Genomic DNA, 57671 nt, shown 5'->3' with positions numbered 1-57671 from the left:
GACTCGCTGATTACTATCCCGAACGATAAACTGCTGAAAGTTCTCGGTCGTGGTATTTCTCTGCTGGATGCATTCGGTGCGGCTAACGACGTACTGAAAGGTGCGGTGCAGGGTATCGCCGAATTGATTACCCGTCCGGGTCTGATGAACGTCGACTTTGCTGACGTGCGTACCGTGATGTCCGAAATGGGCTATGCCATGATGGGCTCTGGTGTTGCGAGAGGCGAAGACCGCGCGGAAGAAGCTGCGGAAATGGCGATCTCCTCTCCGCTGCTGGAAGATATCGATCTGTCTGGTGCGCGCGGCGTGCTGGTTAACATCACCGCGGGCTTCGACCTGCGTCTCGATGAGTTCGAAACGGTGGGTAACACTATTCGTGCATTCGCTTCTGATAATGCTACTGTTGTTATTGGTACATCGTTGGATCCGGATATGAATGATGAGCTGCGTGTGACTGTTGTTGCAACCGGTATTGGTATGGACAAACGTCCGGAAATTACTCTGGTGACCAACAAACAGCAGCAACAACCGGTGATGGACCGCTACCAGCAGCATGGCATGTCAACGATGCAGCAGGAGCAGAAACCTCAGTCTAAAGTGGTCAACGACAATACGCCGCAGACGACTAAAGAACCGGATTACCTGGATATTCCAGCGTTTTTGCGTAAGCAAGCTGATTAAGAATACGCTGGAAGTTGGGCATCTTCGCTCTTTGTGCTAAACTGCCCCGCCGATTGTGTAGTACACTTCGGTTGGATAGTTAATTAGGCGAGATTATACGATGATCAAACAAAGGACACTTAAACGTATCGTTCAGGCGACTGGTGTCGGTTTACATACCGGCAAGAAAGTCACACTGACGTTGCGCCCTGCGCCGGCCAACACCGGGGTCATCTATCGTCGCACTGACTTGAATCCACCGGTAGATTTCCCGGCTGATGCTAAATCTGTGCGTGATACAATGCTCTGTACGTGTCTGGTGAACGAGCATGACGTGCGGATTTCAACCGTAGAGCATCTTAATGCTGCTCTGGCCGGTCTGGGTATCGACAACATTATTGTTGAAGTCGATGCGCCGGAAATCCCGATTATGGATGGTAGTGCTGCACCGTTCGTTTATCTTCTGCTGGATGCAGGCATCGAAGAGCTGCGCAGTGCGAAGAAATTCGTGCGAATCAAAGAGACGGTCCGCGTTGAAGACGGTGATAAATGGGCAGAGTTTAAACCGTTTAACGGTTTCTCTCTCGATTTCACCATCGACTTTAACCACCCGGCCATTGATGCCAGCACCCAGCGTTACGCGATGAACTTTTCTGCCGACGCGTTTATGCGCCAGATTAGCCGCGCGCGTACCTTCGGTTTCATGCGTGATATCGAATATCTGCAGTCCCGTGGTTTGTGCCTGGGCGGTAGCTTCGATTGTGCCATCGTTGTTGACGATTATCGCGTATTGAACGAAGACGGCCTGCGTTTTGAAGACGAATTCGTTCGTCACAAAATGCTCGACGCGATTGGTGACTTGTTCATGTGTGGTCACAATATCATCGGTGCGTTTACCGCATATAAATCTGGTCACGCGCTGAACAACAAATTGTTGCAGGCGGTCCTGGCGAAACAGGAAGCCTGGGAATTTGTGACCTTCGAAGACGATGCGGAACTGCCATTGGCGTTCAAAGCACCGACGATGGTTCTGGCGTAATACCAGACAATAATTAAGACCTAAATTCGACTGGTCCACCTGGCACCCTCTCTCCTGCCAGGAGTGCCAGTCGTTTTTTATTTTAAAATCTGTACTTTTGCCTCGCTTTGGTTCATAAAGATTCTTTTTACCACTCAATGAGCGCGATCGCTGCTTTCCTGGCCGTTTTTATCCCTCAGAGCGCCTTATAATCGCTGGCCTCCCGCTGCATTAATGGTAATATCTTTGCGCAAAATAACGCGTACCGAAGTAAAAAACGGGCAACAGTGATTTTTTTGGTGGACTGAGTGAGCGGAATTCTGACGCGCTGGCGACAATTTGGCAGACGTTATTTCTGGCCGCATCTCTTATTAGGGATGGTCGCGGCAAGTTTTGGCATGCCTGCGCTCAGCAACAGTAACCACACTGAACCGGCCAAAGCAACGACGCGTAATCATGAAGGCGCTGGCAGCGTCAACTTCACCAACCTCGCGTTGCTTGAAGGGACTCGCCGCCCAAGCTTCACTGTTGATTACTGGCATCAGCATGCTATCCGTACCGTTATTCGACATCTCTCTTTTGCGATGGCGCCGCAGGCCTTACCCGTCGTGGAAGAGCCGCTGCCTTTGCAGGCGCATCATCTCGCTCTGCTGGATACGCTCAGCGCACTGCTGACCCAGGAGCAGAGACCGACAGCACGTGTTAGCCAGACATTTGATACTGATTTCCCCACCCATTCCGCGTTTAGCGTCCGGGCCTGGATTAGCCAGGTACAGGGCATCCGTGCGGGACCTCAACGCCTTAGCTGAAAAATTTATCCTTCAACTAATTTTGTGACTCCGCAGAGCGGGGCGTTTGAGATTTTATTATGCTTATCAAATTATTAACAAAAGTATTCGGTAGTCGTAACGATCGTACACTGCGTCGTATGCGCAAAGCAGTCGGCATCATCAATGCGATGGAGCCGGAAATGGAAAAGCTGTCAGACGACGAACTGAAAGCAAAAACCGCGGAATTTCGCGGCCGTCTGGAAAAAGGCGAAACGGTTGAAAGCCTGATTCCGGAAGCGTTTGCAGTCGTGCGCGAAGCCAGTAAACGTGTCTTCGGTATGCGCCACTTCGACGTCCAGTTACTCGGCGGCATGGTATTGAATGAACGCTGCATCGCAGAGATGCGTACCGGTGAAGGTAAAACGCTGACCGCGACGCTGCCTGCTTATGTGAATGCGCTGAGCGGCAAAGGTGTCCACGTGGTCACCGTGAACGACTACCTGGCGCAACGCGACGCCGAAAACAACCGTCCGCTGTTCGAATTCCTGGGCATGACCGTCGGTATCAACCTGCCGGGGATGCCGTCTGTGGCGAAGCGCGAAGCGTATGCCGCAGATATCACCTACGGTACTAACAACGAATATGGTTTTGACTACCTGCGTGACAACATGGCGTTCAGCCCTGAAGAACGCGTACAGCGCAAACTGCACTATGCGCTGGTGGATGAGGTGGACTCCATCCTCATCGATGAAGCACGTACACCGCTGATCATCTCCGGCCCGGCTGAAGACAGCTCGGAAATGTACAAAAAAGTGAACAAAATCATCCCGCACCTGATTCGTCAGGAGAAGGAAGATTCCGATACTTTCCAGGGCGAAGGCCACTTCTCCGTTGATGAGAAGGCGCGTCAGGTGAACCTGACTGAACGTGGTCTGGTGCTGATTGAAGAATTACTGGTTAAAGAAGGCATCATGGATGAAGGAGAGTCACTGTACTCTCCGGGTAACATTATGCTGATGCACCATGTTACCGCAGCGCTGCGCGCGCACGCTTTGTTCACCCGTGATGTGGATTACATCGTTAAAGACGGCGAAGTTATCATCGTCGATGAACACACCGGTCGTACCATGCAGGGCCGCCGTTGGTCTGATGGCCTGCACCAGGCTGTGGAAGCCAAAGAAGGTGTGGATATTCAGAACGAAAACCAGACGCTGGCTTCTATTACCTTCCAGAACTACTTCCGTCTGTACGAGAAACTGGCGGGGATGACCGGTACTGCTGATACCGAAGCATTCGAGTTCAGTTCTATTTATAAACTCGACACCGTGGTGGTGCCGACCAACCGTCCGATGATCCGTAAAGATATGCCGGATCTGGTCTACATGACCGAGGCGGAAAAAATTCAGGCGATTATCGAAGATATCCGTGAGCGTACCGCCGCTGGCCAGCCGGTGCTGGTGGGTACGATTTCCATTGAGAAATCCGAAGTGGTTTCAAATGAGCTGACGAAAGCGGGTATCAAACACAACGTATTGAATGCGAAGTTCCACGCCAAAGAAGCAGATATCGTTGCTCAGGCGGGTTATACCGCAGCGGTAACGATCGCAACTAACATGGCTGGTCGTGGTACCGATATTGTGTTGGGTGGTAGCTGGCAGGCAGAAGTCGCCGAACTGACCGACCCGACGCCGGAGCAGATCGCAAAGATCAAAGCGGACTGGCAGGTGCGTCACGATGCTGTTCTGGCTGCGGGTGGTCTGCATATCATTGGTACCGAGCGTCACGAATCACGCCGTATCGATAACCAGTTGCGTGGTCGTTCTGGTCGTCAGGGTGACCCGGGCTCATCCCGCTTCTACCTGTCGATGGAAGATGCGCTGATGCGTATTTTTGCCTCCGACCGTGTTTCGAGCATGATGCGTAAACTGGGGATGAAACCGGGCGAGGCGATTGAACATCCATGGGTGACCAAGGCGATTGCCAACGCGCAACGTAAAGTGGAAAGCCGCAACTTCGATATCCGTAAACAACTGCTGGAATATGATGACGTGGCGAACGATCAGCGTCGCGCAATCTACACACAGCGTAACGAACTGTTGGATGTGTCTGATGTGAGCGAGACCATTAACAGCATTCGTGAGGATGTGTTCAAAGCGACTATCGACGCTCACATCCCACCGCAGTCGCTGGAAGAAATGTGGGATATTCCTGGTTTGCAGGAACGCCTGAAAAATGATTTCGACCTCGATCTACCGATTGCTGAGTGGCTGGATAAAGAGCCGGAATTGCATGAAGAGACCCTGCGTGAGCGTATCCTTGCTCAGGCAGTTGAAGTCTACGCTCGCAAAGAAGAGGTTGTTGGCGCAGAGATGATGCGCCACTTCGAAAAAGGCGTCATGCTGCAAACGCTGGACTCACTGTGGAAAGAGCACCTGGCGGCGATGGACTATCTGCGTCAGGGGATCCATTTACGTGGCTATGCGCAAAAAGATCCGAAGCAGGAGTACAAGCGCGAATCTTTCTCTATGTTCGCCGCGATGCTCGAGTCGCTGAAATATGAAGTGATCAGCACCCTGAGTAAAGTTCAGGTACGTATGCCGGAAGAAGTTGAAGCAATGGAGCAGCAGCGCCGCGAAGAAGCAGAGCGTCTGGCGCAGATGCAGCAACTTAGCCACCGTGATGATGAATCTGAGGCGGCGGCAGCACTGGCAGCGCAGACTGGCGATCGTAAAGTCGGTCGCAACGATCCTTGTCCTTGCGGGTCAGGTAAAAAATACAAACAGTGCCATGGCCGTCTGAGCTAAGGCACGAATAAATAAAGAAAGGCGCAGATATCTGCGCCTTTTTTATGGAGTAACGACAATGAAAATACTGCAAATCGCCGTCGGAATTATTCGCAATCCACAGGGAGAAATCTTTATTACCCAGCGCGCAGCCGATGCGCATATGGCGAATAAATGGGAATTTCCTGGCGGCAAGATCGAAGAAGGTGAAACGCCTGAACAAGCGGTTATCCGTGAGCTGCACGAAGAAGTGGGTATCAAAGCTGGTGCGGCCAGCCTGTTCGATAAACTGGAATATCGTTTCCCGGACCGCCATATTACGCTCTGGTTTTATCTTGTTGAGCAGTGGGAAGGCGAACCGTGGGGAAAAGAAGGACAGCCTGGGCGTTGGGTCCATCAGACTCAACTGCTGGCAGATGAGTTCCCACCTGCTAATGAACCTGTCATCTCAAAACTGGCAAACGCCTGATGGCGCAAAGTGTGGCGGGACTTCCCGCCACCGCGCCATTTACTGCTGTTCTTCACTCCAGTCGTCACTGTCGGAAAGATCCCCTGCACTTGGGATGCGCTTTTCTTCCGCAGCCCATTCACCCAGGTCTATTAACTGGCAGCGTTTTGAACAGAACGGACGAAACGGGCTGGTTTCGCTCCATACCACGCTTTTGCCGCAGGTCGGGCAATTAACACGCGTTGCGTCTGACATCATTTCTCCTTAACAACAAGCCAGTTCGAAATCCAGGCGTTCCGGGATGATGCCATTTTCGCTATCGAGCGGCAGGAAACGAATGGCGAAACGACTTTTATGCCCCGAAATCTGTGGGAATAACTGGCTGTCTAAATCCAGTTGCAGGCGAAGCAGATCGGCATCTTCACCATTATCCTGGTAAAAACCGTTCAGACTGGTTTGCTTACGGAACGGGGCTGAGTTGCGGATCAAATCCAGAATCAGTGACAAAGTATGATTGAGTGGCGTCAGGCTGGACAGCCAGATATTCACCTGCTCGTCACGCTGAACCTGTGGCAAATGCAGCCAGACATGCAGGGTGGGCAAATCAAAGCTGCAACAGCCGCCCGGTATACTCAGACGCTGGCGGACCAGGCCGATGAGACGGTCTTCACGCAGCAACTGCCCAATCCGGGGGGCTGCCATCAGCATGGTGCTGGTCTCTTTTAACTGCTGGCGAATGGCATCGATACGTCCCTGATCAACACCAGGCACTTCGGCCCAGGCTTTTAATTTACGTTGCTGGCGTTCCAGTTCTTTAAGCAATTCGGTACGCGTATCACCACGCTCGAAAATATCCAGTAGCTCACCGGCATTACGGAAGAAATGCAGCGCATCTGCATGATCGCCAAGAGGAAGGCGGGCGGTGAGTTGCTGGAGCAGGAATTCGATACGCAGCCAGGTGCGCATCTTTTCATTGAGCGGGTGTTCAAATAGGACGTGGGTCTGCATTAAGGGTTTTCCTGTGAAACTGCCTGCGATGCATAGCTCAGATAAGCCGCATGCAGGCGGGCAACATCCGATGCAATTGCATCTGGTGCGCCATTATTGTCAATAATATCATCCGCAACGGCAAGGCGTGCTTCACGTGTCGCTTGCGCCGCCAGAATATGCTCAGCATTTTCACGGCTTACGCCGTCACGCTGCATCGTTCGCAAAATTTGCGTCTCTGGGGAGACGTCGATAACCAATACCCGGTCAGCTTTGCTCTGTAAGTGGTTTTCAACCAACAAAGGAACAACCCACAATACATAGGGTGAGGTAGCCCCGGCAATTTGTCGCTGGGTTTGCTGATGTATTAATGGGTGCAGCAAACCATTGAGCCAGTTTTTCTCGGCTGTAGAAGCAAATATGCGTTCGCGTAATAAGCGACGGTTCAGTGAACCCTCGGGTGTGAGGATGTCTGAACCAAAATGTTCGGAGATGGCTTGTAATGCAACAGAGCCCGGTTCAACAACCTGGCGGGCAATAATATCTGCATCGACAATATCAACACCCAAACGGGCGAAGGCATTAGCGACCGTGCTTTTGCCGCTACCAATACCTCCGGTTAACGCGACCGTATACCCCATAGCGCCTGATCTCAAAATAGTCGGTAAAAAAAATCATAACCTACACATTTTCAATTTTGCCTGTTTGCTTTACTAAGGTCGTCAGTAAGCGAAACGCGGAAAAATAACTATGCATTTGTCATCTGAATCAGTAGGTTATAATTTGAACAAGATGAACTTACGCAAATGCGGCTAATCTTGCCCTTTCACCAGGTAAATTTATAGAATTGTAGCGTAAAAAAAGAGAATTTCGCAGTCTTGCGGAGTCCTGATTAGTGCGTATGATAGCGTCACTGGAGTTGTGTGTTTGCAAGTCTGCGTTGTTCGCCATTAACCCCAGGAATCCGCACATGCGTATTGAAGAAGATCTGAAATTAGGCTTTAAAGACGTTCTTATCCGCCCTAAACGCTCTACCCTCAAAAGCCGTTCCGATGTTGAGCTGGAACGCGAGTTTACCTTTAAGCATTCAGGACAGAACTGGTCTGGCGTACCGGTAATTGCAGCCAATATGGATACCGTTGGCACCTTTGCTATGGCGAAAGCGCTGGCTTCGTTCGATATTCTGACCGCAGTACATAAACATTATTCTGTCGAAGACTGGAAAGCATTTGTTCAGCGCGAATCTGACGATGTATTGCGTCATGTCATGGTATCAACAGGCACCTCAGACGCCGACTTTGAAAAAACCAAACAAATTCTGGCGCTGCATTCCCAGTTGAATTTCGTCTGCATTGATGTCGCGAATGGTTATTCCGAGCACTTTGTACAGTTTGTGTCGAAAGCACGCGAAGCCTGGCCGAGCAAAACGATCTGCGCAGGAAACGTAGTAACAGGCGAAATGTGTGAAGAGCTGATTCTCTCCGGTGCGGATATTGTCAAAGTCGGTATCGGCCCGGGTTCTGTTTGCACTACACGTGTGAAAACCGGTGTCGGTTATCCTCAGCTTTCCGCTGTGATTGAGTGTGCCGATGCAGCACATGGCTTGGGCGGTCAAATCGTTAGCGATGGCGGCTGTACCGTGCCTGGCGATGTGGCGAAAGCCTTCGGCGGCGGGGCTGATTTTGTCATGCTCGGTGGAATGTTAGCAGGGCACGAAGAAAGCGGCGGTACCGTAGTTGACGAAAACGGTGAAAAATTCATGCTGTTCTATGGCATGAGTTCTGAGTCGGCGATGACCCGTCATGTTGGTGGGGTTGCTCAGTACCGTGCGGCAGAAGGTAAAACCGTTAAGTTGAAACTACGCGGCCCGGTCGAAAATACAGCGCGCGATATCCTTGGTGGCTTGCGTTCCGCCTGTACTTATGTGGGCGCATCTCGCCTGAAAGAGCTGACCAAACGCACTACCTTTATTCGCGTTCAGGAGCAAGAAAACCGCGTTTTCAATAGTCTTTAATCGGCTTACAGGCGCAGTTTGCTGCGCCTGTCTCATCCCATTCCACTCATTGCATCTCCCAGATGGAAAATCGGTAGATACATGGCCACGATCAGCGTGCCGACAATAATTCCTGTCACAATCAGCAGTAAAGGCTCCAGCATGGAGGCCAGCCCGTCGGCCTGATGTTGCGTCTGTTCACTATGATGCCTCGCCAGATTAAATAACATTGCGTCCAGCGCGCCTGAGGCTTCCCCCGTACTGACCAGTTGAATGCAAAGCGGCGTAAAAACCCCTCTGGCGCTGAATGCCGCTGAAATCGACTGACCCTGTGTAATATCCTGATGGATGGCATCAACAATATCTCGCCACCATGGGCATGTGAGCGTTTCTTTAACGCTTTCCATACCTTGTAAGAAGGCGATGCCAGCACGCTGCGTCAGCGATAGCACAGTAAAGATCTGACTGAGTTTCTGTCCAAGAACAAGTTGCCCTATCAGCGGGCACGCCAGCAAAATACGCTGCTGATAACGCAGCCAGCCTGACTGTTTCTGTAAACGCCCCAACAGAATTGCCAGAAGCAGGCTGATAATGGCTAATGGAAGGCTGGCTTGCTGCAGGATATCCGCGCACGCAAGCACCCCACGCGTGAGGGCAGGCAACGGCGTGTTAAATGTCTGGTAAATGGTGGCAAATTCCGGGAGTACGAAATAGATCATCGCCAGCACTACGATGAAGGCTAATGTCAGCACAATAAGCGGATAGCGCAGCGCTTTTTTCACTTTCCGCGCCAGGACAAGCTGTGTTTTTTGCTGCGCAGCGAGTTTAAAGCAGCACTCATCGAGCTTCCCCGTAAGCTCACCCGTTCGTATCATTGCCTGGTAAAGGGGCGGAAAGACCTCCGGCCAGCGCGACAGCGCACCAGAGAATGTCTCGCCCTGTGCCAGGTTTTCGGCCAGTGTCTGTAATAGCGCCTGCCACTGAACAGAAGGCTGCTGTTTGGCCAGCAACTGCAGGCCATCCGGCAGTGTCAGACCTGCCTGCAGCAATGTGGCAAGCTGGTGGATGACCTCGCTACTGTGTTCACCGCGCCACTGTGCCTGGCGTACAGGGCGACGGCGTAGAGAGAGGGGGTGAAGGCATTGCTGTTGCAAAGCGAACAGTGCATCGCTGCGCTGTTCTGCCCAGTAAGCGCCTTCGTGCCGCTCACCGTTATCGTCCAGCCCGGCCCACTGCCAGAGTTGTTTACTCGCCATCGGGCATACCCAGTACGCGAACCAGCTCTTCAAAAGTAGTGATCCCGTTTTCTACCGCCATACAGCCATTCTGGAATAATGTCATCATGCCCGCCGAACGTGATTGCCTTTCAATGTCGCTGGCAGGGAGCCCACTGGCAATAGCCTGACGCAGTTCCCCGTCTACTTCCAGAACCTCAAAAAGCGCGACTCGCCCATAAAATCCGTGATAACAGCGCTCACAGCCCTTTGATACCCAGCGCGGTAAGGGGCGCGGCCAGAGTGATGTCGGCAGGTTAATATTCTCGTGCTCCCGGCTGTGGCAGTGGGGGCACAGTTTTCGCACCAGCCGCTGTGCGACAACCAACGAGAGCGCGGAGGAGATCATCCAGCGGGCAACCCCCATTTGCTGGATGCGTACCAGTGTTTCGGCTGTCGAGTTGGTGTGAAGTGTTGAGAGGACCAGATGCCCGGTTTGCGCGGCCTTGATGGCAATTTCAGCCGTTTCACCATCGCGGATCTCACCGACCATAATGACATCCGGATCCTGGCGCAAAAGTGCCCGTAATACGCTCTGGAAGGTCAACCCGGCGCGCGGGTTAATCTGTGTCTGATTGAGGCCAGTAAGCGGGATCTCAATCGGATCTTCCACGCTGCAGAGATTGATCTCAGGCTTATTGCGAGCCTGCAACGCACTGTAGAGAGTCACGGTTTTTCCACTGCCCGTGGGACCGGTGACCAGTAGTAGTCCCTGGGGTTTGTTCAACGCCTGCTGGAATTGCGCCAGTTGGGATTGGGTCATTCCTAGCTGATGAAGGTCGAGTGCCTGACTTACCTGATGCAACAACCTCAGCACCACTTTTTCACCGTGTCGACACGGTAGGGTGGCAATGCGAAACGAGACATTCTGTCCGTTAAGCGTGGTGCTGAACTGACCGTCTTGCGGCAGCCTGCGTTCGGCAATATCCAGATTACCTAGTACTTTCAGTCGTGCGGTCAGCGTGTTGGCGAGCGCGCCGGGAATCAGAGGCAGCGCATGCAGTACGCCATCAACACGCAGCCGGATGCGATAGGTATGTTCCGCGGGTTCAAAATGGATATCGGATGCCCTCTGGCTAAGCGCCTGTTGCAGCGTCTGGTCAAGTAATTCGACTGCTGAACCCCAATCCTCTACGGGGACGAGAGATTGCGCTTCTATAGACTGTTGATGATGGCTGTCCATCTGCTCCTGCGTCCAGCATTCGATATCAATGCGTTTTTGTGTCGCGAAACGTAATGCTTCCAGTAACTCCGATGAGGGATCGCCCACGACGGCAATGGTCAGTATCTTTTCATCACAGTTAAGCAGGCAGGCATGGTGGCGTTTGCACAGCGTGGTGAGTTTATCCTGGCGCATGGGCTGTCCTTAATTACTGCTTCCACGGAAGACATCTTCGCAGGCCTGTTTCAGTGCGCCGCTATCGGCCACCGTGCAGCTACGTGCCCAGCCCGACATACCGTTGCCTGCATTCCACTGCGGCGTCATGACTACGCTCAGGCCTGTCAGGCTCTCCTGGCCGGTGAGGGTAATCACTCCTTTGCTGATGGTCATGGCTGAAACATAGCGGGTGGTGGTGGGGGCAGGGATACCGTTAGTGCCACCCTCGCAACCTGTGACGCCGCCACGGTCCAGTGCGCATAGCTCAACGGCCGTACGATAGGGGATAAAGGTTTGCAGCATGTCGGTGAGTGCGGCTTTGCGCAGGTAGTTCTGATACGCCGGAATACCGATCGCGCTCAAAATAGCAATAATGCCAATGACCACCATCAGTTCGATAAGGGTGAAGCCTCGTTGCTTGTCCATTGTTCGCTCCTTGAGTTAGGTGGCGTTACTTTGGCAAACATAAGGGATGGCCTGCGAGGGTCGAAAAACGAAACGGGAACGGAGCTTCAGCCGTTATTGAACAGATTGCAGTATTGAACAACAGGTTTGCGAGGCTTTACGAAAAACGAGTCATAACGTCGCGTAAAGGCTTTACCTTGCAGTGGAAAAAGAGAAGGATAAGCCCGACAGAGAGACGCCATCGGGCTATGGGGTATCAGCGAAAACGCATCGACAGGTCCAGCGCGTGGACATGCTTGGTTAATGCACCGACAGAGATAAAATCGACGCCCGTTTCGGCAAATTCACGGATAGTCTCGAACGTGACGTTGCCGGAAACTTCAAGACGCGCCTGACCATTGGTGCGTTTTACCGCTTCGCGCATCATCGGGGTATCGAAGTTGTCCAGCATGATGATATCGGCACCGGCTTTCAGGGCATCATCCAGCTCTTCCAGCGTTTCCACTTCCACCTCAACCGGAACGTCAGGATGTAGCCAGAAGGCTTTCTCGACGGCCTGGCGAACGGAGCCAGCAGCGATAATGTGGTTTTCTTTAATCAGGAACGCGTCGGAAAGACCCAGACGATGATTCGCGCCGCCGCCGCACAGAACTGCATATTTCAGCGCGGTACGCAGGCTAGGCAGGGTTTTACGTGTATCCAGCAACTGTGTTTTGGTTCCGTCCAGCAAGGCGACATAGCGGCTTACTTCACTGGCAACACCCGACAGTGTTTGCACGAAGTTAAGCGCCGTGCGTTCACCAGTGAGCAGAACGCGTGAGGGGCCTTCCAGTTCAAACAACGGCTGGTTTGGTGTCACCGTATCGCCATCGGCGACATGCCAGGTGACACGAACATCGTCGCCAGCCAGCTGAATAAAGACCTCTTCGACCCAACGCTTACCGCAGAACACGCCTTTTTCGCGGGTAATAATCACCGCATGGGAACGGTTATCCGGCGGCAATAATTGCGCGGTAATATCGTTGTTCGCATCCACTTCTCCACCCAAATCTTCGCGCAGAGCCTGCGCGACGGCAGCGGGGATGTCCAGTTCAATGCGTTGCAAAAGCGCGTCACGTCGAAGATCCGGGTTGTAACGGCGAGGCGGCATGATAAAACTCCAAAAAGGGTAACGAATCAGAAAGTTAGACAGTGTCCTGTCATTGCACGTTTCGTCAACATACAATGACCGGACAGCGTCTGAACATGCTACTCTAGAGCGTGTTTGAGCACCATAATTAAGGAGATCCTGAATGCAGTTAAATGAGGGCTGGCTGGCGGAAGCGCGTCGCGTACCTTCTCCGCATTTTGATTGCCGCCCGGACGGTGAACCCCCTTCGTTGCTCGTGGTCCACAATATCAGCCTGCCTCCCGGTGAATTTGGCGGACCGTGGATCGATGCGCTGTTTACCGGTACGTTGGATCCTGACGCTCATCCTTTTTTTGCTGAGATCGTTCATCTGCGCGTCTCCGCTCATTGCCTGATTCGTCGTGACGGTGAAGTCGTTCAGTATGTGCCTTTTGATAAGCGAGCCTGGCATGCGGGAGTGTCGCGTTATCAGGGGCGGGAACGCTGCAATGATTTTTCCATCGGCATTGAGCTGGAAGGCACCGACGATCAGCCCTATACCGACGCCCAATATCAGCAACTGGCGAACGTTACCCACGCTTTGATTTCGCTTTATCCCTCGATTGCCAGCAACATGACCGGGCACAGCGATATCGCCCCTGAGCGCAAAACCGATCCCGGTCCGGCGTTTGACTGGCCACGATTTCGCGGGCTGGTGGCGGGAGAATCAGATAAGGAGATGTCATGACACTGTTTACCATGCTGCTGGTTCTTATTGCCGAGCGGCTTTTTAAACTCGGAGAACACTGGCAACTGGATCATCGCCTGGAAGTGTTGTTCCGCCGGGTCAAACACTACTCTCTGCTGAGAACGCTCCTGATGGCGGTGGTCGCCATGCTGGTGACCTTCCTCATTTTGCAGGCGCTGGTGGGGCTCTTTTTCAATGTGCCACTGCTGGTGGTGTGGATCCTGCTGGGGCTTTTGTGCATCGGTGCTGGAAAAGTGCGTCTGCATTACCATGCTTACCTCAAAGCGGCGGCACGCAATGACAGCCACGCCCATAATGCCATGGCGAATGAGCTCACGTTGATTCATGGTATACCGCCGGGCTGTAATGAACGGGAGTACCTGTGCGAACTGCAAAATGCGCTTTTGTGGATCAACTTTCGTTATTATCTGGCACCGCTGTTCTGGTTTATCGTCGGTGGAATATGGGGGCCGGTGACGCTGGTTGGCTACGGCTTTTTGCGTGCATGGCAATCATGGCTGGCTCGTTATCAGACGCCGAATGAACGCCAGCAGTCCGGAATCGACGCGATTTTACACGTGCTGGACTGGATCCCGGTGCGCCTGGCGGGCGTGGTTTATGCGTTGATTGGCCATGGTGAAAAGGCGCTGCCAGCATGGTTTGCCTCGCTGACCGACCGACATTCTTCGCAATATCATGTATTAACGCGTCTTGCGCAGTTCTCGCTGGCCCGCGAGCCGCATATGGATAAAGTCGAGACACCAAAAGCCGCCGTCTCAATGGCCAAAAAAACCTCGTTCGTGATGGTGGTGGTGGTGGCGCTGTTGACGATTTACGGCACGCTGATGTAACCACGTGCCGTTATAGTCGTCATACTTCAGGCTGCATGTGCGCTGACTGCGTCAGCGCACCCCAGTCACATAGTTATCTATGCTCCTGGGGACTCACTGTCTTGCCGCCTTCCTGCAAACAGAATGATGTAGAGTATAAATTTATTGCGTATCCGCAGGCGGGATGCCGAAGTCTGGCATCCCGTTTTCTTGCCAGCGAATCAGCTTCAGGCGGGTATGGCGGTTTGGATCGTAAAGCGGGTCGCCTTCAATCTCCGTATAGTTTCGGGCATGGTAGACCAGCACATCTTTACCGTCCGCGGTTTGGGTAAAGCTGTTATGACCGGGGCCATATTGCCGGTTCTCGTAACTGGTTCGGAATACCGGTTGCGGTGATTTATGCCAGTTGGCCGCTACTAGCGGGTCAGCGTTAACATCAATCCACAACAGTCCCATGCAGTAGTTCTCGTCCGTGGCGCTGGCAGAGTAACTGATAAACAGCCTGTCGCCGTGAAACAGCACCGCCGGGCCTTCGTTTACCAGAAAACCCCTGCATTCCCAGTCGTACTCCGGCTTGCTCAGTAAGAGAGGTTCACCTTTTAACGTCCAGGGGTTTTCCATCTCCGCAATATAGAGGTTTGAATTACCGGCAATCTCCGGTGATTTCTGTGCCCACAGGTACCAGCGTTTACCCTGATGAACAAAGGTCGTGGCGTCCAATGCAAAGGTATCGAACGGGGTTTTCACCTGGCCTTTTTCGAGCCAGATCCCGCTAAGGGGATCGGCATCAGCGCACTCCAGCACAAACATACGGTGCTGGAACATGTTCAGCGCATCCAGCGCCTTCGTCCAGGTGGCGGCAAAGTAGAGATACCATTTACCGTCGATATGATGGAGCTCAGGCGCCCAGATAAGTTCGCTCATTGGTCCGGTAACCGGTTTACGCCAGACGGTCACACCTTGCGCTTCGCGCAGCCCCTCCAAAGTACTGGCCCGGCGGATTTCCAGCCGGTCATATTCCGGGACTGAGGCCACAAAATAATAGTTGCCATCATGACGCAAAATATACGGGTCGGCACGCTGCTCAATAAAGGGATTCGGCCAGTTCATTATGCTTTCCTTACGTGTTCACCAACGGGAACGCCCTGGTTCTCGCTCAGTTCATGATAATTGACGCGGCGTTTTTCCAGGTCGGCCTGAATGGTTTTCATCAGTTCCCGATCCACTTTCAGCAGGCGTACGACTCCTGCGGTAATCAGATAGCCCACGCCCGGAATAACGGTAAACAGCAGCATGATTCCATTGATAGCGCTGGCACTCTGCGCTTTAGCACCCGCATCATAACCGTACCAGGAGAGTAAGAAGCCCACCATCGCACCAGCAACCGCCAGCCCCACTTTCAGGAAAAACAGGTTGCCAGAGAAGCTGATCCCGGTGATACGTTTGCCGGTTTTCCACTCGCCATAATCGTCCACATCCGCCATCAGCGACCAGTGCAACGGGGAAGGGATCTGATGGAGAATATTCAACAGGAAGTAGAGCACCACGATCATGACGGTGGCTTTCGGATCGAAGAAGTAGAAGGCGCAGGAGAAAATCGCCAGCGCGATGTTAGTCCAGAAGAAGACTTTAAGCTTGCACCAGCGGTCGGTCAGGACTTTTGCCAGCATACTGCCGATCATCATGCCGACAACGCCCAGGCTGATAAAGAGAGTGGCGAAGTGAGTGCTTTGTCCCATGACCCAGGTCACGTAGTACATGGTGGCGGCCATGCGGATAAAGCCCGGGCAGACGTTGCACAGCGTGAGCAGTAAAATCCGCACCCACTGGTCGTTTTTCCAGACATCCTTCATGTCCTTTTTCATAACGTCATGAGTTGGGACCGCCGGGCGCACACGCTCGCGGACTGTAGCGAAGCAGAACAAGAACATACACATGCCGATAAACGCCAGAACCGTCATCGCCATCTGATAGCCTTTGGCTTTGTCTTCGCCACCAAACCATTCGGCCATGGGGAGTAACGTCAGCGACAGCAGCAGGGTGGCAATCCCTACCATCACAAAACGATAAGACTGGCAGGCCACACGCTCTTTTGGATCGTTGGTTATCACGCCGCCTAACGAGCAGTAGGGGATATTGATCGCGGTATAGGTGAGTGAGAGCAGGAAGTAGGTAATAAAGGCATAGATAACTTTGCTATGGTAGGTCCAGTCCGGTGTGGTAAACATCAGCACGCTGAACACGGCATAGGGTAAGGCTATCCACAAAAGCCATGGACGAAAACGTCCGTACTTGCTTTGGGTGCGGTCGGCTATCGCACCCATGATCGGGTCGGTGATGGCATCTATCACGCGAATTGAGAGCAGTAAGACGCCTACCAGTGCAGGTGCCAGACCGAAAATATCCGTGTAAAAGTAATTAACAAACAGCATGATGGCGCCAAAGATGATGTTGCATCCGGCATCGCCCATCCCATAGCCGATTTTCTCTTTAACAGATAGTTTACTGTTGTCCATCGACGATACTCCCAGTGAGTTGTGGGAATAATTATTCGCCCGCTAAACATAATTTGCGTTACAGGATGTTGGCGGGAACATGGACAAAACAGCTACATAGGGGAAAGTGTGAGGTTGATAACAATTGAATAACAACCCTCTCCCGGGCGGGAGAGGGCAGCAGGCAAAATCAGTGCGCTTTCACCGCTTTTGCACTTTTCTCTTTGAACATATAGCCGACGCCAAGGATGACCAGCCATACCGGGATCAGATATACGGAGATAGCCATACCGTCAGTCATCAGCATAATGACCAGTACGGCCGCCATAAACAGCAGGCAAATCCAGTTACCTACCGGGTACAACAGCGCCGGGAAACGCGGCGTCACGCCCTGCTGCTGTTTGGCTTTACGGAACTTCATATGCGCCAGGCTAATCATCGCCCAGTTGATGACCAGGGCAGAAACCACCAGTGCCATCAGCAGGCCAAATGCCGATTCAGGCGCCATATAGTTGATCAGTACGCACAGCGCAGTGACCACAGCGGAAACCAGAATGGTATTAACCGGAACACCACGTTTGTCGACGGTGAGCAGCGCTTTTGGCGCGTTCCCCTGCTGTGCGAGGCCGAACAGCATACGGCTGTTACAGTATACGCAACTGTTGTAAACCGACAGCGCGGCAGTCAGCACGACGATGTTCAATGCATTCGCCACGAAGGTGTCACCCAGCTCATGGAAAATCAGTACGAACGGGCTGGTATCCGCGGTAACGCGCGTCCACGGCAGCAGAGAAAGCAGGACAGCCAGTGAGCCCACATAGAAGATCAGGATGCGGTAGATAACCTGGTTGGTCGCTTTTGGAATGCTCTGCTCCGGATTGTCCGCTTCTGCAGCCGTAATCCCTACCAGCTCAAGGCCACCAAAGGAGAACATGATGATAGCCATCATCATTACCAGACCTGAGATACCGTGTGGCAAGAAACCGCCTTGCTCCCACAGGTTGCGTACTGTCGCCTGTGGGCCTGCGCTGCCGCTGAACAGTAACCAGCCGCCGAACAGGATCATCGCCACTACAGCAACCACTTTAATAATGGCGAACCAGAACTCCATCTCACCAAACACTTTAACGTTGGTGAGGTTAATGGCGTTGATAATAACGAAGAAGGCCGCTGCGGAGACCCAGGTTGGGATTTCTGGCCACCAGAACTGGATATATTTACCAACGGCGGTGAGTTCCGCCATCGCAACCAGCACATACAGTACCCAGTAGTTCCAGCCGGAGGCAAAACCCGCGAAATTACCCCAGTATTTGTACGCGAAGTGGCTGAATGAGCCTGCAACCGGCTCCTCAACGACCATCTCGCCCAACTGGCGCATAATCAGAAAAGCAATGAAACCCGCAATGGCATAACCCAGGATAATCCCTGGCCCTGCAGAATTAATGACTGACGCGCTGCCCAGAAACAGGCCAGTCCCGATAGCGCCGCCCAGCGCGATAAGCTGAATATGGCGGTTCTTAAGGCCGCGCTTAAGCTGATCGCCGTGCTGTTGACCTTCCATCATGAAACCTCGTGTGTGGTTATTATGTCTACGCTGTTGTCTGCGTGTAAGGGAGAAATTCCATTTATTGTATTTTTTTATTTACGAAATGCTGACGTGAATTTGCACTCATCCCTTTCGTGAAGCTCAGAATAGTGGTAAGCGCTGGCGTTTGCACCTGCTTTGTGAAGGGGATATGACGACTTGCATAAAAAGAAACCATTTGTAAATCGCCTCGGTTCAGGCTGTTTTTTGCTCAATAGAATATTTATGCATTTATTTGGTTTTGGTATGCAAATTTATTCACACTGAATCGGTTCAAATTTAAATGAGCGCGTTTCAATAAAGTTAAAACTGCCTCTTTGGGAGTAAACGAGTCATTTGTGCAAGGTTACATGTTTGAAACGTTATTTCTGTAACGTTGTTAAAATGTGCAGTGTTTACTGATTTCAATCAAAACCTGTATGGACATAAGGTGAATACTTTGTTACTTTAGCGTCACGAATATGAAATTGGTAAGACCAATTTACTCCGGGCGAATGGTAGAGACAGGGAACAATGGCCTACAGCAAAATCCGCCAGCCAAAACTATCCGATGTGATTGAGCAGCAACTGGAGTTTTTGATTCTTGAGGGGACCTTGCGCCCCGGTGAAAAATTGCCTCCAGAACGCGAACTGGCCAAACAGTTCGATGTTTCACGTCCTTCACTGCGTGAGGCCATCCAGCGCCTCGAAGCGAAAGGGCTTCTGCTGCGTCGCCAGGGTGGCGGTACGTTTGTTCAAAGCAGCCTCTGGCAGAGCTTCAGCGATCCGCTCGTTGAGTTGCTCTCCGACCATCCCGAATCCCAATTTGATTTGCTCGAGACGCGTCACGCACTGGAAGGCATTGCCGCTTATTACGCCGCATTACGCAGCACGGACGAAGACAAGGTACGCATTGGCGAACTGCATCAGGCGATTGAACTGGCGCAGCAGTCCGGCGACCTCGACGCGGAATCGAACGCTGTCGTGCAATATCAAATCGCTGTAACCGAAGCGGCACATAATGTTGTGCTTTTACATCTGCTTCGTTGCATGGAACCTATGTTGGCACAGAATGTTCGTGAGAATTTCGAATTGCTCTACGCGCGCCGCGAGATGCTGCCGCTGGTGAGCAAGCATCGCAGCAGTATCTTTGCAGCCATTATGGCGGGCGAACCTGAAGAAGCGCGTGAAGCCTCTCATCGCCACCTGGCTTTTATCGAAGAGATCCTGCTGGACCGCAGCCGTGAGCAGAGCCGTCGTGAACGCTCGCTCCGTCGGCTGGAACAGAGAAAGAATTAGCATTTTCTGGTGGAGTTTGTGCCGGAAGAGTTGTAACCAGAGCGCCAAAAATTTAGAGCGCGGCAACTAAACGCAGAACCTGTCTTATTGCTCTTTTAGTTGTTCAAAATAATTCGGGTTGTATCGCGGCGGCAAATGCGCGAGGCGCCAGCAGCATAGTGAACTATGTGGCTGGTGCGAGGAAGCGCAGCCAACAACGAGACAACCTGAGGTATGAAGAACAAAGAGGGCAATGGGACAGGTTCCAGATAACTCAACGTATTAGATAGATAAGGAATACCCCCCATGTCAGAACGTTTCCAAAATGACGTGGATCCGATTGAAACTCGCGACTGGCTACAGGCGATCGAATCGGTAATCCGTGAAGAAGGTGTTGAGCGTGCTCAGTATCTGATTGACCAGCTGCTTTCCGAAGCCCGCAAAGGGGGCGTGAAAGTTGCCGCTGGTACCGGAGCTAGCAACTATGTCAACACTATTGCCGTTGAAGACGAACCGGAATACCCGGGTAATCTGGAGCTGGAACGTCGTATTCGCTCGGCAATTCGCTGGAACGCTATCATGACGGTTCTGCGCGCTTCCAAGAAAGACCTCGAACTGGGCGGCCACATGGCGTCCTTCCAGTCTTCCGCAACTGTCTACGAAGTGTGCTTTAACCATTTCTTCCGTGCAGCCAACGAGAAAGACGGCGGCGATCTGGTGTACTTCCAGGGCCACATCTCTCCGGGCATCTATGCACGTGCCTTCCTGGAAGGTCGTCTGACTGAAGAGCAGATGAACAACTTCCGTCAGGAAGTTCATGGCAAAGGCCTGTCTTCTTATCCGCACCCGAAACTGATGCCGGAATTCTGGCAGTTCCCGACCGTATCCATGGGTCTGGGCCCTATCGGTGCGATCTATCAGGCAAAATTCCTGAAATATCTGGAACACCGTGGCCTGAAAGACACCTCTGAGCAGACTGTTTACGCCTTCCTGGGCGACGGTGAAATGGACGAGCCGGAATCTAAAGGCGCGATCACCATCGCTACCCGTGAGAAGCTGGACAACCTGTGCTTCATCATCAACTGTAACCTGCAGCGTCTTGATGGCCCGGTAACCGGTAACGGCAAGATCATCAACGAACTGGAAGGCATCTTCGCAGGTGCTGGCTGGAACGTGATCAAAGTGATGTGGGGCGGTCGTTGGGATGAGCTGCTGCGTAAAGATACCAGCGGTAAACTGATTCAACTGATGAACGAAACCGTTGACGGCGACTATCAGACCTTTAAATCCAAAGACGGCGCCTACGTCCGTGAGCATTTCTTCGGTAAATACCCGGAAACTGCTGCACTGGTTGCTGACTGGACTGACGAGCAGATCTGGGCCCTGAACCGTGGTGGTCACGATCCGAAGAAAGTCTACGCTGCACTGAAAAAAGCGCGTGAAACCAAAGGTAAAGCGACTGTAATCCTGGCCCACACCATCAAAGGTTACGGCATGGGCGATACCGCTGAAGGTAAAAACATCGCGCACCAGGTTAAGAAAATGAACATGGACGGCGTGCGTTATATCCGCGACCGTTTCAACGTTCCAGTAACCGATGAGCAGGTTGAAAACCTGTCTTACCTGACCTTCCCGGAAGGTTCTGAAGAGTATAAGTACCTGCACGAACGTCGTCAGGCGCTGAAAGGCTACCTGCCAGCTCGTCAGCCTAAATTCACCGAGAAGCTGGAACTGCCTGCGCTGGAAGATTTCTCCCAACTGCTGGAAGAGCAGAATAAAGAGATTTCTACTACTATCGCCTTCGTTCGTGCCCTGAACGTGATGCTCAAGAACAAGTCGATCAAAGATCGTCTGGTTCCAATCATCGCTGACGAAGCACGTACCTTCGGTATGGAAGGTCTGTTCCGTCAGATTGGTATCTACAGCCCGAACGGTCAGCAGTACACCCCGCAGGACCGTGAGCAGGTTGCTTACTACAAAGAAGACGAAAAAGGTCAGATTCTGCAGGAAGGTATTAACGAGCTGGGCGCTGGCGCATCCTGGCTGGCTGCTGCGACCTCTTACAGCACCAACAACCTGCCGATGATCCCGTTCTACATCTATTACTCCATGTTCGGGTTCCAGCGTATCGGTGACCTGTGCTGGCAGGCTGGCGACCAACAGGCGCGCGGCTTCCTGGTAGGTGGTACTTCCGGTCGTACGACCCTGAACGGCGAAGGTCTGCAGCACGAAGATGGTCACAGCCACATTCAGTCTCTGACTATCCCGAACTGTATCTCTTACGATCCGTCCTACGCGTACGAAGTGGCGGTCATCATGCATGATGGTCTGACCCGTATGTACGGTGAAGCGCAAGAGAACGTGTACTACTACATCACCACGCTGAACGAAAACTACCATATGCCGGCAATGCCAGCAGGTGCCGAGGAAGGTATCCGTAAAGGTATCTACAAACTCGAAACTCTGGAAGGTAGCAAAGGTAAAGTTCAGCTGCTGGGCTCCGGTTCTATCCTGCGTCACGTGCGTGAAGCGGCACAGATCCTGGCGAAAGACTACGGCGTTGGTTCTGACGTTTATAGCGTTACTTCCTTCACTGAACTGGCTCGTGATGGCCAGGATTGTGAGCGCTGGAACATGCTGCACCCGCTGGAAACCCCGCGCGTTCCGTACATCGCTCAGGTGATGAACGATGCGCCGGCTGTGGCATCTACTGACTATATGAAACTGTTCGCAGAGCAGGTTCGTACTTATGTACCGGCTGATGATTACCGTGTACTGGGTACCGACGGCTTCGGTCGCTCTGACAGCCGTGAAAACCTGCGTCACCACTTCGAAGTTGATGCTTCTTATGTGGTTGTAGCAGCACTGGGCGAACTGGCTAAACGTGGCGAAATCGATAAGAAAGTGGTTGCGGAAGCAATTACCAAATTCAACATCGATGCAGAAAAAGTTAACCCGCGTCTGGCGTAAGAGGTAAAGAGATAATGGCTATCGAAATCAACGTACCGGACATCGGGGCTGATGAAGTTGAAATCACCGAGATCCTGGTCAAAGTGGGCGACAAAGTTGAAGCAGACCAGTCGCTGATCACCGTAGAAGGCGACAAAGCCTCTATGGAAGTCCCGTCTCCGCAGGCTGGCGTCGTTAAAGAAATTAAAGTTTCTGTTGGCGACAAAACCGAGACCGGCAAACTGATTATGATTTTCGATTCCGCCGACGGTGCAGCAGCCGCTGCACCTGCCAAGGCAGAAGAGAAGAAAGAAGCGGCTCCGGCAGCAGCACCTGCAGCCGCGAGCGCGAAAGAAGTTCACGTACCGGATATCGGTGGTGATGAAGTTGAAGTCACTGAAATCATGGTTAAACCAGGCGACACCGTTGCCGCTGAGCAGTCTCTGATCACCGTTGAAGGCGATAAAGCCTCTATGGAAGTTCCGGCACCGTTCGCGGGCGTCGTGAAAGAGATCAAAATCAGCACCGGTGACAAAGTGTCTACCGGTTCCCTGATCATGGTCTTCGAAGTAGCGGGTGCAGCACCTGCTGCCGCGCCTGCACAGGCTGCGGCTCCGGCTCAGGCTGCGGCTCCTGCTGCTGCGGCTGGCGCGAAAGACGTTAACGTACCGGATATCGGCGGTGACGAAGTTGAAGTGACCGAAGTGATGGTGAAAGTGGGCGATAAAGTTGCCGCTGAGCAGTCACTGATCACCGTTGAAGGCGACAAGGCTTCCATGGAAGTGCCGGCGCCGTTCGCAGGTACCGTTAAAGAGATCAAAATCAGCACTGGCGACAAAGTGTCTACCGGAACGCTTATCATGGTCTTCGAAGTGGAAGGTGCTGCGCCTGCTGCGGCTCCGGCTGCTGCACCAGCCGCCGCTGCCCCGGCTCCGGCCGCTCAGGCTGCTAAACCTGCAGCTGCTCCTGCGGCGAAAGTAGAAGGCAAATCTGAGTTTGCTGAAAACGACGCTTATATTCACGCGACTCCGCTGATCCGCCGCCTGGCGCGCGAATTCGGTGTGAACCTGGCGAAAGTGAAAGGTACTGGCCGTAAAGGTCGTATCCTGCGCGAAGACGTTCAGACTTACGTGAAAGAGGCTATCAAGCGCGCAGAAGCGGCTCCTGCTGCTGCGACTGGTGGCGGTCTGCCTGGCATGCTGCCGTGGCCGAAAGTTGATTTCAGCAAGTTTGGTGAAATCGAAGAAGTGGAACTGGGTCGTATCCAGAAAATCTCTGGTGCTAACCTGAGCCGTAACTGGGTGATGATCCCGCACGTTACGCACTTCGACAAAACCGATATCACCGATCTGGAAGCGTTCCGTAAACAGCAGAACGCCGAAGCTGAGAAACGTAAACTGGACGTGAAATTCACCCCGGTTGTCTTCATCATGAAAGCCGTTGCTGCTGCGCTGGAACAGATGCCGCGCTTCAACAGCTCTCTGTCCGAAGATGCTCAGCGTCTGACCCTGAAAAAATACATCAACATCGGTGTTGCGGTTGATACCCCGAACGGTCTGGTTGTTCCGGTCTTTAAAGACGTGAACAAGAAGAGCATCACTGAGCTGTCTCGTGAGCTGACCGTGATCTCCAAGAAAGCGCGTGATGGCAAGCTGACTGCTGGCGAAATGCAGGGCGGTTGCTTCACCATCTCCAGCATCGGTGGCCTGGGCACAACCCACTTCGCCCCGATTGTTAACGCGCCGGAAGTGGCTATTCTGGGTGTCTCCAAGTCTGCGATGGAGCCGGTCTGGAACGGTAAAGAGTTCGTTCCGCGTCTGATGATGCCGATCTCTCTGTCCTTCGACCACCGCGTGATTGACGGTGCTGATGGTGCTCGCTTCATTACCATCATCAACAACATGCTGTCAGACATCCGTCGTCTGGTGATGTAATCGAAAAGCCGGCCTGACGGCCGGCTTTTTTCCTTTTAACCTCATAATGTCTGTGAGGTTATTAGCGAAACGAGAATTCGTGAGCCGTTTGTTGTTTCAAAATTGTTAACATTTTTGTAAACTGCGGGCGGATAGAACGTCCCGGTGGATAAAGGGCGACAAGTACCTGACTGCCGGAAATCAATAAGAGGTCATGATGAGTACTGAAATCAAAACTCAGGTCGTGGTACTTGGGGCAGGCCCGGCAGGTTACTCTGCTGCCTTCCGTTGCGCTGATTTAGGTCTGGAAACCGTCATCGTAGAACGTTACAACACCCTCGGCGGTGTTTGTCTGAACGTCGGTTGTATCCCTTCTAAAGCGCTGCTGCACGTAGCGAAAGTTATTGAAGAAGCTAAAGCGCTGGCGACTCACGGTATTGTATTTGGTGAGCCGCAGACTGATATCGATAAAATCCGTACCTGGAAAGAGAAAGTTATCACTCAACTGACCGGCGGCCTGGCAGGCATGGCGAAAGGTCGTAAAGTTAAAGTGGTCAACGGTCTGGGTAAATTCACCGGTGCGAACACTCTGGAAGTTGAAGGCGAAAACGGCAAAACCGTGATCAATTTCGACAACGCCATCATCGCAGCGGGTTCCCGTCCGATCGAACTGCCGTTTATTCCGCATGAAGATCCGCGCGTATGGGACTCCACCGATGCACTGGAACTGAAAACCGTTCCTAAACGCCTGCTGGTTATGGGCGGCGGTATCATCGGTCTGGAAATGGGTACCGTTTACCATGCGCTGGGTTCACAGATTGACGTGGTTGAAATGTTCGACCAGGTTATCCCGGCTGCCGATAAAGACATCGTGAAAGTCTTCACCAAACGCATCAGCCAGAAATTCAACCTGATGCTGGAAACTAAAGTGACTGCCGTTGAAGCGAAAGAAGACGGTATTTACGTTTCCATGGAAGGCAAAAAAGCGCCTGCCGAAGCGCAGCGTTATGATGCAGTGCTGGTCGCTATCGGTCGTGTACCGAACGGCAAACTGCTGGACGCAGGCCAGGCAGGTGTTGAAGTTGACGAGCGTGGCTTTATCCGCGTTGACAAACAACTGCGTACCAACGTACCGCACATCTATGCTATCGGCGATATCGTCGGTCAGCCGATGCTGGCGCACAAAGGTGTTCATGAAGGTCACGTTGCTGCCGAAGTTATCGCTGGCAAAAAACACTACTTCGATCCGAAAGTTATCCCGTCTATCGCATACACCGAGCCAGAAGTTGCATGGGTTGGTCTGACTGAGAAAGAAGCGAAAGAGAAAGGCATTAGCTACGAAACCGCCACCTTCCCGTGGGCTGCTTCTGGCCGTGCTATTGCTTCTGACTGCGCAGACGGTATGACCAAACTGATTTTCGACAAAGAGACTCACCGCGTCATCGGTGGTGCGATTGTTGGCACCAACGGCGGCGAGCTGCTGGGTGAAATCGGTCTGGCTATCGAAATGGGCTGTGACGCAGAGGACATCGCGCTGACTATCCATGCGCACCCGACGCTGCACGAGTCTGTTGGCCTGGCTGCCGAAGTGTTCGAAGGTAGCATCACCGACCTGCCGAACCCGAAAGCGAAGAAAAAATAATTTCGCTTCATACTAAGCGCCTCTTCGGAGGCGTTTTTTTTGCCTGTCTTTCGCGAATAAATTCATAATTTCTCCATTTTGGTATAAATAATGCGCGCGATCTGCCGATGTATATAGTCCACACCTTATCGATGGGAGAGGGAGTTTCATCGTCATGATCACTGGCATCAACAACAAGACGTTTCTGACCACGCTGTCGCATCTGGCTTCCTCTGTCGGGAACTCCTCACCGACAGTAAAATCCAACGGTACGGCGCTGCCCGCTGCGGCATCTGCCTCTGCGAAGGTGATTTTTGGCAGTCAGACGGCAGAAATTGCCGCCGTGTACTCCATGTCGCCAACCAAAATCAGCGATGCTGCGAAAGCATCAACGCAAGCGGATAGTGCGCTTTCGGGCCTGATGCAACTTGGGTTGAGCAGTGAAGGCGTATCCTCGCTAAGCGGGCTGGGGGGACTACTCCTCAGTAACTACGCCGATAATCAGGGCGATGTGAGTCAGGCGCTGACCAGCCTCGGGCTGGACACCAACACGAGCTTCCCAACCAAATCTGCCGTGTCGCTGAATATCACGACGCAATCGGGTTCTGTTGTACATCTGAATCTGACGCGTCAGAGTGATGGTATTGCGGTAGAGCTCACGACCGAAGGCGGCAAAGCCAGCGATGATGAAGCGGCAGAAATCGCAAAATTGGGAAATGCCTTCCAGACTGCGCTTAACGGTCTGAGCGAGAAGCCTCCGAGAATGGACGTTTCCGGCCTGACGCAGTTTGACAGCTCACTCATCAAATCCGTCGATCTGAAAACTGACCTCAGCCGTGGCGATCTGTCGCAGCAATCCCTTAACTTCCATGCTGACGATAAAGAACGCTGGATTGGTTATCAGGACAATAATTTCTCGCTGAAAATGACCAGCGATACGTCTAATCCGTCTCTGGTGGGCACTGCGGCTGAACAACAGGCGGCATTAAACGCCTGGGATAGCAAGTTTGATAAAGCGCGTCGTGATGGTCATGGCGATAGCGATCAAATGGCGATGCTTAAGACTGCGTTCCATGCGTTGAATAAGACGCAACCAAAAGAGAGCAGCAAGGCGAGCTCACCGAGCGCTATCCAGATGGGCGGTGACGGCAAGGTACAGGTCCGTGGTCTGAGTGATTTCTCCCTGTCGCTGACAGAAACGGAGAAAGCCATTAACCCGTATCGTATGGATGAGAAAGAGAGCTTCGCGTACCAGGCATCGCAATCGACACAAGAGAGTACGTCGCATGATGGTTCGCTGAGCGTTAAGCAGACGTTGCATACGCATCTGACCGCGTCCTGGTATCAGGCGCTGGATCCGGCCACGCCGCTTTCACTTAACTCGAGCAAAAATTCACAGAATTATCTGTACCATACGGTGGATAATGAAGAAACCAACGCCACCACCTTCAATTACAATGCGAAAGGCCTCCTCACCAGTATTGGTAACCATACGCAGGTGAATAATGTCGAAACGGTGCGTAAGTATGTTTTGGGCGAACTGGTAGACAAAACCATCACCCCAGAAAAGTATGAGCGCAACAACTTACTCACTATGCCAAAAGATAAGTAACGTTTCTTCTGATACGGCCCTGCGGGGCCGTATTGCGTGGTTTCTACCGTTTTTTCTCTGTCTTTAAAAGACGATTTCCTCTGCTTTATCCTGCCCTTAACGATTCAGCCAATTTTTAATGTTGCTTTTTTGTAAACAGATTAACACCCCCTGAAAATCCTGCTATCCTGCCCGTTGCGGTATTGCGGATTTACCCTACAAACTGCTGTCTCACAGGAGCGTGAAGAGAATCGCCTGCCGCATTATGACAATGAGAGCGAGGAGAACCGTCGTGCTAGTAGAATACCGTAAGCACGTAGCCGAACGTGCCGCTGAGGGAATTGCGCCAAAACCGCTAGATGCAACCCAGATGGCAGCACTTGTTGAGCTGCTGAAAAACCCGCCTGCTGGCGAAGAAGATTTCCTGTTAGACCTCCTGACCAACCGTGTCCCGCCGGGCGTTGATGAAGCTGCCTATGTAAAAGCGGGTTTCCTTGCTGCGATTACCAAAGGTGAAGCCACTTCTCCGCTGGTTACCCCGGAAAAAGCCATCGAATTGCTGGGTACCATGCAGGGTGGTTACAACATTCATCCGCTGATTGACGCGCTGGATAACGACAAACTGGCGCCCGGTGCTGCGAAAGCGCTCTCCCACACCCTGCTGATGTTCGATAATTTCTACGACGTAGAAGAAAAAGCGAAGGCGGGCAATGCATACGCGCAGCAGGTACTGAAATCCTGGGCCGATGCTGAGTGGTTCCTGAGCCGTCCGGCGCTGGCGGAAAAAATTACCGTTACCGTCTTCAAAGTGACCGGTGAAACCAACACCGATGACCTGTCTCCGGCACCGGATGCCTGGTCGCGCCCGGATATCCCGCTGCATGCACTGGCGATGCTGAAAAACGCCCGTGAAGGTATCGAGCCGGATCAGCCAGGCGCTGTTGGCCCGATCAAACAGATCGAAGCCCTGCAACAGAAAGGTTTCCCGCTGGCCTATGTCGGTGACGTTGTGGGTACCGGTTCTTCCCGTAAGTCCGCCACCAACTCCGTGCTGTGGTTTATGGGGGATGACATTCCTCATGTGCCGAACAAACGCGGCGGTGGCCTGGTGCTGGGCGGTAAAATTGCGCCGATCTTCTTCAACACGATGGAAGATGCGGGCGCACTGCCGATTGAAGTGGACGTGAATAACCTGAATATGGGCGACGTGATCGACGTTTACCCGTTCAAAGGTGAAGTACGCAACCACGACACCAACGAACTGCTGGCCACTTTCGAACTGAAAACCGACGTGCTGATCGACGAAGTGCGCGCCGGTGGCCGTATTCCGCTGATTATCGGCCGTGGTTTGACGACCAAAGCGCGTGAAGCGCTGGGGCTGCCTCACAGTGATGTCTTCCGTCAGGCGAAAGACGTGGCGGAAAGCAGCCGCGGTTATTCACTGGCACAGAAAATGGTCGGTCGTGCCTGCGGCGTTGCGGGTATCCGTCCGGGTGCTTACTGCGAGCCGAAGATGACCTCTGTTGGTTCTCAGGACACCACCGGTCCGATGACTCGTGATGAACTGAAAGACCTGGCGTGCCTGGGCTTCTCTGCCGACCTGGTGATGCAGTCCTTCTGCCACACGGCGGCCTATCCGAAGCCGGTTGACGTGACCACGCACCATACGCTGCCGGACTTCATTATGAACCGTGGCGGTGTATCGCTGCGTCCGGGCGATGGCGTTATTCACTCCTGGCTGAACCGTATGCTGCTGCCCGATACCGTAGGTACTGGTGGTGACTCCCATACCCGTTTCCCGATCGGCATCTCCTTCCCGGCAGGTTCCGGCCTGGTGGCGTTTGCTGCGGCGACCGGCGTGATGCCACTCGACATGCCGGAATCTGTTCTGGTGCGCTTTAAAGGCAAAATGCAGCCGGGCATCACCCTGCGTGACCTCGTGCATGCGATTCCGCTGTACGCCATCAAACAGGGCCTGCTGACCGTTGAGAAGAAAGGCAAGAAAAACATCTTCTCTGGCCGCATCCTGGAGATTGAAGGTCTGCCGGATCTGAAAGTTGAGCAGGCATTTGAGCTGACCGATGCCTCTGCTGAACGTTCTGCTGCGGGCTGTACCATCAAGCTGAACAAAGACCCGATCATTGAGTACCTGAACTCCAACATCGTTCTGCTCAAGTGGATGATCGCAGAAGGCTACGGCGATCGTCGTACGCTGGAACGTCGCATTCAGGGTATGGAAAAATGGCTGGCGGATCCGCAACTGCTCGAAGCTGATGCTGATGCAGAATACGCGGCCGTGATCGACATCGATCTGGCAGAAATCAAAGAGCCGATTCTGTGTGCGCCAAACGATCCGGATGACGCACGTCTGCTTTCTGATGTTCAGGGCGCGCAGATCGATGAAGTCTTCATCGGTTCCTGCATGACCAACATCGGTCACTTCCGTGCTGCCGGTAAACTGCTGGATGCCCATAAAGGCCAGTTGCCGACCCGCCTGTGGGTTGCGCCGCCGACCCGTATGGATGCCGCGCAGTTGACCGAAGAGGGCTACTACAGCGTGTTTGGTAAGAGCGGTGCGCGTATTGAGATCCCGGGTTGCTCCCTGTGTATGGGTAACCAGGCGCGCGTAGCGGACGGTGCGACGGTGGTCTCCACCTCGACCCGTAACTTCCCGAACCGTTTAGGTACCGGTGCAAATGTTTATCTGGCGTCTGCTGAACTGGCGGCGGTGGCTTCTCTGCTCGGCAAACTGCCGACGCCGGAAGAGTACCAGACCTATATTGCTCAGGTTGATAAGACGGCGGTGGATACCTACCGTTATCTGAACTTCGACCAGTTGAACCAGTATACGGACAAAGCTGACGGCGTGATTTTCCAGACAGCGGTGTAAGGGGTTCCCCTCACCCTAATCCTCTCCCCAAAGGACGAGGGGACTGTCCAGGCCATACTTTCCCTGTGGAAGAGGGGCTGGAGGTGAGGGTATCAGACTGCACCATATTCCAAAGCGGAGATCTTCTCCGCTTTTTTATTGCTTCCTTCCCGCCGTTACGCTTTTTTTCTTCCGTTGTGCTGCGATAATTACCTTATGGGCTGACTATAAGCCTGCATGAGGAAGAGATTATGGATTACGAATTTTTGCGTGATATTACCGGTGGGGTAAAGGTACGCATGTCGATGGGCCACGAAGCTGTCGGGCACTGGTTTAATGAAGAAGTGAAAGATAACCTGGCCCTGCTTGATGAAGTGGAGCAGGCGGCGCATACCGTGAAAGGCAGCGAGCGTTCCTGGCAGCGCGCCGGGCATGAATATACGCTGTGGATGGATGGCGAAGAGGTCATGGTACGTGCCAACCAACTGGAATTCTCAGGTGATGAGATGGAAGAAGGGATGAGCTATTACGACGAAGAGAGTCTGTCGATGTGCGGCGTGGAAGACTTTCTCAATGTGGTAGCGGCATACCGCGAATTCCTTAAACAGCGTTAATTTTCCCCCCTTGTTTCACCGGGGCCGGTCTTCCGCATTGCCGGGAACCGGCGCTCTGTCCTGACAAATGCGCGTAGTGAAAAACCTCAGCTGTTTTTCATATTTCCCTTTGTCGAGTTTTTACGCTGGAATGGTCTTCCGGACACCTTACGGAGACTGAGATGAAAGCGTTTATTTCCCGTTATTTTTTGCGCAGTTCAGCGCGCGCTCAGCGCCATGATGCGGAACATAACAGCAGACGAATGATGGAATCGCTGCTCGCCGTTGCCAGCCTGTACGGTGTTGATGTCGCCAACGTGGACGTGGAGTGGTTCCATGACCAAACAACACGCTGAACATCGCGCGACCCGCGAAACCTACTGGAATGAGCGATGCGCTCTGGCAAACAGACTGGAGCATCCTTGCTCCGTTGTAGATCATACTGCCGGAATGTTGCGACCGTAGTAAATCTCACGCATCTCTTTCCATAAGGCTTCTGTAATTTCTTTGCGTTCTTGCGCGGTCAGCTCTTCTGGCCTGGTATGGAACATGTAGTGCTTAAGGTCGAATTCTTTAAGCAACATCTTGGTGTGGAAAATGTTTTCCTGGTAAACATTCACATCCACCATGTCATAAAGTGACTTCATATCCTCTGACAGAAAATTCTGGATGGAATTGATCTCGTGATCGATAAAGTGCTTCATGCCGTTCACGTCACGGGTAAAGCCACGCACGCGATAATCGATCGTCACAATGTCCGATTCAAGCTGGTGAATCAGATAATTCAGCGCTTTCAGCGGCGAAATCACCCCGCAGGTTGACACTTCTATATCCGCGCGGAAAGTGCACAACCCACCTTCCGGATGGCTTTCCGGATAGGTATGCACACAGATATGGCTCTTATCGAGATGGGCGACCACGGCTTCCGGTAGCGGGCCGGGGTGCTCAGTTTTATCTATAAGCTGCGGGTCGACCGGTTCTTCGCTGACCAGAATAGTCACGCTCGCACCCTGCGGCTCATAATCCTGACGGGCGATATTAAGAATATTGGCACCAATGATATTGCAGGTTTCCGTCAGGATTTCTGTCAGACGATTGGCGTTATAGAGTTCATCGATATAAGCGATATACCCGTCACGCTCTGCTTCCGTCTTGGCATAGCAGATATCGTAAATACAAAAACTCAGGCTCTTGGTCAGGTTGTTAAAGCCATGCAGTTTGAGTTTTTTCAATTTCGTATCTCTCCTTAGGACGACTGTGAAGAGAGTGCGTCTTGCAGATATTGTGGCAGAGCAAATGCCGCCGTATGAATGGCCGGATTGTAATAACGGCACGTCAGGCCTGCATTGTGGAAACGCGCCTGAATAATTTCGCTGGAAAGGTGACGTAGCGCTTCATTATCCGTCGCCCAGGCGAAGGTCATAATGCCACCGTAATAGGTGGGAATGGCCGCCTGGTAAAAACCGACATCGGCAAAGTAATGACCGAGCTTGCGGTGACTGTCCAGCGCTTCATCCTGTTGCAGGAAGCAGACGCCATTCTGTGCCACAAAGATACCGCCGGGATTCAGGCAACGTTTGCAGCCTTCGTAAAACGCCGAGGTAAACAGACTTTCGCCGGGACCGACCGGATCGGTACAGTCGGAAATGATCACGTCAAACGTTTGTGTGGTTTGCGTTACAAAGTTTACGCCATCATCGATAACCAACTGGAAACGGGGATCATCGTAAGCGCCAGCATTGTGTTTTGGCAGGTACTGGCGGCAGAAAGAGACGACGCCGGCATCAATTTCGACCATGGTAATGGTCTCGATGTTTTTATGGCGGCTTACTTCACGCAGCATAGCGCCATCACCGCCGCCGATAATCAACACATGTTTCGCGCGGCCATGGGCAAGCAGCGGAACGTGGGTCATCATTTCATGATAGATAAATTCGTCGCGTTCGGTGGTTTGCACCACGCCATCGAGCGCCATTACGCGGCCAAAAGCGGCGTTTTCGAAAATGATGAGGTCCTGGTGCCCGGTTTTCTCGTGGTACAGCACCTTATCAACGGCAAAGTATTGCCCAAACTGATCGTGCAGCGTTTCGTGCCACAACGTGTTATCGGCCATAGGTTGCTCCTTTGTTAACACCTGCTCAAAACAGGCGCAACATCATAGCTAACTCTGACCGTGGATGCACGGTCAGCGTCCTCCGCTGGCATTAACTTATTTCACGTAAGCGAGCAGGCTGAGCGAGTCACGCGCCAGCGCTTTGCATTTTTTGGCGGTAGGAATGCGGATACCGCTCAGGTCGCGGTAGCTTGCTTCACCGAGCGATTTCATGTCCCAGGAGTCGTAATTGCTCAGATCCCACTTGTTCTGCTGTGCGAAGAAAACCAGCGCCCGGCGAATCTGACCATTAGGTAAGTTATTATAACCGCAGTCATTTTTCAGAAAAACAAACACAGCCGTAAGGTCGGCCATATCTTCCGCTTCGGATTCATTCAGGGCGTAGCTATTAGCGGAGACAGCCAGCAGGCTGCCGAATAAAATTGTTCTGAAAAGCGTCTTCATTATTTCTACCACGGCATAACGGAAATTAAACGTTAGCACACTGTTGGCGAGGCGACGATATTTATTATTGTCCGATTACAGCCACTTTTCTTGACCTTCCGGCAAGGGGAGGGTTTATGCTCAAATTCCAGGCTGATAACCGTAAGGAAAGGGACATGCAACGTCGTGATTTTTTGAAATACTCTGCTGCGCTGAGCGTGGCGAGTGCACTGCCGCTCTGGAGCCGTTCTTTGCTGGCGGCGGAAAGGCCTGTGCTACCGATCCCCCCGTTACTGAGTGCCGATGCACAAAACCATATTCAACTTACGGTTCAGGCAGGGTCATCAACGTTTGCGGGCAAACAGGCGACAACCTGGGGTTATAACGGCAGCCTGCTGGGGCCGGCAATTCAACTGCGTCAGGGAAAAACCGTTAACGTATCCATTCGCAATGCGCTGGCGGAAGAGACAACCGTACACTGGCACGGTCTGGAAGTGCCGGGCGACGTCGACGGCGGGCCGCAGGGAGTGATTAAGCCCGGCGATAGCCGTACGGTCACGTTTACCCCGGATCAGCCTGCATCAACCTGCTGGTTTCACCCCCATCAACATGGAAAAACCGGCCATCAGGTGGCGATGGGGCTGGCCGGGCTGTTACTGATTGAAGATGATAACAGCCGAAAACTACGTCTACCGCAACAGTGGGGCATTGATGATATTCCGGTCATCATGCAGGACAAACGTTTTGCCGCTGACGGGCAGATTGACTATCAACTGGATGTGATGAGCGCAGCGGTAGGGTGGTTTGGCGATACGTTACTGACGAACGGCGCGGTTTATCCACAGCACGCGGCACCTCGTGGCTGGCTGCGTTTACGCTTACTCAATGGTTGTAACGCCCGCTCTCTGAACGTTGCCGCCAGCGATAATCGCCCGTTGTACATTATTGTCAGCGACGGTGGCTTGTTGAATGCGCCAGTGAAAGTCAGCGAGCTGGCAATGTTGCCGGGTGAGCGCTTTGAGGTGCTGGTGGAGACCCGTGATAATAAAGTCTTCGATCTGGTCACGTTGCCCGTACAGCAAATGGGTATGACGGTGGCGCCTTTTGATAAGCCCTATCCGTTGTTGCGTATTCAACCCGTGGTGGTAACCGCATCTGGCATTTTACCCGATACACTGGCGACACTGCCCGGACTGCCAGCGCTGGATGGATTAACACAGCGGACTTTGCAGCTTTCCATGGACCCCATGCTGGACATGATGGGGATGCAGGCTCTACAGCAAAAATACGGTGATGCCGCAATGGCGGGGATGGGAATGCAACATGGCAATATGAACCATGGTCAGATGCAGATGAATCATGGCGGAATGAATCATGGCGACATGGGGCAGATGAATCACGGTGATGGCGGGATGGCGTTCCATAGCGCCAATCGAATCAACGGCAAGGCGTTCGATATGCAAGTGCCTGCGTTTGCCGCGCAGAAAGATACCTGGGAGCGCTGGGTCATTTCCGGGGAAGGCGACATGATGCTGCATCCGTTCCATATCCACGGCACACAGTTCCGCATCCTGTCAGAAAACGGTAAGCCCCCTGCCGCGCATCGCGCAGGCTGGAAAGATATTGTCAGCGTTGAAGGGGCGAAAAGCGAAGTGTTGGTCCGCTTTGCGCATAATGCGCCGAAGGAGTATGCCTATATGGCACACTGCCATCTGCTTGAGCATGAAGATACGGGCATGATGCTTGGATTTACGGTGTAGGTTACGGTAAAAAGTGTTACCCATGTTCCCGGTTCATACCGGGAGCAGACATTAAAAAAGGCAACTTGCGTTGCCTTTTTGCTTTTACCTTATGCAGTCTGAGTGGACGGTTCCTTACTTCTCGTCCGGCAGAGCGTAGGCAACGAAATAGTCACCCATCTTCGTACCAAACGAACCGTGACCACCCGCAGAGATGACAACGTACTGCTTGCCATTCACTTCATAGGTCATTGGCGTTGCCTGACCACCTGCTGGCAAACGGCCCTGCCACAGTTTCTCGCCGTTGCTCATATTGTACGCGCGCAGGTAATTATCTGCGGTTGCAGCAATGAACAGAACATTACCGGCAGTAGAGATTGGGCCGCCCAGCATCGGCATCCCCATATTGAACGGCACCGGAACGGGCATCGGGAACGGCATGCTGTCCTGCGGCGTACCAATACGTTTTTTCCACACTACCTGGTTGGTTTTCAAATCCAGCGCGGAAATATAACCCCATGCAGGCTGCTTACACGGCAAGCCAAACGGAGAGAGGAACGGGTTCAGGGTTACGCCGAACGGCACGCCATACTGCGGCTGAATCCCCGCCTCTGTACCGCTACCTTTCGCATCTTTCGGCTGCTCCATCGGGTTACCCGGACCGCGTGGGATCAATTTAGAGACAAACGGCAGGGCCATCGGGTTGGCGATCGCGACCTGGCGGTTCGGATCAACGGAGATACCCCCCCACTCGAACATCCCCAGGTTACCCGGGAACACCAGTGTGCCTTGCTCAGATGGCGGAGTGAAGATACCTTCATAGCGCAACTGATGGAACATCACGCGGCAGACCAGTTGGTCGAACATGGTCGCGCCCCACATATCCGCCCCGCTGAGATCTTTCTTCGGACGGAAGCTCAGATCTGAGAACGGCTGAGTTTTGGTGACGTAATCGCCTTTGGCCGCACCCTGCGGAACCGGTTTTTCCGGTGCCGGGACAACCAGCTTACCGTTGCTGCGATCCAGCACGAAGATGTTGCCGGTTTTCGCCGGGGCGTAAATCACCGGAACCGTTTTGCCGTTAACCGTGATGTCGGCCAGCGTCGGCTGGGACGGCATATCCATATCCCACAGATCGTGGTGAACGGTCTGGTAACTCCACGCCAGTTTACCGGTAGTGGCGTTCAGCGCCACGATAGAGCTGGCATAGCGTTCCTGCTCCGGTGTGCGGTAGCCGCCCCAGATATCCGGGGTAGTCACACCCATTGGCAGATAGACCAGGTCCAGCTTCGCATCATAGGCGGCTGGCGCCCACGAGTTGGGCGAGTTGAACGTAAAGCTGTGTTGGTCAGACGGAATAGCGTTGGGATCTTTCGCACCTGGATCAAAAGCCCAGAGCAACTTGCCGGTATTCACGTCAAAACCACGAATAACACCGGAGGTTTCACGGGTAGAGAAGTTATCCGTTACCGAACCGGCAATCACAATCACTTTATCCGTGATGATTGGCGGTGAGGTAGGCTCATACAGACCTGGCGTGGTGTCCGGCATATTGGTCTGCAGATTCAGAATACCTTTGTTGGCAAAGGTTTCGCACAATTTGCCGTTGTCGGCGTTGATGGCAAACAGGCGGCCATCGTTAACCGGCAGCATAATGCGGCGTGGGCAATCCGCGACAACATCCGGGCTGGCGTTTTCTGCGCGTGCTTCATGATAAGAGACGCCGCGACAGGTGACATGCTGGAAGGACTGGTTGGCGTTTAACTGCGGGTCAAAATGCCATTTCTCTTTACCGGTCGAGGCGTCCAGAGCGAACAGGCGCTGGTGAGCGGTACACAGATAAAGCGTGTCGCCCACTTTAATCGGCGTCACTTCGTTGGTCAGTTCACCCGGGTCTGTTGGCAGTTTCAGGTCGCCGGTACGAAACACCCAGGCTTCTTTCAGGTTCTTAACGTTATCCGCATTGATTTGCTTGAGCGGTGAGAAACGCTGACCTTCCTGGTTGCGGCCATAAGCTGGCCAGTCGCCATCAGCAACCTGAGAAATCGGGGCAGCCGGCGTGGCATCCGCATTCAGCGTACCGTTCACTTCTTGCGGATCATTAAAGCCTGCCCAGGTGAGAATGCCGCCGCTAATCAGCAGCGCAACCACCAGTGCGGCAACCGCACCACCGGAAGGGAAAATCAGTCTGCGCCAGACAAAAGGCAGAATAAGCCAGATACCGAAGAAGACCAGGATATCGCTGCGAGGCGTGAGCGCCCAAAAGTCGAAGCCCACTTCCCACACGCCCCAGATCATGGTCGCCAGCAGCAACGCGGCATACAGCCATAATGCTGACTGCTTACGCCGCCAGAGCAGTGCAGTGACGCCAAGCATTACCACCCCGGCAATAGGGTAGTACCAGGAACCACCAAGAGAGACCAGCCATACTCCGCCGATCAGTAAGTACAGTCCGCAGAATGCTGCGAACAGCGCGGTCAGTATCACAAGGATACCTGAGCGTTGCGTTTTTGTTTCAGCCATAAAAAGACACTCATCAAATTCATTAATGTTTTAGTAGCAACTAATTATAGGATTTAACAAGTGTGATCGTCATCACAAAATGAGCTTTATCGACAGATAAGCATCGGAAATGCGTTTGCTGGTATACTGCACGCCTTGCGCTTCAATAACCAAAGCAAAACGCGGGTTATTGAGTGATTTAGTATTTAAATCATATGGTTATTTAAAATGAAACATATTGTTGAAGTGATGATCCCGGAAGCGGAGATCAAAGCGCGTATCGCCGAATTGGGTCGTCAAATCACAGAACGTTATCAGGACAGTGGCAGTGAAATGGTGCTGGTGGGCCTGCTGCGCGGCTCATTTATGTTCATGGCGGACCTTTGCCGTGAAGTGCAGGTACCGCACGAAGTCGATTTTATGACCGCCTCCAGCTATGGCAGCGGCATGTCTTCGACCCGCGATGTTAAAATCCTCAAAGATCTGGATGAAGATATTCGCGGTAAAGACGTTCTGATCGTTGAAGACATTATCGATTCCGGCAATACACTCTCTAAAGTGCGCGAAATTCTCAGTCTGCGCGAGCCGAAGTCTCTCTCTATTTGCACCCTGCTCGATAAACCGTCGCGCCGTGAAGTGCCGGTTGATGTGGAATTTGTCGGCTTCTCGATCCCTGACGAATTCGTGGTGGGCTATGGCATCGATTATGCGCAACGTTATCGCCACCTGCCGTATGTCGGCAAAGTGGTTATGCTGGACGAGTAAGCATAAAAAAGCCGGGCTTTAGCCCGGCCTGATGCGTTATCCCGGCTTGCATCATGCTGCCGGGAAGGCAAGATTATCTGTGATTGATGTGTTTCTTGCTGAGGTTTGAGACGCCCTGACGGTAGCGCTGTTCCAGGCTTTCGCGGTTCGTTGCGGTGACTTCCAGGTCACGCAGTAAACCATCGTGGATGCCATACGCCCAACCGTGAATCGTGACTTTTTGTCCGCGTTTCCAGGCTGATTGCATAATGGTGGAGTGACCCAGGTTATACACCTGCTCCATCACGTTCAGCTCGCAAAGGGTATCAAGGCGGCGCTCCTGCGGCATCTCGCCAAGCAACGAACTATGCTTGAACCAGATATCGCGAATGTGCAGCAGCCAGTTGTTAATCAGCCCCAGTTCCGGGTTTTCCACCGCCGCCTGCACACCACCACAGCCGTAGTGGCCGCAGATGATGATATGCTCAACTTCCAGTACATCGACCGCGTACTGAACCACAGAAAGGCAGTTCAGGTCGGTATGAATAACCAGGTTGGCAACGTTACGGTGAACAAACAGTTCGCCTGGCTCAAGGCCGGTAAGGCGTTCTGCGGGAACGCGACTGTCAGAACATCCAATCCATAGAAAACGCGGTTTCTGCGCTTGCGCCAGTTTTTCGAAAAAGCCGGGATCCTCTTCCACCAGCATTTTTGACCATAGTGCATTGTTGCTGATGAGTGTATCTATGTCTTTCATGGAAGTTAACGACCTGTAACCAAATAAGTGCGTTGCGCTAATATAGGTCAACTCCCACGTTTTTTAAACCACACATCGAGTGTAAGAATAAGGTAAGTGAAAATTCATGACCATTGCACTGGAGCTTGAGCAGCTTAAAAAAACCTACCCGGGCGGCGTTCACGCGCTACGTGGTATTGATCTTAAAGTAGAAGCCGGGGATTTTTACGCGTTACTGGGACCAAACGGCGCAGGAAAATCGACCACCATAGGTATCGTCAGTTCTCTGGTAAATAAAACATCCGGACGCGTGAGTGTCTTCGGCTACGACCTGCAAAAAGATATCGTTAACGCCAAACGGCAGCTCGGTCTTGTGCCGCAGGAGTTCAATTTTAACCCGTTTGAAACCGTGCAGCAGATTGTGGTTAACCAGGCGGGTTACTACGGCGTTGAGCGTAAAGAGGCGCTGGAGCGTAGCGAAAAATACCTGAACCAGCTCGATCTGTGGGAAAAACGCAACGAACGTGCGCGTATGTTATCGGGCGGGATGAAGCGTCGTTTGATGATAGCCCGCGCCCTGATGCATGAGCCGAAGCTGCTGATCCTTGATGAGCCTACGGCCGGGGTGGATATCGAACTGCGTCGTTCTATGTGGGGCTTCCTGAAAGATCTCAACGACAAAGGCACCACCATCATTCTGACTACCCACTATCTGGAAGAGGCCGAGATGCTGTGTCGCAACATTGGCATAATTCAGAGCGGTGAGCTGATTGAGAACACCTCCATGAAGTCATTGTTGGCGAAGCTAAAATCGGAAACCTTTATCCTCGATCTGGCAACGAAAAGTCCGTTACCGAAGCTGGAAGGTTACCAGTATCGGCTGGTGGACACGTCGACCCTGGAGGTCGAAGTGTTGCGTGAACAGGGGATAAATAGCGTGTTCAGCCAGCTTAGCGCACAGGGCGTACAGGTCTTGAGTATGCGCAACAAGGCTAACCGTCTGGAAGAGCTGTTCGTCACGCTGGTGCATGAGAAAAAAGGAGAGCACGCATGATGCAGCTTTATTGGGTGGCATTGAAAAGTATCTGGCATAAAGAAATTCAACGGTTTATGCGTATTTGGGTACAGACGCTGGTGCCGCCGGTGATTACCATGACCCTCTATTTTATTATCTTTGGTAATTTGATTGGCTCACGGATCGGTGAGATGCACGGCTTTACCTATATGCAATTTATCGTGCCAGGCCTGATCATGATGGCGGTGATCACTAACGCCTATGCAAACGTGGCGTCATCATTTTTCAGCGCCAAGTTTCAACGCAATATTGAAGAGTTGCTGGTCGCCCCGGTACCCACGCATGTGATTATCGCAGGGTATGTGGGCGGTGGCGTGGCTCGCGGTTTATGTGTCGGGGTGCTGGTGACGGCCGTGTCGCTGTTTTTCGTGCCTTTTCAGGTCCACTCGTGGGTTTTTGTTGCGTTAACGCTGCTGTTGACGGCGGTATTGTTCTCGTTGGCGGGGCTGCTGAATGCCGTTTTTGCAACAACCTTTGATGACATCAGCCTGATCCCGACATTTGTTCTGACGCCGCTGACTTATCTCGGCGGGGTGTTCTATTCGCTGACGTTGCTACCGCCGTTCTGGCAGGCGCTGTCTCATCTCAACCCCATTGTTTACATGATTAGCGGTTTCCGCTTTGGTTTCCTCGGTATTACCGATGTGCCGCTCTTCACCACTGTGGCGGTTTTGGCGGTGTTTATCATCGCTTTTTATATATTGTGCTGGTATTTAATTCAGCGCGGACGCGGTCTGCGCAGTTAATCGCCACTTACCCGGCGGCGTTCGTCGCCGGGTTCTCATTGCCCTTTTAATCTATGATATCTGTCACCGACGGCTGATGGTCACCTGGCTAAACTGCAAGTCTGCTAAGGAGATACGTATGCTGGGATGGGTCATTACGTGCCATGGTGAACTGGCGCAGGAGATGCTGGACAGTCTGGAGAGCCGGTTTGGTCCGCTTAAACAATGCAGAGCGGTCAACTTTCGCCACGGGCTTAGCACCAATATGCTCAGCCGCATGATTTGTGATGCGTTGCATGAAACGGATTCAGGCGATGGCGTGGTTTTCTTGACCGATATTTCCGGGGCCGCGCCTTACCGTGCCGCCTCACTCATGAGTCATAAGCATGAGCATTGTGAAGTGATATCCGGCGTTGATGCTGACTTATTGGAAGCAATGTATCCGCTGCGTGAAGTATGTAGCAGTGCCGATTTTCGCGAGCAGATTGTAGGCGCTGGGGCGCCGGTGGTCAGCAGTCTCTGGCATCAGCAACAGAAAAATCCGCCGTTTGTGTTGTTACACGATTTGTATGAAAAATAAACGTTGGTATTCATTTTTCTTTTTCCTACAATAACCTAAAATATTTTTAGCCTGGTTAGGTGCATGCCTCGTTTTCTCCTCATTCTTTTCTTGCTGGTGTCATGTAGCGTTTCTGCTCGTCTCGTTAGTGAAAACTCCGATCCTGCTCGTTATATGCAAATTACGGAAGATGCCGACATCTGGGCGCAGGTTGGCAACAATGTTATGACTGTTGGCAATATTCGCGCCGGACAAATTCTGGCGGTTGTACCAGGGGCGGAAGACTACTACGAATTTCGCTTCGGCTTCGGTAAAGCGTGGATAGATAAAGGGCATCTGGGAACGGTTCGTGGTAGTGAGAAGGTTCAGGATAGCCTTGGCGACCTCAATAAGCCTCTCAGTAATCAAAATCTGATCACCTGGCGTGATACACCGATGTATAACGAGGCGGACAATACCAGTGAACAATTGGGTATTCTGGCCGGGAATCTGCGCTACCCCATCATCAGCAAGCTCAAAGACAGACTCAACCAGACCTGGTATCAGATTCGCATTGGCGAACGGCTGGCGTGGATCAGTAGCCTGGATGCGCAGGAAGATAACGGAATCCCCGTTCTTACTTACCACCATATTTTGAAAGACGAAGAGAACACGCGTTTTCGTCACACTTCAACGACAACCTCTGTTCGTGCTTTCACCAACCAGATGAGCTGGTTGCGTGATCAGGGATATACCACATTAAGCATGTATCAACTGGAAGGTTATATACGTAACGCGATGAACCTCCCTGCGCGTTCAGTGGTGATCACCTTTGATGACGGACTGAAATCGGTCAGTCGTTATGCGTATCCGGTGTTAAATCAGTACGGTTTCAGGGCGACTGCCTTTATTATCTCGTCGCGCATTAAGAGAAAACCACAGCCCTGGGATCCAAAAACCCTTCAGTTTATGAGCATCTCTGAACTGGAACAAATTTCGCATGTCTTTGATTTTCAGTCGCATACTCATTTCCTGCATCGCACCGATGATGCTGGGCATCCGATCCTGCTAAGCCGCAATTATGACAATATCCTGATGGATTTTAAGCATTCACGCCGCGCGCTTTCGCAGTTCAACCGACACGTATGGTATCTGGCCTACCCGTTCGGCGGCTATGACGATAAAGCATTGGCTGCGGCAAAGGATGCCGGTTTCCATCTTGCGCTGACCACGGTGCGAGGAAAGGTAAAGCCTGGTGATAATCCGTACTTACTGAAACGGTTGTATATCTTAAAAACGGATTCGCTGGAGGATATGTCGAGGTTAATAAGCAATCAACCTCAGGGGTAAATCAGGCAAAATGGGCTGTTTTATTTGCCATTTTGAACCAGGGCAGTGCTCGTCATCCTCACGTATTGCGTGTACGCTCCGGTGAATGCGCGCTGTTCGTGTTCAAACTGTCTGCTTCAATAACGCCCATTATGCCTGATTAATGAGTCGGCTATGCCATTCAGGCAACTTGTACCGGAACCGCTTTTGCCGTGCGTTTCATCTCGTTGTCGCCGTCAAAATAGGCGACTTTCGGCTGCCAGCTACGCGCCTGCTCATCCGGCATGGTGACGTAGCTTGCGATAATCAGGATGTCGCCAACGTCAGCGCAGTGCGCCGCCGCACCGTTAACTGAAATGATGCGGGAGCCACGTTCACCGGCAATGGCATAGGTGGAAAAGCGCTTACCGTTGGTGACGTTGTAAATATCGATGGCTTCGTATTCCAGGATACCAGCCGCCTCAAGGAAATCCTGGTCAATCGCGCAGGAACCTTCATAGTGCAGGTCGGCCTGTGTCACTTTGACGCGGTGGAGCTTGCCTTGCAGCATAGTGCGAATCATAACTTCTACCTTTAATGGCGTAACGAAATACAGGTATATCGCCGGGTGGCATTTGGCTGCCCGGCCAGACTTTCCCGGCCCGGCGACAGCGCCAGACCAGGCCGATAACAGGCCAGTATTGCCCGTTTTTTAACCCCTGTCTACAGGGGGAGATCAACCACTTTATTGTCGATGAGACGCGCCTGACCCAGCCAGGCGGCCATCAAAATCACCGCGCGTTTGCTGGTCTGCGCAAGCTCCAGAAGCGTGTCTGCATCGCGGATCTGGATGTCATCTGCGCGAAAGCCGCCGTCGTTAAGTTCCTGTTCCGCCAGGGCAATGATCTCGTCGAGATTGCGATCGCCTGCGCTCAGTTTTGCGGCCATCGCGTTCATGGTTTTGCTCAGGGCCGGTGCGATTTTGCGTTGATCGGCGGTGAGATAGCCGTTACGTGAGCTGAGCGCCAGACCGTCTTTAGCACGCACGGTCGGAACCCCGACAATCTCAATGTCATAGCCCATATCGGCAACCATTTTGCGAATGAGCTGTAACTGCTGGTAGTCCTTTTCGCCAAAGCAGGCGATATCTGGCTGGACCAGGTTAAAGAGCTTGCTGACGATAGTGGAAACTCCACGGAAATGCCCCGGGCGGCTTGCGCCTTCAAGCATGGTGGAGATACCCGGCACATCCACATAGGTTTGTGTGTCTGTGCCCTGCGGATAAATATCATTTGGCGCAGGGGCGAAAACAAAATCCACTTTCCGTTTATTGAGCTTTTCGCAATCTTCCTGCAGGGTGCGCGGGTAGCGAGCCAGATCGTCGGCGCGGTCAAACTGCATGGGGTTGACGAAAATGCTCACCACGACCACATCCGCACGGGCTTTGGCTTCCTCAACCAGCGTCATATGACCATCGTGCAGGTTGCCCATCGTTGGCACCAACGCAATGCGTTTTCCTTCCTGACGCGCTCTTCGAATATGCTGGCGCAGTAACGGCAGGGTTTCGATAATCAACACAACGGCACTCCTTAATGGAAACTGTGTTCTTCGCCCGGATAGACCCCGGACTCCACGTCAGCAACATACTGGCGCACGGCAGCGCGCATGTCGCCTGCCTCGCTCAGAAAGTTTTTCGCAAATTTGGGGATATGACCACCGGTAATGCCGAACGCGTCGTGCATCACCAGAATCTGGCCGTCTGTGACGTTACCTGCGCCGATACCAATGACCGGAATGGTCAGCGCGTCTGTGACACGCTTTGCCAGCTCAACCGGCACACACTCCAGCACCAGCAACTGCGCACCAGCGGCTTCCAGCGCCAGTGCGTCGTCCAGCAGCGTTTGTCCGGCATCGCCGCGCCCCTGAACTTTGTAGCCACCGAAGATATTTACGGACTGCGGCGTTAACCCCAGGTGTCCGCACACCGGTACAGCGCGTTCGGTGAGCATTTTCACCGTATTACTCAGCCAACGACCGCCTTCGATTTTTACCATATTGGCCCCGGCGCGCATCACGGCGGCGGCGTTTTCAAAGGCCTGCTCCGGTGTGGAATACGCCATAAACGGCAGGTCGGCCAGTAGCAAACAATGAGGGGCGCCACGGCGCACCGCGCGCGTGTGATAGGCAATGTCGTCTACCGTCACGGGCAGGGTGGAATCATGACCTTGTACCGTCATCCCTAACGAGTCGCCAACCAACATCACATTGATGCCTTCTTCGGCGAACAGTTTAGCGAAGCTGTAATCGTAGGCTGTGATGGTAGCGAAGCGTTTTTTTTCCTGTTTGCACTTAAGCAGCCAGGAGATGGTGGTGGGTTTCATAACGTTTCCTGATGGCTAAAAACGAATTCTGGCGCATTCTAACAGCAACATTCAGGTGAACAATGATTTTAGGCAATCGTTTAACACTGATCACATCGGAAGCGCCAGAAAAGCGTTTTACCACAAGGCAGGTTTGTCCGCTGCGCATTCTGTGAGGGCGGCGCTCAGTGTCATACCATCAGGGAATCGCAGGGCAGGGGCAATTTCAAATAACGGCCACAGCATAAAGCCGCGATTTTTCATGTCGTAATGGGGAACGGTGAGACGCGGCGTCTGAATAACCTGGTCGCCAAACAGCATGATATCCAGGTCCAGCGTGCGTGGCCCCCAGCGCTCGGCTTTACGCACGCGCCCTTGCTGCAGTTCAATGCGCTGGGTGTGGTCAAGCAGCGCTTCGGCCTCAAGGGTCGTTTCCAGGGCGACGGCGGCGTTGAGATAGTCAGGCTGATCCTGCGGACCAAGCGGAGGCGTACGGTAGAACGAAGAGACGGTGACCACGCGGCTTTGCGGGATCTCCCCAATGGCGTCCAGCGCTGCCTTTACCTGCTCCAGAGGCGATGCGAGATTACTGCCGATGGCGATATAGCAAAGGGTCGGGGACATACAGGCTCCTGGTTTTTATTCTCTATAGCATCAGGCCTGCGCGTGGCAGGCCTGAAAGGGATGACATTATGCGCTGCCTTCACGGCGCGGCGCGCGTTTGCGCGGGCGGCGATGGCGACGGCGAACGGCGGGTTCATCGCCCAGGTCCTCAAGCATATCTTTCTGCTCCGGCGGTGCGGAAACCTGAAATTCTCCCCACCATTTCACCAGCCGCTGCAGTTCGCCGTTGTTTTCAACCTCGGCACGCAGGGCCAGCAGATCGTAGGCTGCGCGGAATTTCGGATGCTCCATCAGTTTCCACGCGCGTTTACCCTGACGACGGGACATCCGCAGTTGTAGCTGCCAGATATCGCGAATCAGCGAGGTGATGCGTTTCGGAATGGCCAGTGAACGGCAGGCTTCATCCAGCACATCGTTCATGGCAAGCGCAAAGGCGTCGTAATATGCCAGACCGCCTTCCTGGGTAATGCGCTGCGCGGTTTCCAGCAGCGGATACCAGAACATAGCCGCAAACAAAAACGCCGGGTTAACGCGCATATCATTGTGAAGGCGGGTATCGGTGTTTTTCAGCACCTGCGCAATGATGCGCTCCATCGGGCTGTCACCGTTTTCGGTGAAGAAGCGACTGATAGTTGGGAACAGAGGCTGGAAGAGGTTGTATTCGCGCAGCAGCATGTAGGTATCGAAACCATAGCCCGCTTGCAATAATTTCAGCGACTCTTCAAACAGGCGCGCAGGGGGGACGTCATTAATCAGGGCGGCCAGACGAGGAATCGGTTCGGCCGTTTCAGCGCTGATGTTCATACCCAGTTTGGCGGCGAAACGCACCGCGCGCAGCATACGTACCGGGTCTTCGCGATAGCGGGTTTCCGGGTTGCCAATCAGGCGAATGACGCCCTCTTCCAGATCGCGCATGCCGCCGACATAATCACGTACGGTGAAGTCAGCAACGCTGTAATAAAGGCTGTTAATGGTGAAATCGCGACGCTGAGCATCTTCTTCGATAGAACCGAAAATATTGTCGCGCAGCAACATGCCATTCTGGCCACGCTGAGACGTGGTGCGGTCGGCTTCGGTATCTTCGTGATGGCCGCGAAAGGTGGCGACTTCAATGATTTCCGGCCCAAACATGACGTGGGCCAGACGGAAACGGCGACCCACCAGACGGCAGTTGCGGAATAATTTACGCACCTGGTCCGGCGTGGCGTTCGTCGTGACGTCGAAATCTTTTGGTTTTTTGCCCAGCAATAAATCACGCACGCCACCACCGACGAGATAAGCCTCGTAACCGGCTTTGTTCAGGCGGTAGAGGACTTTGAGCGCATTTTCACTGATATCTTTGCGAGAAATAGCGTGCTGTTCACGCGGGATAACCGTCATCTGAGGTTGTACGCTAGCCTCAACGACCATGCTCTCTTCGCGACTTAGCACCTTACGGCAAAAATTAGCGACTCGGGTAAAAATAGTGCACCTCGGTAGTGTCAAACGTCAGGACGAAAAAATAAGGACAAAAAAATAGCGGCTAATCATAGCTCAGCGCGAGGCGTTTGAGAATGCCGTATTCACATCCACTGCAATGGGCACGTTAGCGAGCGTCCAGTTCGCCACCGCATTTTTCAACAAATCATCGACGCTGAGATCCTGCCACTCATTTGTTGCGCTCTGGTTTAAGAATTGTAACGCCCTGATTATTATGGGGCGAGGATCGCCAGCGGGCAAGGCTGGCGCATGGTTTTGCTTGGAGAGTTTATTCCCTTGCGCATTGAGCGCCAGCGGCAGATGGACATACTGTGGCACTAGCCAGCCAAATTGTTGGTAGAGCGAAATTTGCCTGACCGTGGGTTCAATTAAATCTGCGCCGCGCACAATTTCCGTGATGCCCTGAAAATGGTCATCAACCACGACGGCGAGGTTATAGGCAAACAGGCCATCCCGGCGGTGGATAATAAAATCCTCGCGCGCCAGTTTTTCATCCGCATACAGTTCGCCGCGCAACCTGTCGTGAAAATGGAGCACCGGATGTTGCTGTACCAGACGTACAGCCGCATTTTCCGGGCCATTGTTAGCGCTACGGCAGTGGCCGTCATAGGTGCCGCCCACGCTCTGAATGCGCGCCCGCGTACAGGTACAGTAGTAACTCAGCCCACGCGCATGAAGCCAGGCCAGTGCGTCGCGGTAGGCCTCATGACGTTGTGATTGCCAGAGTACATCGCCATTCCAGTGCAGGCCGTAATGCTCAAGCTGGCGCAAGATGGTGTCTGCGGCACCGGGAACTTCACGCGGGGGATCAATATCTTCGATACGCACTCGCCAGATACCCTGCTGCGCGCGCGCCTGCAGGTAGCTGCCAAGTGCAGCAATGAGTGAGCCAAAATGGAGTTCACCGGACGGTGACGGCGCAAAGCGCCCAATATAGTGAGAGTCAGACATAAAGACAGGAAAACGCCGACAATACGGGAAATTTTCCCCGACTATAGCACAGCCTGATTTGAAGGCGCAGGCTGGAATCAGCGCTGCGCCGTCTGAGGGGTTGACCGGCTGTCGGTCAGAGGCGAATTAACCCGCCATCTGTTTTTCGCGAATTTCCGCCAGTGTTTTGCAATCGATGCACAGGTCAGCGGTCGGACGCGCTTCCAGGCGGCGAATGCCGATTTCAACACCGCAAGATTCGCAGTAGCCGAAATCTTCGTCTTCAACTTTTTTCAGCGTTTTCTCGATCTTTTTGATCAGTTTACGCTCGCGGTCACGGTTACGCAGTTCGAGGCTGAACTCTTCTTCCTGTGCGGCACGGTCTACCGGGTCCGGGAAGTTAGCTGCTTCATCCTGCATATGGGTGACGGTGCGATCGACTTCATCCCTGAGTTGATTACGCCACGCTTCAAGAATACGCCTGAAGTGCGCCAGCTGGGCTTCATTCATATACTCTTCGCCCGGTTTCTCTTGATACGGCTCCACCCCAGCGATGGCGAGAATACTCAGGGACGATGTTTTACGGTTTTGCCCTTCTTGCATGTTGCTTCTCCTTAACACGCACTATCGATCCCCGTGTTGGGGGAAAATCAGGCCGCTATAAATAGCAGATGCTTTTCCGGATGGCAAATATCTAAACGTAACACTTGACAAGCCTGTGAGGAAAAGCGTATTTGCGCACGCGACCAGAACACTTATTAGTCAATTTAGTCAATCACTGCCCTATATCGTGAAAGGCAGCGGCAATCTCAGAGTCATATTTGTAGCAGAAAGTTCCGCTTTTACCGCCAGAATTTCTACTCCCTGACCTTGTGCTTCCTTTAACAATCGTGCGTATTTCTCATCAATATGGCGCGCTGGAGAAAAATGTTCAACGGCTGAATGCAGCACGGCAAACAGAATAACGGCGCGGTCGCCGCTGGCCGCTACGCTCATTAACTCACGCAGATGCTTTTGTCCGCGTAGCGTAACTGCATCAGGGAAAAAACCGCATTCCCGCTCGGCGAGCGTTACTGATTTCACTTCAATATAGCAGTTGCGTCGGCCATCCGCCTGTAACAGAAAATCAATTCTGCTGCCTTCGGCACCATATTTCACTTCACTTTTCAGTGCACTGTAACCCGACAGTCCTGGCAAACGGTTTTGCTGTATTGCTTCTTTCGTTAACGTATTAGCGCGAAGCGTATTAACGCAAATAAAAGTGCCCTGTTGGGTTTGCGTTAATTCCCATGTATGCGGATATTTGCGTTTAGTATTTTCTGATGTGGAATACCAAACCGTGTCGCCAGGCGTGGCGCAACCGGTCATTGCGCCGGTATTGGGACAATGGATTGTCAATGTTTCGCCTTCTGGCGTGATCACATCGGCAAGAAACCGCTTATAGCGCTGAATAAGCGTGGCGGATCTAAGGGGCGGAGAAAATTCCATGACATATCCTTTTTATGTTTTTAGCGTCCAGCGGTTTAACGCCGTGTAGCGCAGACGTCCTCCGGCAAACTGCGATTCATATAAGACAAATTCTGTTACAGGAAAAGTCCAGTGAAAACCCGGCGGCGGTATCGTGACCGCGTGACTGGCATCGCGCAGCAGTGTGATATGAGGATGAAACGGCGTCGGACTTTGCCAGCATCCGCTGCGTGCAGCCTGAGCGCGCAGCATATCCGCCAGTTGCAACAGCCCGCGTGGCGACTGGCGACAGCCAAGCCAGACGACGCGCGAACGCAACCATTGCCCGGCATCATCGAGTTGTAACGTAAAGCCTGGCTGACGAATGCGCCCGGCCAGCGTTTCCAGCGCCCGTTGTTTTTCCGCGCTCACTTCCCCCAAAAACGCCAGTGTCAGATGTAAGTTTGCTGCCGCAACCGGTCGTCCGGCATCCTGCGGGAAATGTTCCGCCCGCCAGCGCACCACCTCCTGTCGGGTGGCGTCGGGCAATTCGATGGCAAAAAACAGCCTTTTCGATTCAGACATGGCAGGCACTCAGTTAGGATTTGTCGCGATGCTACAATGGCAGGCGGATGCTCGCAAATCCTTCGGCGCTCCAAAGCGCCGTAGTTCATGTACAATTGGCCCCGTCCTTATCAATGTGAATCCTCTGGAGCCTTGAGTGTCCTCACTGCCGGTTGCTGCCGTATTGCCCGACCTTCTCAATGCGTTACAACACGCTCCCCAGGTACTGTTAACTGCCCCGACTGGCGCGGGGAAGTCAACCTGGCTGCCGCTGCAATTGTTGCAGCAGGGCGGTATTGACGGGCGTATTTTACTGCTTGAACCGCGCAGGCTGGCTGCCCGTAACGTGGCGCAACGGCTGGCGGAACTGCTTAATGAGCAGCCTGGTGACACGGTCGGCTACCGGATGAGAGCCCAAACCTGTGTTGGGCCGAATACGCGTCTGGAAGTGGTGACTGAGGGGATCCTGACGCGAATGATCCAGCACGATCCCGAGCTGAACGGCGTTGGTCTGGTGATCCTTGATGAATTCCACGAACGTAGCCTGCAGGCCGATCTGGCGCTGGCGCTATTGCTGGATGTCCAGCAGGGACTGCGTGACGACCTGAAACTGCTGGTCATGTCAGCCACCCTTGATAACAGCCGCCTGCAGACCCTGTTGCCGGATGCGCCGCTAATTGTTTCCGAGGGACGTATGCACCCGGTCGAGCGGCGTTATCAGGCCTTAAACAGCCATCAGCGCTTTGACGAGGCGGTCGCGGTGGCGACAGCCGATTTGCTGCGTTCACAATCGGGGTCGTTGTTACTGTTTTTGCCGGGAGTAGGGGAGATCCAGCGTGTGCAGGAACAACTGTCCAGCCGGGTCGCTGACGATGTATTGCTCTGTCCGCTGTATGGGGCGTTGTCGCTCAATGAACAACGCAAAGCCATTCTTCCGCCGCCTGCCGGGCAACGAAAGGTGGTGCTGGCGACCAATATCGCCGAGACCAGCCTGACCATCGAAGGCATTCGCCTGGTAGTGGACAGCGCCCAGGAGCGGGTGGCCCGTTTCGATTCGCGAACAGGGCTAACACGGCTTGTTACTCAGCGCGTGAGCCAGGCATCGATGACGCAGCGTGCCGGACGTGCCGGGCGCCTTGAGCCGGGTATCTGTTTGCATTTGATCGGCAAAGAACAGGCCGAAAGGGCGGCGGCACAGAGCGAGCCAGAGATTTTGCAAAGCGATTTGTCTGGCCTGTTGATGGAGCTGTTACAGTGGGGATGCCAGGATCCCGTGCAGCTTACCTGGCTGGATTTACCGCCAGCGACTAACCTTGCCGCAGCGAAGCGGTTGTTGACGCAACTGCGGGCGCTGGAAGGCGATCGCCTCTCTGCGTTCGGGAAGAAAATGGCATCGCTGGGTAACGATCCGCGCCTGGCCGCGATGTTAGCGAGCGCCAGCGGTGCGAATGAGGTGGCAACGGCGGCGAAGCTGGCTGCCATCCTTGAAGAGCCGCCGCGCGGCGGTAATACCGATTTGAGTGTTGCCTTTTCCCGCAATCAGCCCCAGTGGCAGCAGCGTGCCCGACAGTTGATCCGGCGGTTGAAAAGTGCGGAAGGGGAGCCGGATAGCGATCTGTTGGCACCGTTGCTCGCCAGCGCTTTTGCCGACCGCATTGCGCGCAGGCGTGGGCAGGATGGGCGTTATCAGCTGGCAAACGGAATGGGCGCAATGCTTGACGCAGATGACGCGCTTAATCGCCATGAATGGCTGCTCGCGCCACTGCTGTTACAAGGGAGCCAGTCGCCGGATGCCCGCATTTTGCTGGCGCTGCCGCTGGATATTGATCGGTTAATGGCAGCCTGTCCGCACATTGTTGAGCCGTCTGACTCTGTGGAATGGGATGAAGCGCTGGGAACCTTAAAGGCGTTTCGCCGTAGCCGGATTGGTCAATTGACGGTGAAGGTTCAGCCGCTGGCGAAGCTTCCGGAAGAAGAACTACACCAGGCGATGCTTAACGGCATTCGCGATAAAGGGCTGGATGTCCTTAACTGGACGCCGGAGGCGAAACAGCTTCGTCTGCGTTTACATTGCGCGGCGAAATGGCTGCCGGAAGAGGCATGGCCTGCGGTGGATGACGCTTCGCTGCTGGCTTCTCTGGAAAGCTGGTTGTTACCGCAAATGGGGGGCGTACATTCGCTTCGCGCGTTGAAAGCGCTGGATGTGGGCGAAGCATTAAAAGCTTTCTTACCCTGGCCTTTGCGTCAACGTCTGGATAGTGAACTGCCTGGGCATTACACTGTGCCGACGGGAAGTCGGATTGCCATTCGTTATCATGAGGATAATCCGCCTGCTCTGGCGGTGCGTATGCAGGAGATGTTTGGTGAGGCCACAACGCCTGTTATCGCTCAGGGGCGCATTGCGCTGGTACTGGAACTGCTTTCCCCGGCTCAGCGTCCGCTGCAGATTACGCGCGATTTAGCGGCGTTCTGGCAGGGCGCCTACCGTGAAGTGCAAAAAGAGATGAAAGGGCGTTACCCGAAACATGTCTGGCCAGACGATCCGGCAAATGCCGCACCAACGCGGCGCACGAAAAAGTATTCGTAATTATGGGCGGGGCAGAGTGATGCCCTCACCCCAGCCCTCTCCCACAGGGAGAGGGTGCAGACACTAAAGATTTTCTCAACGAGAAAATCTGCTGTTTATTTTGAGAGATTTCTTCTTCTGCCTGGAGGCGGAAGAACTGAGAATCAGGCCCTTGCGCCTGAATGTTGCGGAGAGAGAGCATGGCGGGGAATGACCGCGAGCCAATTGGACGTAAGAGCAGACCTTCACGTCCGGCAAAAGAGAAAGTAAGTCGTCGTCGAGTCAGAGAAGAGGAATACGACGATTACGAAGATGATGATGGCGATGAGCAGGACTCAGCGCCGCGCAAAGGGAAAGGGAAAGGTAAAGGCGGTAAACCTCGCGGTAAGCGCCGTTGGTTCTGGCTGCTGTTGAAAATTTGTATCGTGGGTGCGGTGCTGCTGGCCATTTATGGCGTGTACCTGGATCAGAAGATCCGCAGCCGTATCGATGGCAAAGTGTGGCAACTGCCGGCTGCCGTCTATGGCCGTATGGTCAACCTTGAGCCGGATATGCCCATCAGCAAAAACGAGATGGTCAAACTGCTGGAAGCCACACAGTACCGTCAGGTGACGAAGATGACGCGTCCTGGCGAGTTTACCGTGCAGGCGAAAAGCATTGAGATGATCCGCCGCCCGTTTGACTTCCCTGACAGCAAAGAAGGGCAGGTCAGGGCACGTCTGACGTTTGATGGCGACCGACTCGATAGCATTGAGAACATGGACAGCAACCGTCAGTTCGGTTTCTTCCGTCTCGATCCGCGTTTGATCACCATGCTTTCCTCGCCTAACGGCGAACAGCGTCTGTTTGTCCCGCGCAGTGGCTTCCCGGATCTGCTGGTGGATACGCTGCTGGCGACCGAAGACCGCCATTTCTACGAGCATGATGGTATCAGTTTTTACTCGATTGGCCGTGCGGTGCTGGCGAACCTGACCGCCGGACGTACGGTGCAGGGGGCGAGTACGCTGACCCAGCAACTGGTAAAAAACCTGTTCCTGAGCAGCGAGCGCTCCTACTGGCGTAAGGCTAACGAAGCCTATATGGCGCTGATCGTCGATGCCCGTTACAGCAAGGATCGTATCCTTGAACTGTACATGAACGAAGTGTACCTCGGGCAGAGCGGTGATAACGAAATCCGTGGTTTCCCGTTGGCAAGCCTTTACTATTTTGGCCGTCCGGTGGAAGAGCTGAGTCTCGACCAGCAGGCGATGTTGGTCGGTATGGTGAAAGGGGCGTCAATCTACAACCCGTGGCGTAACCCAAAACTGGCCCTGGAGCGACGTAACCTTGTCCTGCGCCTGATGCAAGAGCAGAAGGTGATTGACCAGGAGCTTTACGACATGCTCAGCGCCCGTCCGCTTGGCGTGCAGCCGCGCGGTGGCGTAATTTCGCCGCAGCCTGCGTTTATGCAGATGGTCCGTCAGGAGCTTCAGGCTAAACTCGGCGATGACAAAGTGAAGGACTTGTCGGGCGTGAAGATTTTCACCACCTTTGATTCTGTTGCGCAGGACGCGGCAGAAAAAGCGGCGGTGGAAGGTATTCCGGCCTTGATCAAGCAGCGTAAGCTGGACGACCTGGAAACCGCGATGGTGGTTGTGGATCGCTTCAGTGGCGAAGTCCGTGCAATGGTCGGCGGGGCGACGCCGCAATTTGCGGGCTATAACCGTGCGATGCAGGCGCGCCGCTCTATCGGCTCGCTGGCAAAACCGGCGACCTACCTGACAGCGCTAAGCCAGCCGGATAAATTCCGTCTGAATACCTCCATTGCCGATGCGCCGATTTCACTGCGTCTGTCCAATGGTCAGGTCTGGGCACCGCAGAACGACGACCACCGTTTTAGCGGTCAGGTGATGCTGGTGGATGCGTTAACGCGCTCTATGAACGTGCCGACAGTTAACCTCGGGATGGCTATGGGGCTGCCTGCGGTGACCGATACCTGGTTGAAATTAGGTGCGCCTAAAGATCAGTTAACGGCTAACCCGTCTATGCTGTTGGGGGCGCTCAACCTGACGCCGATTGAAGTCGCGCAAGCGTTCCAGACCATCGCCAGCGGCGGTAACCGTGCAACGTTGTCTGCACTGCGTTCAGTCATTGCAGAGGATGGTACGGTGCTGTACCAGAGTTATCCGCAGTCTGAGCGTGCGGTGCCTGCACAAGCGGCCTATTTGACCCTGTGGACCATGCAACAGGTTATTCAGCGCGGTACCGGGCGCCAGCTCGGCGCGAAATATCCGGGGCTGCATCTGGCAGGAAAAACCGGTACCACCAACAACAACGTCGATACCTGGTTTGCCGGGATTGACGGGCGTGAAGTGACGATTACCTGGGTTGGGCGTGATAATAATCAGCCGACCAAGCTGTATGGTGCGAGCGGGGCGATGGCTATCTATCAACGCTATCTGGCAAACCAGTCGCCAATTCCGCTGGATCTGACGCCGCCGGAAGATATCACCACCATGAGCGTGGATGATATGGGGAACTTCATTTGCGGCGGTGGCGGTGTGCGTTCACTGCCGGTCTGGACGACCAGCCCGGAAACGCTGTGTCAGCAAAATCCGATGATGCAGCAACCGCAGCAGGGTAATCCGTTCGATCAGTCAACCCCGCCGCCGCAACAGCAGCAGCCTCAGCAACAGCCACCGCAGCAGCAAGAGAAGAGCGATGGTGTCGCAGGCTGGATTAAAGATATGTTCGGTAGTAACTAATGCTCAAACCCCCAGTCGCCCGGCTGGGGGTTTTTGATTTTGGCATGCCTGGAACATCTCTTTAACCTCGTTTTAAATCCTTTTTAATTCCTTCTTAACGCCATCCTTTTTAGCTGGTTGTTTATTAATCCCTCATACCGCGCAGGGCCGCTTAGCGCTTGCTATGCGGTCGGCGCTTCGCATATTATGCTGCCGTCATAATAATAATTATCGTTTACGTTATCATTCACTCATTGTCAGAGAACAAACAATGGCGCGTCTAAAAACTGCTCAGCCAGTCAACACCTCACTGCGTAAACTCGCAGTAGTTGTAGCCACAGCGGTTAGCGGCATGTCTGTCTATGCACAGGCTGCAACGACCCAACCTGAAGAAACCGTTACCGTAACCTCCAGCAGCACGGCGGGGCAGGAAAATGCCTGGGGCCCGGCGGCGACGATTGCCGCGCGCCACTCTGCGACGGGGACCAAAACCGATACCCCGATAGAAAAGACCCCGCAGTCGATCTCCGTGGTAACCAGCGAAGAGATGGCCCTGCATCAGCCTAAGTCCGTGAAGGAAGCGCTGAGTTACACACCGGGTGTCGCCGTGGGGACGCGTGGCGCATCCAACACCTATGACTATCTTGTCATTCGTGGTTTTGCCGCAGATGGTCAGAGCCAGAATAACTACCTCGACGGTATGAAGATGCAGGGCAACTTCTACAACGACGCGGTGATTGATCCTTACATGCTCGAACGTGCTGAAATCCTGCGCGGCCCGGCTTCTGTGCTGTACGGTAAGAGCAGCCCAGGTGGGTTACTGAACATGGTCAGCAAACGTCCGACAACGACGCCGCTGTATGAAGTGCAGTTCAAGATGGGCACCGATAACCTGTACCAGACAGGTTTTGATTTTAGCGACGCGCTGGATGACGACGGCGTTTATTCTTATCGTTTGACCGGTCTGGCGCGCTCCGCTAACGCCCAACAGGAAGGGGCAAAAGAGCAGCGCTACACCATTGCGCCGTCTTTCAGTTGGCGTCCTGATGACAAAACGAACTTCACATTCCTCTCTTATTTCCAGAACGAACCGGATACGGGTTACTACGGCTGGTTACCGAAAGAGGGGACCGTTCAGCCGTTGCCAAATGGCTCCCGTCTGCCGACCGACTTCAACGAAGGTGCGAAGAACAACACCTATTCCCGTAATGAGAAAATGGTGGGTTACAGCTTCGAACATGGCTTTAACGATACCTTCACGCTGCGCCAGAACCTGCGTTACGCGGAAAACAAAGTCGCGCAGAATAGCGTCTATGGTTACGGCGTCTGCTCAGATTCAGCCAACGGTTTTAACGCTAGCTGTAATGCGCTCTCTGCAGCGGATAAAGGCCACTATCTGGCACGTAAATACGTCGTTGATAGCGAACGTCTGCAGACGTTCACTGTGGATACTCAGTTGCAGAGCAAATTCGCCACTGGCGATGTAGATCATACCCTGCTGACTGGCGTTGATTTTATGCGTATGCGTAATGATATCGACTCCTGGTTCGGTTATGACAACTCTGTTCCGTTGCTGGATCTCTACAACCCTGTCTCTTCTGATTTCGATTTCGGCACCAAAGACCTGACTAACTCCGGTCCTTATCAAGTGCTGAATAAACAGAAACAGACCGGTGTGTATGCGCAGGATCAGGCGCAGTGGGACAAAGTGCTGGTCACCCTCGGGGGGCGTTATGACTGGGCGAAGCAGGAAACCTTGACCCGTACCACGGGCATACAAACCACCCGTGACGATAAGCAA

49 protein-coding genes (2 of these 49 cut by a window edge) are annotated in these 57671 nt (G+C 53.3%); 25 read left to right on the top strand and 24 right to left on the bottom strand.

Annotation, left to right across the window (positions count from 1 at the left end):
- The 5 genes from ftsZ to mutT form a co-directional block, all read left to right on the top strand.
- On the top strand, positions 1-681 hold the 3' portion of the coding sequence (gene ftsZ, locus ACS0RQ_RS23060) for a cell division protein FtsZ (RefSeq protein ID WP_039078372.1). It extends 471 nt beyond the left edge of the window; 681 of the gene's 1152 nt are visible here — the last part of the coding sequence; the start codon falls outside the window, past its left edge; it ends in the stop codon at positions 679-681.
- Positions 682-781: 100 nt separating this feature from the next.
- The gene (gene lpxC / locus ACS0RQ_RS23055; RefSeq protein ID WP_039078373.1) at positions 782-1699 is read left to right on the top strand and encodes a UDP-3-O-acyl-N-acetylglucosamine deacetylase; all 918 of its coding nucleotides are present in this window, start codon (positions 782-784) and stop codon (positions 1697-1699) included.
- 287 nt (positions 1700-1986) lie between these two features.
- Entirely contained in the window at positions 1987-2487 is a 501-nt protein-coding gene (secM, locus tag ACS0RQ_RS23050; RefSeq protein ID WP_271848826.1) for a secA translation cis-regulator SecM, read from the top strand.
- Positions 2488-2546: 59 nt separating this feature from the next.
- Positions 2547-5252, top strand: a complete 2706-nt coding sequence (gene secA / locus ACS0RQ_RS23045) for a preprotein translocase subunit SecA (RefSeq protein ID WP_039078375.1) — start codon at positions 2547-2549, stop codon at positions 5250-5252.
- A gap of 58 nt (positions 5253-5310) precedes the next feature.
- Complete coding sequence (mutT, locus tag ACS0RQ_RS23040; protein ID WP_039078376.1) at positions 5311-5700, top strand: 8-oxo-dGTP diphosphatase MutT; 390 nt, start codon at positions 5311-5313, stop codon at positions 5698-5700.
- A 39-nt stretch (positions 5701-5739) separates the two neighbouring features.
- On the opposite strand, the gene yacG is transcribed toward mutT, so the two are convergent.
- The 3 genes from yacG to coaE are packed head-to-tail and all read right to left on the bottom strand — an operon-like array spanning position 5740 to position 7307.
- Positions 5740-5934 carry a DNA gyrase inhibitor YacG gene (gene yacG, locus ACS0RQ_RS23035; RefSeq protein WP_039078377.1) on the bottom strand — a complete coding sequence of 65 codons (195 nt, stop codon included), beginning with the start codon at positions 5932-5934 and terminating at the stop codon, positions 5740-5742.
- Between the two features lie 9 nt (positions 5935-5943).
- Positions 5944-6687, bottom strand: a complete 744-nt coding sequence (gene zapD, locus ACS0RQ_RS23030; protein WP_271848827.1) for a cell division protein ZapD — start codon at positions 6685-6687, stop codon at positions 5944-5946.
- Positions 6687-7307 (bottom strand): dephospho-CoA kinase, encoded by a 621-nt coding sequence (gene coaE / locus ACS0RQ_RS23025; RefSeq protein ID WP_271848828.1) that lies wholly within the window; start codon positions 7305-7307, stop codon positions 6687-6689. Before coaE ends, zapD begins: the two co-directional genes overlap by 1 nt.
- 329 nt (positions 7308-7636) lie before the next feature.
- Between coaE and ACS0RQ_RS23020 the strand changes: the two genes are divergently transcribed.
- Complete coding sequence (locus ACS0RQ_RS23020; protein WP_108702033.1) at positions 7637-8680, top strand: GMP reductase; 1044 nt, start codon at positions 7637-7639, stop codon at positions 8678-8680.
- Between the two features lie 32 nt (positions 8681-8712).
- Here ACS0RQ_RS23020 and hofC read toward each other — a convergent pair whose 3' ends face one another.
- The 4 genes from hofC to nadC all read right to left on the bottom strand — a co-directional run bounded on the left by hofC (position 8713) and on the right by nadC (position 12866).
- Positions 8713-9915 carry a protein transport protein HofC gene (gene hofC, locus ACS0RQ_RS23015; protein ID WP_271848829.1) on the bottom strand — a complete coding sequence of 401 codons (1203 nt, stop codon included), beginning with the start codon at positions 9913-9915 and terminating at the stop codon, positions 8713-8715.
- Complete coding sequence (gene gspE, locus ACS0RQ_RS23010) at positions 9905-11290, bottom strand: type II secretion system protein GspE (RefSeq protein WP_271848830.1); 1386 nt, start codon at positions 11288-11290, stop codon at positions 9905-9907. The genes hofC and gspE overlap by 11 nt, the downstream gene beginning before the upstream one ends.
- 9 nt (positions 11291-11299) lie before the next feature.
- Positions 11300-11737, bottom strand: a complete 438-nt coding sequence (gene ppdD / locus ACS0RQ_RS23005; RefSeq protein ID WP_271848831.1) for a prepilin peptidase-dependent pilin — start codon at positions 11735-11737, stop codon at positions 11300-11302.
- A gap of 235 nt (positions 11738-11972) precedes the next feature.
- Positions 11973-12866: a carboxylating nicotinate-nucleotide diphosphorylase gene (nadC, locus tag ACS0RQ_RS23000; RefSeq protein ID WP_271848832.1), complete on the bottom strand. Its 894-nt coding sequence runs from the start codon at positions 12864-12866 to the stop codon at positions 11973-11975.
- A gap of 142 nt (positions 12867-13008) precedes the next feature.
- Here nadC and ampD point away from each other — a divergent pair, with 142 nt between their 5' ends.
- Together ampD and ampE are read left to right on the top strand one after the other, a co-directional pair.
- The gene (gene ampD / locus ACS0RQ_RS22995) at positions 13009-13572 is read left to right on the top strand and encodes a 1,6-anhydro-N-acetylmuramyl-L-alanine amidase AmpD (RefSeq protein WP_271848833.1); all 564 of its coding nucleotides are present in this window, start codon (positions 13009-13011) and stop codon (positions 13570-13572) included.
- On the top strand, positions 13569-14423 hold the full coding sequence (ampE, locus tag ACS0RQ_RS22990; RefSeq protein ID WP_271848834.1) for a beta-lactamase regulator AmpE: 855 nt from the start codon (positions 13569-13571) through the stop codon (positions 14421-14423). The genes ampD and ampE overlap by 4 nt, the downstream gene beginning before the upstream one ends.
- Positions 14424-14564: 141 nt before the next feature.
- On the opposite strand, the gene ACS0RQ_RS22985 is transcribed toward ampE, so the two are convergent.
- From ACS0RQ_RS22985 to aroP, 3 genes are all read right to left on the bottom strand, one after another.
- On the bottom strand, positions 14565-15515 hold the full coding sequence (locus ACS0RQ_RS22985) for a glycoside hydrolase family 43 protein (protein ID WP_271848878.1): 951 nt from the start codon (positions 15513-15515) through the stop codon (positions 14565-14567).
- Positions 15512-16918 (bottom strand): glycoside-pentoside-hexuronide (GPH):cation symporter, encoded by a 1407-nt coding sequence (locus ACS0RQ_RS22980; protein ID WP_271848835.1) that lies wholly within the window; start codon positions 16916-16918, stop codon positions 15512-15514. Before ACS0RQ_RS22980 ends, ACS0RQ_RS22985 begins: the two co-directional genes overlap by 4 nt.
- A gap of 169 nt (positions 16919-17087) precedes the next feature.
- Positions 17088-18461 carry an aromatic amino acid transporter AroP gene (aroP, locus tag ACS0RQ_RS22975; RefSeq protein WP_271848836.1) on the bottom strand — a complete coding sequence of 458 codons (1374 nt, stop codon included), beginning with the start codon at positions 18459-18461 and terminating at the stop codon, positions 17088-17090.
- Between the two features lie 534 nt (positions 18462-18995).
- Here aroP and pdhR point away from each other — a divergent pair.
- From pdhR to ACS0RQ_RS22935, 8 genes are all read left to right on the top strand, one after another.
- Complete coding sequence (pdhR, locus tag ACS0RQ_RS22970) at positions 18996-19760, top strand: pyruvate dehydrogenase complex transcriptional repressor PdhR (RefSeq protein WP_039078390.1); 765 nt, start codon at positions 18996-18998, stop codon at positions 19758-19760.
- Between the two features lie 285 nt (positions 19761-20045).
- A complete protein-coding gene (aceE, locus tag ACS0RQ_RS22965; protein WP_039078391.1) occupies positions 20046-22709 on the top strand; it encodes a pyruvate dehydrogenase (acetyl-transferring), homodimeric type in 2664 nt (887 codons plus the stop codon).
- Positions 22710-22723: 14 nt separating this feature from the next.
- Positions 22724-24622, top strand: coding sequence for a pyruvate dehydrogenase complex dihydrolipoyllysine-residue acetyltransferase (gene aceF, locus ACS0RQ_RS22960; protein ID WP_271848837.1), 1899 nt, complete (start codon positions 22724-22726; stop codon positions 24620-24622).
- Positions 24623-24818: 196 nt separating this feature from the next.
- Entirely contained in the window at positions 24819-26243 is a 1425-nt protein-coding gene (gene lpdA, locus ACS0RQ_RS22955) for a dihydrolipoyl dehydrogenase (protein WP_039078471.1), read from the top strand.
- 154 nt (positions 26244-26397) lie between these two features.
- Positions 26398-27834 (top strand): hypothetical protein, encoded by a 1437-nt coding sequence (locus ACS0RQ_RS22950; RefSeq protein WP_271848838.1) that lies wholly within the window; start codon positions 26398-26400, stop codon positions 27832-27834.
- A 271-nt stretch (positions 27835-28105) separates the two neighbouring features.
- Positions 28106-30703 carry a bifunctional aconitate hydratase 2/2-methylisocitrate dehydratase gene (gene acnB, locus ACS0RQ_RS22945; protein WP_107224042.1) on the top strand — a complete coding sequence of 866 codons (2598 nt, stop codon included), beginning with the start codon at positions 28106-28108 and terminating at the stop codon, positions 30701-30703.
- A 230-nt stretch (positions 30704-30933) separates the two neighbouring features.
- A complete protein-coding gene (gene yacL, locus ACS0RQ_RS22940) occupies positions 30934-31296 on the top strand; it encodes a protein YacL (protein ID WP_039078394.1) in 363 nt (120 codons plus the stop codon).
- Positions 31297-31457: 161 nt separating this feature from the next.
- The gene (locus ACS0RQ_RS22935; RefSeq protein WP_165159226.1) at positions 31458-31631 is read left to right on the top strand and encodes a hypothetical protein; all 174 of its coding nucleotides are present in this window, start codon (positions 31458-31460) and stop codon (positions 31629-31631) included.
- An 81-nt stretch (positions 31632-31712) separates the two neighbouring features.
- Here the strand turns inward: ACS0RQ_RS22935 and speD are convergent, their stop codons facing one another.
- The 3 genes from speD to ACS0RQ_RS22920 form a co-directional block, all read right to left on the bottom strand.
- Entirely contained in the window at positions 31713-32507 is a 795-nt protein-coding gene (gene speD, locus ACS0RQ_RS22930) for an adenosylmethionine decarboxylase (protein WP_039078395.1), read from the bottom strand.
- A 14-nt stretch (positions 32508-32521) separates the two neighbouring features.
- The gene (gene speE / locus ACS0RQ_RS22925) at positions 32522-33388 is read right to left on the bottom strand and encodes a polyamine aminopropyltransferase (protein ID WP_039078396.1); all 867 of its coding nucleotides are present in this window, start codon (positions 33386-33388) and stop codon (positions 32522-32524) included.
- A gap of 96 nt (positions 33389-33484) precedes the next feature.
- The gene (locus tag ACS0RQ_RS22920) at positions 33485-33832 is read right to left on the bottom strand and encodes a YacC family pilotin-like protein (protein WP_039078397.1); all 348 of its coding nucleotides are present in this window, start codon (positions 33830-33832) and stop codon (positions 33485-33487) included.
- 155 nt (positions 33833-33987) lie between these two features.
- Here ACS0RQ_RS22920 and cueO point away from each other — a divergent pair, with 155 nt between their 5' ends.
- A complete protein-coding gene (gene cueO, locus ACS0RQ_RS22915; RefSeq protein ID WP_271848839.1) occupies positions 33988-35571 on the top strand; it encodes a multicopper oxidase CueO in 1584 nt (527 codons plus the stop codon).
- Positions 35572-35685: 114 nt separating this feature from the next.
- On the opposite strand, the gene ACS0RQ_RS22910 is transcribed toward cueO, so the two are convergent.
- Positions 35686-38073: a glucose/quinate/shikimate family membrane-bound PQQ-dependent dehydrogenase gene (locus ACS0RQ_RS22910; protein ID WP_271848840.1), complete on the bottom strand. Its 2388-nt coding sequence runs from the start codon at positions 38071-38073 to the stop codon at positions 35686-35688.
- Between the two features lie 207 nt (positions 38074-38280).
- Here ACS0RQ_RS22910 and hpt point away from each other — a divergent pair, with 207 nt between their 5' ends.
- The gene (hpt, locus tag ACS0RQ_RS22905) at positions 38281-38817 is read left to right on the top strand and encodes a hypoxanthine phosphoribosyltransferase (protein WP_039078400.1); all 537 of its coding nucleotides are present in this window, start codon (positions 38281-38283) and stop codon (positions 38815-38817) included.
- Between the two features lie 73 nt (positions 38818-38890).
- Here hpt and can read toward each other — a convergent pair whose 3' ends face one another.
- A complete protein-coding gene (gene can / locus ACS0RQ_RS22900) occupies positions 38891-39553 on the bottom strand; it encodes a carbonate dehydratase (protein WP_039078401.1) in 663 nt (220 codons plus the stop codon).
- Positions 39554-39659: 106 nt separating this feature from the next.
- Between can and ACS0RQ_RS22895 the strand changes: the two genes are divergently transcribed.
- From ACS0RQ_RS22895 to ACS0RQ_RS22880, 4 genes are all read left to right on the top strand, one after another.
- Positions 39660-40586 carry an ABC transporter ATP-binding protein gene (locus tag ACS0RQ_RS22895; RefSeq protein WP_271848841.1) on the top strand — a complete coding sequence of 309 codons (927 nt, stop codon included), beginning with the start codon at positions 39660-39662 and terminating at the stop codon, positions 40584-40586.
- Positions 40583-41353, top strand: coding sequence for an ABC transporter permease (locus ACS0RQ_RS22890; protein ID WP_039078403.1), 771 nt, complete (start codon positions 40583-40585; stop codon positions 41351-41353). Before ACS0RQ_RS22895 ends, ACS0RQ_RS22890 begins: the two co-directional genes overlap by 4 nt.
- 118 nt (positions 41354-41471) lie before the next feature.
- Positions 41472-41912, top strand: a complete 441-nt coding sequence (locus ACS0RQ_RS22885; protein WP_271848842.1) for a PTS sugar transporter subunit IIA — start codon at positions 41472-41474, stop codon at positions 41910-41912.
- Between the two features lie 63 nt (positions 41913-41975).
- The gene (locus ACS0RQ_RS22880; protein ID WP_271848843.1) at positions 41976-43220 is read left to right on the top strand and encodes a polysaccharide deacetylase family protein; all 1245 of its coding nucleotides are present in this window, start codon (positions 41976-41978) and stop codon (positions 43218-43220) included.
- Between the two features lie 160 nt (positions 43221-43380).
- Here the strand turns inward: ACS0RQ_RS22880 and panD are convergent, their stop codons facing one another.
- The 9 genes from panD to thpR all read right to left on the bottom strand — a co-directional run bounded on the left by panD (position 43381) and on the right by thpR (position 50602).
- Positions 43381-43761: an aspartate 1-decarboxylase gene (gene panD / locus ACS0RQ_RS22875; protein WP_039078406.1), complete on the bottom strand. Its 381-nt coding sequence runs from the start codon at positions 43759-43761 to the stop codon at positions 43381-43383.
- A 140-nt stretch (positions 43762-43901) separates the two neighbouring features.
- Positions 43902-44756: a pantoate--beta-alanine ligase gene (gene panC / locus ACS0RQ_RS22870; protein ID WP_271848844.1), complete on the bottom strand. Its 855-nt coding sequence runs from the start codon at positions 44754-44756 to the stop codon at positions 43902-43904.
- Positions 44757-44767: 11 nt separating this feature from the next.
- Complete coding sequence (gene panB / locus ACS0RQ_RS22865) at positions 44768-45559, bottom strand: 3-methyl-2-oxobutanoate hydroxymethyltransferase (RefSeq protein ID WP_271848845.1); 792 nt, start codon at positions 45557-45559, stop codon at positions 44768-44770.
- A 117-nt stretch (positions 45560-45676) separates the two neighbouring features.
- Complete coding sequence (folK, locus tag ACS0RQ_RS22860) at positions 45677-46162, bottom strand: 2-amino-4-hydroxy-6-hydroxymethyldihydropteridine diphosphokinase (protein WP_039078409.1); 486 nt, start codon at positions 46160-46162, stop codon at positions 45677-45679.
- Between the two features lie 66 nt (positions 46163-46228).
- Positions 46229-47626, bottom strand: coding sequence for a polynucleotide adenylyltransferase PcnB (pcnB, locus tag ACS0RQ_RS22855; protein ID WP_271848879.1), 1398 nt, complete (start codon positions 47624-47626; stop codon positions 46229-46231).
- 69 nt (positions 47627-47695) lie between these two features.
- Positions 47696-48592, bottom strand: coding sequence for a tRNA glutamyl-Q(34) synthetase GluQRS (gluQRS, locus tag ACS0RQ_RS22850; RefSeq protein WP_271848846.1), 897 nt, complete (start codon positions 48590-48592; stop codon positions 47696-47698).
- A 126-nt stretch (positions 48593-48718) separates the two neighbouring features.
- Entirely contained in the window at positions 48719-49174 is a 456-nt protein-coding gene (gene dksA, locus ACS0RQ_RS22845; RefSeq protein WP_001155227.1) for an RNA polymerase-binding protein DksA, read from the bottom strand.
- 180 nt (positions 49175-49354) lie between these two features.
- The gene (gene sfsA, locus ACS0RQ_RS22840; RefSeq protein WP_271848847.1) at positions 49355-50059 is read right to left on the bottom strand and encodes a DNA/RNA nuclease SfsA; all 705 of its coding nucleotides are present in this window, start codon (positions 50057-50059) and stop codon (positions 49355-49357) included.
- Between the two features lie 12 nt (positions 50060-50071).
- A complete protein-coding gene (gene thpR / locus ACS0RQ_RS22835) occupies positions 50072-50602 on the bottom strand; it encodes an RNA 2',3'-cyclic phosphodiesterase (RefSeq protein ID WP_039078413.1) in 531 nt (176 codons plus the stop codon).
- 136 nt (positions 50603-50738) lie between these two features.
- Between thpR and hrpB the strand changes: the two genes are divergently transcribed.
- The 3 genes from hrpB to fhuA form a co-directional block, all read left to right on the top strand.
- Positions 50739-53168, top strand: a complete 2430-nt coding sequence (gene hrpB, locus ACS0RQ_RS22830; RefSeq protein ID WP_271848848.1) for an ATP-dependent helicase HrpB — start codon at positions 50739-50741, stop codon at positions 53166-53168.
- A gap of 179 nt (positions 53169-53347) precedes the next feature.
- Positions 53348-55891: a bifunctional glycosyl transferase/transpeptidase gene (gene mrcB, locus ACS0RQ_RS22825; protein ID WP_271848849.1), complete on the top strand. Its 2544-nt coding sequence runs from the start codon at positions 53348-53350 to the stop codon at positions 55889-55891.
- 250 nt (positions 55892-56141) lie between these two features.
- Positions 56142-57671, top strand: the 5' portion of a protein-coding gene (gene fhuA, locus ACS0RQ_RS22820; protein WP_079497227.1) for a ferrichrome porin FhuA. 720 nt of this gene lie beyond the right edge of the window; only the first 1530 of its 2250 coding nucleotides appear in the window; it begins with the start codon at positions 56142-56144; its stop codon lies off the right edge, out of view.

Source organism: Phytobacter diazotrophicus, assembly GCF_052061655.1.
GTDB lineage: Bacteria > Pseudomonadota > Gammaproteobacteria > Enterobacterales > Enterobacteriaceae > Phytobacter > Phytobacter diazotrophicus.
Note: the sequence above shows the minus strand (reverse complement) of the source record. Positions and strands in the feature narration are given on the sequence as shown.

Coding starts and splice junctions, on each gene's coding strand:
- lpxC (WP_039078373.1), top strand. CDS start 782: ATGATCAAACAAAGGACACTTAAACGTATCGTTCAGGCGACTGGTGTC.
- secA (WP_039078375.1), top strand. CDS start 2,547: ATGCTTATCAAATTATTAACAAAAGTATTCGGTAGTCGTAACGATCGT.
- mutT (WP_039078376.1), top strand. CDS start 5,311: ATGAAAATACTGCAAATCGCCGTCGGAATTATTCGCAATCCACAGGGA.
- yacG (WP_039078377.1), bottom strand. CDS start 5,934: ATGTCAGACGCAACGCGTGTTAATTGCCCGACCTGCGGCAAAAGCGTG.
- zapD (WP_271848827.1), bottom strand. CDS start 6,687: ATGCAGACCCACGTCCTATTTGAACACCCGCTCAATGAAAAGATGCGC.
- coaE (WP_271848828.1), bottom strand. CDS start 7,307: ATGGGGTATACGGTCGCGTTAACCGGAGGTATTGGTAGCGGCAAAAGC.
- ACS0RQ_RS23020 (WP_108702033.1), top strand. CDS start 7,637: ATGCGTATTGAAGAAGATCTGAAATTAGGCTTTAAAGACGTTCTTATC.
- hofC (WP_271848829.1), bottom strand. CDS start 9,915: ATGGCGAGTAAACAACTCTGGCAGTGGGCCGGGCTGGACGATAACGGT.
- gspE (WP_271848830.1), bottom strand. CDS start 11,290: ATGCGCCAGGATAAACTCACCACGCTGTGCAAACGCCACCATGCCTGC.
- ppdD (WP_271848831.1), bottom strand. CDS start 11,737: ATGGACAAGCAACGAGGCTTCACCCTTATCGAACTGATGGTGGTCATT.
- nadC (WP_271848832.1), bottom strand. CDS start 12,866: ATGCCGCCTCGCCGTTACAACCCGGATCTTCGACGTGACGCGCTTTTG.
- ampD (WP_271848833.1), top strand. CDS start 13,009: ATGCAGTTAAATGAGGGCTGGCTGGCGGAAGCGCGTCGCGTACCTTCT.
- ampE (WP_271848834.1), top strand. CDS start 13,569: ATGACACTGTTTACCATGCTGCTGGTTCTTATTGCCGAGCGGCTTTTT.
- ACS0RQ_RS22980 (WP_271848835.1), bottom strand. CDS start 16,918: ATGGACAACAGTAAACTATCTGTTAAAGAGAAAATCGGCTATGGGATG.
- aroP (WP_271848836.1), bottom strand. CDS start 18,461: ATGATGGAAGGTCAACAGCACGGCGATCAGCTTAAGCGCGGCCTTAAG.
- pdhR (WP_039078390.1), top strand. CDS start 18,996: ATGGCCTACAGCAAAATCCGCCAGCCAAAACTATCCGATGTGATTGAG.
- aceE (WP_039078391.1), top strand. CDS start 20,046: ATGTCAGAACGTTTCCAAAATGACGTGGATCCGATTGAAACTCGCGAC.
- aceF (WP_271848837.1), top strand. CDS start 22,724: ATGGCTATCGAAATCAACGTACCGGACATCGGGGCTGATGAAGTTGAA.
- lpdA (WP_039078471.1), top strand. CDS start 24,819: ATGAGTACTGAAATCAAAACTCAGGTCGTGGTACTTGGGGCAGGCCCG.
- ACS0RQ_RS22950 (WP_271848838.1), top strand. CDS start 26,398: ATGATCACTGGCATCAACAACAAGACGTTTCTGACCACGCTGTCGCAT.
- yacL (WP_039078394.1), top strand. CDS start 30,934: ATGGATTACGAATTTTTGCGTGATATTACCGGTGGGGTAAAGGTACGC.
- ACS0RQ_RS22935 (WP_165159226.1), top strand. CDS start 31,458: ATGAAAGCGTTTATTTCCCGTTATTTTTTGCGCAGTTCAGCGCGCGCT.
- speE (WP_039078396.1), bottom strand. CDS start 33,388: ATGGCCGATAACACGTTGTGGCACGAAACGCTGCACGATCAGTTTGGG.
- ACS0RQ_RS22920 (WP_039078397.1), bottom strand. CDS start 33,832: ATGAAGACGCTTTTCAGAACAATTTTATTCGGCAGCCTGCTGGCTGTC.
- cueO (WP_271848839.1), top strand. CDS start 33,988: ATGCAACGTCGTGATTTTTTGAAATACTCTGCTGCGCTGAGCGTGGCG.
- ACS0RQ_RS22910 (WP_271848840.1), bottom strand. CDS start 38,073: ATGGCTGAAACAAAAACGCAACGCTCAGGTATCCTTGTGATACTGACC.
- hpt (WP_039078400.1), top strand. CDS start 38,281: ATGAAACATATTGTTGAAGTGATGATCCCGGAAGCGGAGATCAAAGCG.
- can (WP_039078401.1), bottom strand. CDS start 39,553: ATGAAAGACATAGATACACTCATCAGCAACAATGCACTATGGTCAAAA.
- ACS0RQ_RS22895 (WP_271848841.1), top strand. CDS start 39,660: ATGACCATTGCACTGGAGCTTGAGCAGCTTAAAAAAACCTACCCGGGC.
- ACS0RQ_RS22890 (WP_039078403.1), top strand. CDS start 40,583: ATGATGCAGCTTTATTGGGTGGCATTGAAAAGTATCTGGCATAAAGAA.
- ACS0RQ_RS22885 (WP_271848842.1), top strand. CDS start 41,472: ATGCTGGGATGGGTCATTACGTGCCATGGTGAACTGGCGCAGGAGATG.
- ACS0RQ_RS22880 (WP_271848843.1), top strand. CDS start 41,976: ATGCCTCGTTTTCTCCTCATTCTTTTCTTGCTGGTGTCATGTAGCGTT.
- panD (WP_039078406.1), bottom strand. CDS start 43,761: ATGATTCGCACTATGCTGCAAGGCAAGCTCCACCGCGTCAAAGTGACA.
- panB (WP_271848845.1), bottom strand. CDS start 45,559: ATGAAACCCACCACCATCTCCTGGCTGCTTAAGTGCAAACAGGAAAAA.
- folK (WP_039078409.1), bottom strand. CDS start 46,162: ATGTCCCCGACCCTTTGCTATATCGCCATCGGCAGTAATCTCGCATCG.
- gluQRS (WP_271848846.1), bottom strand. CDS start 48,592: ATGTCTGACTCTCACTATATTGGGCGCTTTGCGCCGTCACCGTCCGGT.
- dksA (WP_001155227.1), bottom strand. CDS start 49,174: ATGCAAGAAGGGCAAAACCGTAAAACATCGTCCCTGAGTATTCTCGCC.
- sfsA (WP_271848847.1), bottom strand. CDS start 50,059: ATGGAATTTTCTCCGCCCCTTAGATCCGCCACGCTTATTCAGCGCTAT.
- thpR (WP_039078413.1), bottom strand. CDS start 50,602: ATGTCTGAATCGAAAAGGCTGTTTTTTGCCATCGAATTGCCCGACGCC.
- mrcB (WP_271848849.1), top strand. CDS start 53,348: ATGGCGGGGAATGACCGCGAGCCAATTGGACGTAAGAGCAGACCTTCA.